This is a genomic window from Nonomuraea sp. NPDC048916, from assembly GCF_040649575.1.
Taxonomy (GTDB): Bacteria; Actinomycetota; Actinomycetes; order Streptosporangiales; family Streptosporangiaceae; genus Nonomuraea.
Window position 1 is genome coordinate 1 of the sequence record NZ_JBEZFS010000055.1, and the last position, 54,242, is coordinate 54,242.

A 54,242-nucleotide genomic window follows, 5' to 3' on the forward strand; every position below is an offset into this window, starting at 1 on the left:
GCAGCCAGCAGTTCCTCACGGCTGGGGTCCCGGGGGTCGGACACGAGCTCAAACTACGATCCTTGCCTGACAACATCCACAATCACTGCGAAACCGGCGCGTCTACCCCAAACCAGACACGATCAACAACGAGCCTGAATGGATACACTGGATGATCTCGGTGTAGCTGGCGACGGCGATGCGCTCGGCGACCAGGTCCTCCTTGATCATGTCGATCAGGCCGAGGCTCCCGTCGTAGTGGGAGTGGGCCCGGCTGGTCAGCGTGTCGGGATTGAAGTCGGGCTCCCCGCCGAGCTGGACGATCCGGGCGGCCAGCTTGTCGGCGTGTTGCTGCTCCTCGCCGGCGTGCTCCAGGAACTCCTGGGCGACGGACTCCGACTGGATCCCGGAGGCGGTGTAGTAGTGCCGCTTGTAGCGCAGGACACAGACGAGTTCGGTGGCCAGGGCCTCGTTGCAGACCTGGATGACGCGTGCCAGGTCGGCGCCGTAGGCGTCGGTGATAGGACCCTTGTCGATCTCGGCGCGGGCCCGCTCGCGGATGGTCGTGATGTCGGTCAGGAACTCAGCCATGTCGGCCTCCTGCCCACTCGCCGGGCGAAGACGCTCTCCGCGCGACAAAAGTGCCGTCACTTCCCGCCTCGGGTAAACCTCCGCGACCGCTCCCGAGGGCCTCTACTTGCCGGTAAATGGCCGTGTTTAATGTTCAACCAAAGTCGGCATCCCTTGCCCGCGCGGCCATCCAGAACGAACGCGGCGCCGAAGGCCGTTTTTCGTGCCGTTCGTATGGACCACGTCGAAGATTGTTTACAGGCCATTTACCGCTAATACGCAACCAGCCTTTCTTCCTGGGGCCGCCGGTCAAGTCTCATTTAATCGGGCCGATTAGTAGTGATTTGTATCGATATGGGTGCTAGCGTCCCTTTTGGAAAGATCCTCATCACTGGAGGAGGAGAGATGGCTCGCAACGGATTCCAGACCGGATGGTGGAGGCGCGGAGGCTGCTGCCGCCGTCGCCGCTGGTGCGGAGGCGGCTGTGGCTGCGGATGGCGCCGGCGGTGGTGGTGGTAGCCAGAACACGTGAGAGCCGGCGGGTCACCCGCCGGCTCTCGTTCTCGCTGTCCGGCAGGGGAGACCGTTCGACGCTCGCGCCGGCGGTCACCCTGCGCCGGACCTTCCGGGAGTTCTGGCCCGGGACCCGCGGTCTGCGCCTGCTGTTCGCGGCAGGCGCGGTCCTCGCGGTCCTGGCCGCACTCTGTGAGGTCGCCGCGATCGGCCTGTTCGGTCACATCACCGACGAGGTGCTCACCACCAGGAACCTGGCGGCGTTCTGGGCTCCCGCGTCCGCGTGGCTGGGCCTGGCCGCCGTCGCCGGACTCACCTCCTTCGGGGGCACGTACACGACGGCCCTCGGCGCCGAACGCTTCCTGCTGTCCCTGCGCGATCGCGTGTTCGCCCACGTCCAGACACTGACACCCGACTACTTCGAGAACCGGCGGCTCGGCGACCTGATGGCCAGGCTCACCGACGACATCGAGGCCATCGAGGAACTGGTGGGCTCCGGACTGGTCAAACTGGTCACCACGGTCGCCAGCGTCGTCTTCTTCGCCGGCGCCGCCTTCTTCGTCCGGTGGGACCTCGCCCTGATCACCATGGCGCTGGTCCCGGCGTTCCTCGTGGTCTCCAAACTCTTCGCCGCCCGGTTCAGGACGGCCGCCGCGTACGAACGCCGCAGCAACGGCGCGATGAACAGCGTCATCGAGGAGAGCCTGGCCAACCAGCCGCTGGTGCAGGCCTACAACCGCGAGGAGAACGAGTCCGGCCGCCTGCACCGCGAGGGCCACGGCTGGCTGCGGGCCAACATGTCACAGGCCTGGCTGTCCGGCATGTACGGGCCTCTGGTGCAGGTCATCGAGACCGTCTGCCTGATCGTCGTCCTCGGCTTCGGCGCCTGGGAGATCGCCGAGGGCCGCCTCACTCTGGGCGGCCTGCTCGCCTTCGCCGCCTACCTGGCGATGCTCTACCCGGCCGTGCAGAGCCTGGGGCAGATCGCGCTCACCGTGTCGGAGGCGGCGGCGGGCTCCGACCGGGTCCTGGAGATCCTCGACGCCCGGCCGACCGTCACCGACCGTCCCGTCGCCGCGCCCCTCGTCGCCCGGAGCCGCGGCCGGATCGAGTTCGACGACGTCGGCTTCACCTATCCGAACCGCAGGCGGCCGACCCTGGACCACCTGTCGTTCACCGCCGACCCCGGCGAGCTCATCGTCTGCACCGGGCCGAGCGGGGCGGGCAAGTCCACGCTGACCAAGCTGCTGCTCAGGTTCTACGACCCGAGCACGGGACGCATCCTGCTGGACGGCGTCGACATCCGGGAGGTGACCCGGGCCTCCCTGCGGGAGAACGTCACCATCCTGCACCAGGAGAGCCTGCTGTTCTCGGGCAGCGTGCGCGAGAACATCGCCTACGGTCGCCCCGCCGCCTCGCTCGACGACGTGATCCAGGCGGCGGAGCTGGCCGGGGTGCACGACTTCGTCTCCACGCTGCCGCGCGGGTACGAGACGCCGCTCGGTCAGCGGGGGCGGCTCGTCTCCGGCGGCCAGCGGCAACGCATCGCCATCGCCAGGGCGCTGCTGCGCGACGCGCCCGTCCTCGTTCTCGACGAGCCGATGACCGGGCTGGACGAGGCCACGGCCGCGCGCGTCATGGCTCCGCTGCGCCGGCTCATGGCGGGCCGGACGACGATCCTCATCACACACGACCTGCGTCACGTGCCGCCGGAGGCCCGCACGATCGTGCTGGAGCCGGCCAAGCGCGTGGACCGGATCCGGATCAGACGCCTCGGCGTGCCCGTCTGAGAACAGCCGTCTGAGTACGGTCCGCTGAGAACGGTCGGCTGAGAACGGTCGGCTGAGAACGGTTGGCTGAGAACGGTTGGCTGAGAACCGCCCGTGTCCCCGGGCGGTTCTCAGCAGCCGCCGGACGGCTATGTGATGGGTCACAAGAATGGCCGCCGCGATTTACCGCGCCGCCCAATTCACGGACGGCAGGCGGCGGCGGATGGTGTGGGGGAACTCCACTGATCACGGGAGATTCCCATGGAGCGACGCACCTTCCTCATCGCCATGTCCGCCGCCGCCTTCTCCGGCTCGCTCTGGCAGGCGGCGGCGCCCGCCTGGGCCGGGGCGAGCCCGTACGGACCGCTCGGCCCGCCCGACGCCAACGGCATGGCCCTGCCCGCCGGTTTCACCAGCCGGGTCGTGGCCCGGTCGGGCCGGTCGGTGGGCGGCATCCTGTGGCATCCCGCCCCCGACGGCGGCGCCTGCTTCGCCAACGGCACCGGCTGGATCTACGTGTCCAACTCCGAGGTGCCGCTGGTCGGCGGGGCCTCGGCGCTGAGGTTCCGGGCCGACGGCTCGATCGAGCGGGCGTACCGGATCCTCGACGGCACCAACCTCAACTGCGCGGGCGGCGCGACCCCCTGGAACACCTGGCTGTCGTGTGAGGAGATCTTCCGCGGCAGGGTCTACGAGACCGACCCGTACGGCGCCCGCTCCGCCCAGGCGCGCTCGGCGATGGGCCGGTTCAAGCATGAGGCCGCGGCCTGCGACGCCGACCACCAGGTCATCTACCTCACCGAGGACGAGAACGACGGCTGCCTCTACCGGTTCCGGCCGAACACCTGGGGTGACCTGTCGAGCGGCCGGCTCGACGTGCTGTGCGAGGGCGTCGTGTGGCGCCAGGTCCCCGACCCGTCGCCCGGCGTGTTCGAGCGGCAGACCCGGCACCAGGTGAGCTCCGCCCTGCACTTCGACGGCGGCGAAGGCTGCCACTACGCCGGCGGCGTCTGCTACTTCACGGCCAAGGGCGACCGCAAGGTGTGGGCGTACGACGCGGTCGCCGGCACGCTCTCCTCGATCTACGACGGCGGAGGCACCCTCGACGGGGTCGACAACATCACCGGCACCCGCGGGGGCGACCTCTACGTGGCCGAGGACGGCGGCAACATGGAGATCAACATCATCACTCCGGATCGGATCGTCGCGCCGGTCATGCGGCTCGACGGTCACGGCAGCTCCGAGATCACCGGTCCCGCGTTCTCCCCTGACGGCTCCCGCCTGTACTTCTCCTCGCAGCGCGGCACCAGCGGCGAGACGGCGGGCACGGGCGGCGTCACCTACGAAGTCACCGGCCCCTTCCGACGTTAGGGAGTCACCATGTTCCGCCGATTAGTCCTCCTCGCCACCGCCCTCCTGCTTCCCCTCGGCCTCACGCCCATGGCGCACGCCGCCGCCGAGTCGTACGTCGCGCTCGGCGACTCGGCCGCCGCCGGGCCGCTCATCCCCAACCAGATCCTGCCCGAGCTGGGCTGCTTCCGCTCCGACCACAACTACGCCCACCTGACCTCGCAGAACCTCGGCGGCTCCCTGAAGGACGTCACCTGCTCGGGGGCCAAGACCAAGGACATGTACCAGTCGCAGGAGACCGACCTCGGCTCGATGCCGCCCCAGCTCAACGCGCTGTCGTCGAGCACTACGCTGGTGACCGTGCAGATCGGCGCCAACGACGTCGGCCTGACCGGCTTCATCGAGGACTGTCTCAACCTGCTGCTGCCCGGCGACCCCTGCAACGACGACTACCAGCAGAACGGGCGCGACTCCTGGCGCGACGCCACCGACGCGCTCCGGCCGAAGCTGGACCAGCTGATCCGCGACATCCGCCAGCGCGCCCCGCAGGCCAGGGTGTTCGTGGTCGGCTACGCCACCTACGCGCCGGTCGACGGCTGCTGGCCGAGGGTGCCGGTGTTCAGGGCCGACGCCAACTACATCCGCGCCACCATCGCCTACTTCAACCTCGCGCTCGCCCAGCAGGCCGCCGCCCAGGGCGTGGGCTTCATCGACCTGCAGACGCCCAGCGAGGGCCACGACCCGTGCAAGTCGTCCGGCGTCCGCTGGATCGAGCCGTACATCCCCACGACCGCGGCGACTCCGTTCCATCCCAACGCGCTCGGCATGCGCAACTTCGCGGCCATCGTCACCCAGGCCGTGCGCGCGGCCGTCTAGGAGCGTGTAGGAGCGTTCAGGAGCGCGGAGGAGCTCACCGTCCTCTGGCGCGGCGCGCGGTCAGCGCCGCGCCGATGGACTGCAGGTCCGCCGGGTCGACCGGGTCCAGCCCGGTGAGGCTCACGGCCCGGCGGAGCCGGTAGTCGACCGTGTTGGGGTGGACGTGCAGGAGTTCGGCCGTGCGCCTGCGGTCGAGCCCGGTCTCCAGGTAGACGGTGAGCGTCCGCAGCAGGTCGGGGTTGCCGGTCAGCGGGTCGAGCAGCCCGGCCAGGCCCTCCGTCGCCTGGCTCGGCCGGGTCAGCTGATACTCCAGCAGTACGTCGGCCAGCCGGTACAGCCCCGGCGGGTGCTGGAAGAGCTGGACGAGGTCGAGGATCTCCTGGGTCAGCCGGGCGGCGGCCGCCACCCCCTCCGGGGCGGCCACCTCGCCCGCGGCCCGCACCTCCACCCCGGCCGCGTCGCCCATCCCGGCCACCAGCGCCTCGGCCGTGCACCAGTCGAGGTCGGGCACGAGGATCAGCCCGCCGCCGGGGTCCAGCAGTGACAGCACGGGCTCGGCGGCGAACTTCTGCAACGAGTCGCCGATCCTGCGCAGCTTGCGCCGCCCCGCCACCGAGGACGACCGCTCGTCGGGGTGGAAGCCGAACGTCACGTTCAGCACCAGGTAGCGGGCGGCGAACCGGATCCCCGCCGTGGCCAGGGGCTCGCCGCTGAGCAGCGCCGAGACGGCCGCGTGCCGGGCGTGCTGGTCCTGGCTGACCAGGCTCTCGCGTTCGCTCTGGTAGGCGCCGCACACCGCGGCCGTCACGGACTCGATGTAACGCAGCATCAGCCGGCCGGCGTCCAGCGCGTCGGGCAGGTCCTCCTCGCGGGCGCCGGCGAACACGTGGTCCCAGATCCTGGCCGCCCCCAGGTGGTAGGCGGCCAGGATCGCCTCGATCGGCACGCCCTCCTGCGCCCTGCGCGCCGCCGACGTCCGCAGCGGCTCCAGCTCCGCCGAGGTGGGCGCCCTGCGGTCGCGGAACATCCTGGCCACCAGCCTCAGGTTGTGCACGGTGATCCGCTCGATGTCGCCCGCGATCTCCTCCGCGGGCAGTTGCCGGTAGACGGGGATCTCCTCGACGAACTCGCGGACGAGCTCGCGGGCCAGGCGCACCGCCCTCCTGTCCAGGAGTTCGTGTACGGCCCGCCCGGCCAGGGTGAGCGGTTCGGCCATCGTCGCTCCCGAGTAGTCGTGAGACCTACGCCCATCCAGTAAGGCAGAACCACGACTCCCCGTCACGACCCAGGTAAGACCGGGACGAAGGCCAAAAGCCCGATATGTCCGGCAAGCGGCACCGATGGCTACCCCCTCGTCCTGTCCACCCGGATGTGGGACTGATCGCGCCCTCAGGGGCGTGACTCGCGGTGCCGCGCGAGCATGTCCTCACCGACGGCGACGTAGCTCTCGAACAGGCCGACGACGCTGTCCAGCCGTTCGCGCGTCGCCGGAGTTTGGGCCAGCTCGCGGCCCTGTCGCAGGGTGCCGATGAGGGTGCGGGCCCGGGCGTGGCCGGCCTCCAGGAGCGACTCGATCCCGCCGGCGGCCTCCACGACCAGGCGCCGGCTGCCGGGCCGCGGGATGGTGCGGGCCAGGCCCCACGACACGAGCTGGCGCACGGCGGTGCTGACCGCGCCCTTGCTGAGGCGCAACTCGTCGCCGATGGCGTCCAGCGAGAGGGGCTCGTCCGTGACGAGCAGCAGCCCGTACGTGCGGCCGGTCGCGTGCGGCAGGTTCCACGACGCGAGGAGGTCGCCCACGGCGGTCACGAAGCTGTCCGTTTCGGTCATGATTCGAGCCCCGTACGGAGAAACGCCAGAATCGCCGAATTTAGCATGTACTAAATATAGTGAATAGGTCGTGAGGCGTACGCTGAGAAAGTCACAGCAGGTCACAGGGCTGACAGCGAGGTGGGCAGGGTGGAAGAGAGCGTACGGGTGCACGTGGCCGACGCTGTCCTGGAGGCCGATCTGGCCGTGCCCGCCGAGCCCAAGGGGGTGGTGCTCTTCGCCCACGGGAGCGGCAGCAGCCGCCACAGCCCGCGCAACCGCCACGTCGCCGCGCGCCTCCAGGACGCCGGTCTGGCCACGGTCCTCGCCGACCTGCTCACCGTGGCGGAGGACCGGCGCGACTCCCTGACCGGCGAATTCCGCTTCGACATCGACCTGCTCGCCGGCCGGATGACCTGCCTGACCAACTGGGCCATGGCCGATCCCCGCCTCGCCGGCCTCGGCATCGGCCTCTTCGGCGCCAGCACCGGCGCCGCCGCCGCGCTCGTGGCCGCCGCGCACCGTCCCGACACCGTGCGCGCCGTCGTCTCCAGGGGCGGGCGGCCCGACCTGGCCGGAGACTCCCTCGTCCGGATCGAGTGCCCCACCCTGCTCATCGTCGGCGGAGACGACCCGATCGTCATCGACCTCAACCTCCAGGCCCAGCGCCGGATGCCCGGCGCGACCCGGCTCGAGATCGTGCCCGGCGCCACGCACCTGTTCGAGGAGCCCGGCACGCTCGACCAGGTCGCCGACCTGGCCGCCGACTGGTTCGTCACCTATCTCCCGCCGTCCCCCTGAGCCCGCGAAGTTCGGCCAGGGCGCCGCCGGTGTGGTCAGATGGACCGGGAAGGAATCCGGCGATGTGGAACGAACTGCTGATCAGCGGCATCCCCCTGACTGAGAAGGCCATCCGCACCGTGCTGGTGTACCTCAGCCTCGTGGTCCTGCTGCGGCTGGTCGGGAAACGGGACATCGCGCAGCTCAACACCTTCGACCTGGTGGTCATGCTGCTGCTGTCCAACGTCGTGCAGAACGCGATCATCGGCCCCGACAACTCGGTCGGCGGGGCGGTCTTCGGCGCGTTCGTGCTGCTCGTGGCCAACGCCGCGGTGGTGCACGCCGCGGCCCGGTGGGGCCGGCTGGCCGGCCTGCTGGAGGGCAGGCCGGCCGTGATCGCCCATGACGGCGCCTACGACATCGAGACGGTCAGGCGGCTGGGCCTGCGGCTCGCCGACCTCGACGTGGCGATCAAGCGGCAGGGCGGCGACCGCGTCGCGGACATCTCGCGGGTGACGCTGGAGCCGGGCGGCTCGCTGCTGGTCGAGTTGCGTCCCGAGGAGGAGGGCGCCACCAAAGAGGACATCACCGCGCTCAACGCCCGGCTGGACCGGATCGAGAGGTTGCTCGCCGCCCGGAGTGACCCGTGACGGGGGTCTAGGCGTCGCCGAAGATCTCCCAGGCCTCCAGCAACTGCCTGCTGACCGGGTCGTACGCGACCTTGGCCAGGACCGGATACTCGGCCCGCTTCAGCGCCCGGGTGAAGGACGCCGTGTCGCACGCCCGGGTGCCGAGCCCGTCGCGGTCGGCGTCGGTGTGATTGGCCAGCCAGCGGTCGCCGCACTTCCTGGTGACCCGGTGGAAGTCGGCCAGGGTGTAGTGGAGCCGCGTCGAGGTCCGGCCCTTCGTGAAGATCACCGTGGTGTCGTTCACGCGCTTGATCGTGCCGTAGGCGGCGCGCGGCTTCCTGGGCGTCGGGAGGAACTCGTGGACCACCGTCGTCGCGCCCAGCGAGATCCGCACCGGCGCCGGCCCGAGCTTCAGCACGAAGGCGAGGTCGGCGGCGTCGCACCTGGTCGTGCCCAGGCCCTTGCGGTCGAGCCGGACGACGCCCTCGGTCTCCTTCAGATCGCAGGCGGCGGTGATCCTGCGGAACCTGGCGCCGGAGTAGACGACCCGCCGCTCCTTCGCGCCCGGGATGGGCGTGAGCCGGTAACGCCGGATCCCGTACTCCTTGACCATGGTCGCCTTCGCCGGCGTGATCCGCAGGGCGTTCCTGCCGTCGGCCCAGGCGTAGCCGTACAGGACCTCCGTCGTGGCGGCGGCGGGGGAAGCCGGGCTGGGGGAAGAGGGAGCGGCGATGGCGGGCAGGGTGGTCAGGGCGGTGACGCCGACCGCGAGTGCGGTGGCGGCGGCGAGCTGGCGCAACATGGCGGATCCCCGTTTCGTGATGTTCTCCACGAGTGAGACTCCACGAGGCGGCCAGGAGTTCACACGGGTGTGGACGGAAGCGGCCGGCGCGAGGATCACCGGGGTGATGCCGTTCTGCTGGGTGAGCCCGAGATGGAGCCGGTCGATCCGGAGAGCGGTGGCCTTGTGGCTAAAGTCCGGTTCGCTGGTCACCTTCGGGTTCCCGCTCGGGCGCGGGACGGTCGAAGACCGGGGGCTCACCGGCCGGGAGGGGAGTGCGGAAGGCGCTGAGCGACAGGACGAGGGTGTCGTAGTAGCCGACGAGGATGACGAGCTCGTACAGCATGGGCTCGCCGAGGTCGGTCACGGCGCGGGCGTAGAGGGCGTCGTCGAGGGAGCGGTCGGTGAGAAGCGCCCGGCAGACCGCCCGGAGGGTGCGCTCGGCCTCGTCGAAGGTGACGGCGTCGGCCCCTGTGGAGAGGGCGGCCAGCTCTTCCTCGGTGAGCCCGACGCCGCGGCCGACCCGTTCGTGCGCGTACCACTCGAAGTCGCAGCGGCGCACCGCGGAGACCTCGAGGATGGCGATCTCCCGCGAGCGGTCCGGCAGGGAGGTGGCGTACCTGATGGCGGCGCCGAGCCGCTGGAGGGGGCCGCCGACGCCCGGGGCGGTGAGCATCGCGTTGAACGGCCCTTCGAGCCGCCCGGCCGGGTCGGTCAGCCGGAAGGGCCCGCCGGCGCGTGGTCCGGCCACGATCTCGTCATAGACCGCGCGCTGCTCCGGAGTCAGGGTCGTGTGGGCGTACCAGGGGATGCGTCCGTGCATGTGGCCTCTCCAGCGCACAAAGCAAACATTTGCCGTACAGACCATGAAGTTAGCAGGCGACTGGAACCCGGACGCGGACGCCGTCGCCGTCGCCGCGACCGCCGCAGTGGCCCTGACCGTCACCCAGGTGACCGGCGTGGATCGGCCGCCGTCTCCCGTGCGTGGCCGAGGTGCGAAATGTCCCTGAGAGCCCACGTATGCGATTGTCTGTCATGAGATTCGTTACCTGTGAGGTTATCGCGCCGTGTGGGGCGTATCGGGAAGGATGTGATCCCGCCGCAGGTTTCCGATCAGGAGGTACACCCCATGTCCACCCGCCAGGTCGTCGAAGAACTGCTGCGTCGGATCGGCGACGGCGACTCCGCGCGCATCGCCGAGATGTACGCCGAGCACAGCGACTGGAAACTGGACTGGCCGGAAGCCGAGCACGGGCGCGCCGCCACACCGTGGATCCGGCACCGCGCCACCCGCGCCGACGCCGGCGCCCACTTCCGGCAGATCGCCGAGCACCACGTGCCCGAAGAGGCGGGCACCGTGATCGAACGCGTCCTCGTGGACGGCGACGACGCGGTCGTCCTCGGCGAGATCCGCCAGACCGCCCGCTCCACCGGACGCGCCTACCGGTCCAGGTTCGCCCTGCACCTCACGGTCGAGGACGGCCTCGTCACCCGGCACCACATCTACGAGGACAGCCTCGCCGTCGCCCAGGCCTTCGCCGCGCCCGCGTGACGGCGGGCCGATCACCACGCATCCTGGTCCTCACCAGCCGTCGAGGCGCCCGGGGAGGATCGGCATGGCCGTCAAGAGGATGGGCCGCAAACCGTACGAGAAAGAGCTGCTTCGCCTGCAGGCGGAGCTGGTCAAAGTGCAGGAGTGGGTGCGCGCCGAGGGGCGGCGGCTGGTCGTGATCTTCGAGGGCCGCGACGCCGCCGGCAAGGGCGGCACGATCAAGCGGGTCGCCGAATACCTCAACCCCCGGATCACCCAGATCGTCGCCCTGCCCGCGCCGACCGAGCGGGAGCGGACGCAGTGGTACTTCCAGCGGTACGTGGAGCACCTGCCGGCCGCCGGCAACATCGTGCTGTTCGACCGGAGCTGGTACAACCGGGCGGGCGTCGAGCGGGTCATGGAATTCTGCACGCAGGAGGAATACGTCAGGTTCCTGCACCAGTGCCCGATCTTCGAGCGGCTGCTGGTGGAGGACGGGATCCTGCTGCGGAAGTACTGGTTCTCGGTGAGCGACGCCGAGCAGGAACGCCGCTTCCGCGCCAGGCTGGACGACCCGATGCGCCACTGGAAGCTGTCGCAGATGGACCTGGAGTCGATCACCCGCTGGGAGGACTACTCCCGGGCCAAGGACGAGATGCTGATCCACACCCACATCCCCGAGGCGCCCTGGTACGACGTGGAGAGCGAGGACAAGCGCCGGGCCAGGATCAATATGATCACCCACCTGCTGTCGACGATCCCGTACGAAGAGGTCGAACGGCCTTCGCTGGAGATCCCCGAGCGCCCGCCCAGCACCGGCTACCGGCGCCCGCCGAGAAGGCTCGACACCTTCGTCCCGGACGTGACGGCCGGGCTGTGACGCAGGCCGCCCGTTCACTCCCATTACGGATGTTTCATGCCCGCCGCGAGGCGGATCGAATGTGGAACCGACGTTCATTTACACCGGCACGCGGCAGTCGCCATGCAGAACGCGCATAGACCGCATCGCCGTTTCAGGGTAGTCGTCGATGCGGCCTATACGTGATTCAGGTCACAAAGAAAGAGCTTTGTCGCTTAAATGGCGATGAGGGGAATCATGCGTACTGCCAGGAAAAGCCCCCCGATAAATTCCCCGGACCCCAGCTAGGTGGCCATGGCGGAAACACGGCACACGGCGGAGACGTCACCGCAGATGCTCGCCGCTGTTGCTTCCCAGGAGTATGGGGCCGTGGTGAGATTGGCGCGACGGCGTCTGGGGCTCACGCAGGAGCAGCTTGGAGCGCGTACCGGATATTCCGCTGCGACGATCTCTCGCTTCGAAACCGGGCAGCAACTGCTTCACGACATCGGTACGCTGCGGATTCTGGTCCGGGAGCTTCGGATTCCACCCGCGTGGCTCGGCCTGTCACCTCTCGAACCGGGCCTTGGGGTGGCCGAAGGCAGGAGTGTTTCTCTCATTGCCGCGAAGTCGGCCGCTATGGTTGAGCGCGACCAAGCGGGGGAGGACGAGTCTGTGCAGAGACGCCAGTTTCTCCTCGGGGTTACCGGTCTAACAGGAGCTGCCCTGATTGCCGGGCAGGGCGAGCCGGCCGACGCGACCACAATGGTTCGCAGGCTGGAGAGACTTCTGACTTCGGACGTGCACGAGGCTGAGGTTTCGGGATTCGAGCTAGCCCGTGCTCTGGCCACCGCGCAGAGGAGATTCGCGGCCTGTCAATATAACGAGGTCTCCGCGAGCCTGCCGAGCCTTGTTTCCGCCGCCAAGGCCGCTGCTGTGGAGAGCAACGGGAGTCGAGCCCGGGAGGATGCGCTTGTTCGCCTGGCTGATTCCTATCTGCTCATGTCAGAGCTGGCGGTGAAGATCAACCAGGATGACATGGGATGGGTGGCGGCTGACCGGGCGCTTGAGGCTGCGAAGGCTTCAGGGCAGCCCATCGCCGTGGCTCGGGCTTCTCGTGCGATCGCGATTGCGATGCGGCGTCAGGGCCGTCACGAAAGCGCGGTGAATGTGCTCACCCGCGCCGCCCTGAACCTCGAGATCGAAGCCGCGCCTCCCACCGCGGCGAGGTTGTCGACGTACAGCGCACTGCTGTGTACCGCGTCCTACGCGTGCGCGCAGGGCAACAAGCGTCATGACGCTCTCGACCTGATCGAGGAAGCTCAGCGCACCGCAGGCCGCGTGCCGCACGACGCGCAGTCGGAAGGCACACCTGCCGCGATAAACGTGAGCATTTATCGCATCGGCATACACAATGCGCTCGGTGAGCCGGGGACAGCTCTCGAGCATGCCCGCGCCGTCAACCCTCGGCTGCTGCCAACATCCGAAAGGCATGCGCGGTTCTGCATCGACACCGCTCGTGCATGGGAGCAATTCGGCGACCGTGACCGAGCCGTGCAGGCTCTGCTCGTAGCCGAACGCGCAGCGCCCCAGGAGATCCGCCGTCCCTCGATCGCGAGCAAGCATGCTCTATGCGGTCGGCCCTGTGCCGGCAGGGCTGCGAGCACTGGCGGCTCGTGGCGGCATCACGTAGCTCGTATGTAGCTGTCCACGTGGCTGCCGAACGGGTCCAGGTCTACGTCCCTCACCAGCGCCGGACGGTCAAGTTCGAGACGCCCCAGATCCGCGCCCAGCTCTCGACAGATCGGCAAATTTCCCCAGAAGTTATCACCGGTCACTAGCATGCCCACGTGTCCTCTGAGCAACACCACCAGACAGCCGTCTTCGTCGACCAGAGCGGCCGCCGGAGACGGCTGTTCATGGCCGGCTCGATCGCTTCGAGCGTGCTGGTCCTCGCGCTGCTCGCGGTCGTGATCGGCGGCCTGTTCTCCGACACGACACTCTCGGTGAACGGCTGGCCGGGCGATCGCCCGGCCGTGGTGGACGGTACGGCCTCGCCCGGTCCTTCGGCGACGCCCCGGACGAGCCTGTCAAAGCGGCCGACCCCGTCGGCGACACGTACGCCGACGCGCCCGACCCCCAGCACCACCAGATCCACCGCGCCGTCGGAGCAGCCGACGCCCGAGCGGACCACGTCCCAGCGGCCGTCGTCGACCCGCGAGCCGACCACACAGCCCGAGCCGAGCGCCGAGCCCACCGCTGAGCCCACGGCTGAGCCCACGGAGACCAGCAACCTGCCGCCCGGCCTGGACAAGACGCCGCCGGGACACGACCCGGACCGGGTGAAGGGGCCGAAGCAGTGAGCGGCCTCTCCGACCAGGGCAGGCAGGTCTGGCCGCCCCCGCCCGTTCCGGCCTGGCAGGACCCCGGTTCGGTGCGGCAGAGGGACGAAACGAGCAGAACGCCGCCGGCCTCCGCGCCCCCACCGGCCCCACCGGCCCCACCGGCCCCGCCGGTCCAGCGGTTTCGTGCGAAGCAGGCCGATCCCAGCGGCCACTGGTTCCTGCTGGCCGTCGGCTTGCTGCTGGCCGCCTGCGCGCTGGTGCTCAACGGGTACGTGACCAACGTGGTCGGCGAGACGCGCGCGGCTCCGCCCGCCACCGACCGCCCTTCGCCCGAGCTGGAGAAGGTACGGGCAGGCGGTCCCGTCCTCAACCTCACCGGAAACGAACCCGCCAGCGCTCGCCTGCCGGGCCGCACGGTCGCCCTGACCTTCGACGACGGCCCGGACCCCGCCTGGACCCCACAGGTGCTCGACGCGCTGAGGAAGCACGGCGCCACGGCGACGTTCTTCACCGTCGGCTCCAAGGTCGCGAAGTACCCCGAGCTGGCGCGGCGGATCGTCAACGAAGGTCACGAGCTGGGCAACCACACCTATGCGCACGCCGAGTTGGCGGCGGTTCCCGGCTGGCGGCTCAGGCTGGAGTTGTCGCTGACGCAGAAGGCGTTGGCCGGAGCGACAGGACTGCACACGACGCTGGCCCGGCCGCCCTACTCCTCCACCCCCGCCGCGATCACCGGCCCGGAGTGGGAGAGCATGAAGGCGCTGGCGGCCGAGGGGTACCTCATCACGCTGACGGACCTCGACACCAAGGACTGGGGCAACCCCGGTACGCGGAAGATCGTGACGTCGTCGCTGCCGGACAAGGGTCGTGGTGCGATCGTCATGATGCACGACTCGGGCGGCGACAGGAGGCAGACCGTCGAGGCCGTCGATCTCGTCCTGAAGGAGGTCGCGGACAGGGGCTACCGGGCGGTCACGGTGACCAAGGCGCTCGGTATGCCGTCGGCGCATCGTCAGTCCGACGAGCTGGACCAGTTCGTCGGCTCCACGCTGAACGTGGCCCAGCGCGCCTCGGGGCTGTTCACCGACGTGCTGTCGTGGGTGCTGTTCGCCGCAGGGGCGCTCACTCTGGCCCGGCTCGTCTTCTTCGCCGTGCTCGCGTGGCTGCATGCCCGCCGTACCAGGGGTGGAAAGCGGCGAAAGGGGCGCGCGCCCGCCTGGCCCGAGCCCCCGCCGGTGACCGTGATCGTGCCCGCGTACAACGAGGAGGCCGGGATCCAGGCGACGGTGCGCTCGCTGGTCGACACCACCTATCCGGGCGAGCTCGAGGTCCTGGTCGTCGACGACGGCTCAACCGACAGGACCGCCGAGCTGGCCGCGGCGCTGGGGTTCGCCAACGTACGGGTGATCCGTCAGCGCAACGGTGGCAAGCCGGCCGCGCTCAACACCGGCATCGCGCAGGCCAGGCACGAACTGCTCGTCATGGTGGACGGCGACACCGTCTTCGAGCCTGTCACGATCGGCCAGCTGATCCGCCAGCTCGCCGACCCCTCGGTCGGGGCGGTCAGCGGGAACACCAAGGTCGGCAACCGGCGCGGCATGATCGGGCGCTGGCAGCACATGGAGTACGTCATCGGGTTCAACCTCGACCGGCGCGCCTTCGAGTTGCTCGACTGCATGGCGACCGTGCCCGGCGCGATCGGGGCGTTCCGGCGTTCGGCGCTGGTGGCGCTGGGCGGCGTCAGCGTCGACACGCTGGCCGAGGACACCGATCTCACGATGGCGCTGTGCCGGGCCGGATGGCGCGTGGTCTACGAGGAGAAGGCACTGGCCTGGACCGAGGCGCCGACCTCGCTCGGCCAGCTGTGGAAGCAGCGCTACCGCTGGTGTTACGGCACGCTGCAGGCGATGTGGAAGCATCGGCGCGCGGTGCTCGAGCGGGGCCCGTTCGGCCGCCGCTGCCTCGGCTACCTGACGCTCTTCCAGGTGCTGCTGCCACTCCTGGCGCCCGTCGTCGACCTCATGGCGATCTACAGTACGGCCCTGGGTGACCCGCTGCCCGTCGTGGCGGTTTGGGCCGGGTTCGTCGCGGCACAGGCGTTGACCGGCTGGTACGCGCTGCGCCTGGACGGTGAGCGCGTCTCGGCGCTGTGGGTGCTGCCGCTGCAGCAGTTCGTCTACCGTCAGCTCATGTACCTCGTGGTGATCCAGTCGGTGGCGACCGCGGTGCTGGGAGTACGGCTGCGCTGGCACACCGTACGCCGGGAGGGCACGTTCGGCGGGCCTGACCAGCGGGGCGAGCCGGCGCGAGAACACCGGCGTACTCCCGAGCCGGCCCGGTGACCGGCGCCACATGCTCACGAGCAGCCCATGACACCTCCGACCCCGCCCTAACTGAACGGCGCTGAGTTCTAGACCGCCGAGCCGCTCCCGAGCAATTGCGATGGGAGTGGCTGGAGCGAGCCCCATCGGAAACCGTCGACGGCGGTTTCAGGTGGGGCTCGTGCTCTTCACGACATACCGGTAATTTCTGCACTCAACCTCCGCGAAGTTCGGACAACCTTGGCTCAGCGTTAAGGATCGGATAAAGGCGTGAGGTTCTTTATCGCCCAGCTGTTCCGTTTCGCGTGGGCCGAGGCCAGGTCGTGCGCGTTCGCGGTCGCCCTGTTTGCGGGGCTGGCCGCTTCGTCGGTCCTGCCGCTGCCGATCCCGCGCTATGACGCGCTGCTGGTCTATGCCGTGGCCGTGACAGTGATCTTCCACGCCCTGCGGTGGGAGACCACCCAGGAGACAGCCGTCATCGCCGGGTTCCATCTGGTCGGTCTGGCGTTTGAGATGATCAAGGTACGGCTCGGATCGTGGAGCTATCCAGAGGATGCCTACACCAAGATCGGCGGGGTGCCGCTGTACAGCGGATTCCTCTACGCCGCGGTGGGCAGCTACGTCTGCTTGGCCTGGCGGATCTTCTCGTTGCGCCTGGTGGCCTACCGAACGGTGCCGGTGACCCTGGTGGCGCTGGCGATCTACGTGAACTTTGTCGGCCAGCACTGGTGGATCGACCTGCGCATCCCGCTGGCTCTCGTGCTCGTCCTGGTCACGTGGGGGACGGTGGTGCACTTCACCGTGGGCGAGCACCGATACCAGATGCCGCTGGCGCTGTCGCTCACTCTCATCGGGTTCTTCCTGTGGGTGGCCGAGAACATCGCGACCTATCTCGGCGCCTGGGAGTACCCGCACCAGCGGGAGACCTGGCGGTTGGTCCACCCCGCCAAGTTCGGGGCATGGGCGCTGCTGGTCAGCGTCACGTTCGTGATGGTCGCTACGTGGCAGGCGAGCCGGGGACGGCTGCACCTGCCGGCGGCCCCCCGGGGCCCCTCCCGTGGCTGGGCGCTGCCGCTGCGCCGTGTCCCATCAGCCGTCGGCCGGCCACCCAGGGAGTAGCTCACATCTCCGGTATCGACCCGCAAAAAAGCGGTGTCGCCGAGCGGGTGGCCGTCTAATCCATTCTGCAAAGTATCCCAAACGTAATCGATGACCACTAATGTGATCGTAGTGCAGAAAAAGATCATCGCGGCCGTTGCCGCGGCAACCCTGCTGTATATCCCTGCCGCCCCCGCCTTAGCGGCCATCGATACTCATTCGCACACGACCTCGGCCGGCTGGTGTAAGAAAAAGCAGCCCTCAGGCAAGTATTACTACCAGCACAAGAAGCACTGGGACTGCGTCTCGCCCGGCGCCTTCTGCGCCAAATCTCAGTACAACGCTTACGGATACTCCATGCGGGCCGCCGCCCACGCCAAGCGCTACAAGTGCGTCCGCTACCCCAGCAACACCTGGCACTGGAAGCCCGTCAAGGCGTGATCGGGGAGTCGGTGAGACTGGGACCACCAGGTACCGGGCCCAAAGCCGACGCCGAGCTGGGTGCTCTGTCACCGGCGGCCGCCGCGCGCTACATCGGGTTCGCATCTGATTCCCGGGCGGCTACTGCGCCACCGGCATTCATCGCAGGGTGAGCGGGGTCTCGGATGCGACGTGGGTCAGCTTCTCGGGGTTGCGGACGTAGTAGAGGCCGGTGATGCGGGTGTCCTCGACACGGATCGCCATGACGCCGTCGAGCTCGCTGTCCAGGCGAACGAGGAGTGCCGGGTTGCCGTTGACCATGGTGGGTTCACCGGTGAGCGTTCCTTCGACTTTGCCTAGGCCACCGAGGAGCATGCGGACCACCTTCTCGGCGCCGATGATCCGCCGCAGCGCGGCCTGCTTGAGGCCGCCGCCGTCGCCTATGAGGACGACCTCCGGGGCGAGCACGTCAAGGAGGCCCTGCGGGTCCCTGGTTTCGATCGCGCGCTGGAACGCCTCCAGAGCCGCCCGGGTCTGGCTCGGAGATACCACCTCGCGGGGGCGGCGGGCTTCGACGTGCCGGCGGGCGCGGTGGGCGATCTGGCGGACGGCCGCGGGGCTCTTGTCGACGGCGGCGGCGATCTCGTCGTAGCTGACATTGAAGGCTTCGCGCAGCACGAAGACGGCGCGCTCGGTCGGCGACAGCGTCTCCAGGACGAGCATGAGCGCCATCGACATACTCTCGGCGAGCTCGACGTCCTCGGCCACGTCCGGCGCGGTGAGCAGCGGCTCGGGCAGCCAGGAGCCGACGTAGGCCTCCTTGCGGCGCCTCATGGTGCGCAGCCGGTTGAGCGACTGCCGAGTCGTGATGCGAACCAGGTAGGCGCGCTGGTCGCGCACCTGCCCCATGTCGACCTTCATCCACCGCAGCCAGGTCTCCTGGAGGACGTCTTCGGCGTCGGCGGCCGATCCGAGCATCTCGTAGGCGACGGTGAACAGCAGGCTGCGGTAGGCGACGAAAGCTTCGGTCGCCGCATCGGTGGCGTGGTCGCTCATATCTCGACCCTTCTCCTTCACGGCCGACCCTGGTCGTCGACGGCCTTCAAGCATGCCTCCACAACAAGATCCTCTTTCGCCGGCCGCCGTTCGATCCGACCCACCTGTTCGGTGCGATCGAGAGTGGGACACCACCCGGCGCACCGCTGTGACACTCGAACTCCGACGATCCGTTCTCAAAGGACACCGCGCGGTCGAGGGGTGTGACAGCGCGTGGCAGATCACTCCACAGGCGAGGGAATCGGTACGCGGGATTGCCGGTCAGGCGGTGAAGGATCCGGGGCCGAAGCGGCCCCAGGCAATGAACGCCGCAAGCGCGAGATAGATCAGGTTCAGCCCGACCAACGCGAATTCCCTGCGGCGGCCGTGGGTGATCATCGCGCCGACCATCAGCAAGACCCAGCAGGCGGCGGTCACCGGCACGAGAACCGGTGCGATGTCGAGGACGGCGGGCAGGATCAAGCCCACCGCGGCAAGGAGCTCGAGGACACCGAGGGTCTTGACAAAGCCGACGCTGGCGCCTGCGGTCCATCCCCCACCATGAAGCGCAGCCAGTTTGTCCTTGGGCACGAATGTCTTGCTGATGCCACCGGTCAGGGCGACTACGGCCAGCAGGCCGGCAGCGATCCACAGCGCGAGGTTCATGAGATTCTCCTTCGTTTCCAGGGGTTCGGCCTCAAGACACCGCACAGTCGAGCGTTGTGACATCGCGTGAGGCAGATCACTCCACAGGCGGGGCTCGGCACGCGGAGTCCTGATGGACTCATGCGCACACGACCTCGGCTGGCTGGTGTAAGAAAAAGCAGCCCCCAGGCAGCCGCTCGTCCGGCCTGATACGCCCGTGTACGGGACGGCCGGATAGCGGAACTGTTATCAGCCAGGATTTTTCGTGGCACTCCCGTTATGTTGGGTTTTCCGCCCTTACCGGGAGGGTGTCATGGGCGATGAGTTCGTGGGCATCGACCCCGGCGGGGCGGGGATGCTGATCCAGCGGATGGAGCAGGCCAAGGGCGCCCTGGGACGGATCCGCCCACCGCTGGAGCGGGCCATCGCCGACGCCGGAGCCGACTGGGCCGGCGGGCTGGGCACGGTCACCCTGCACCGGACCTGGGCGTTCTTCGACGACACCCAGCGCGATCTGCGATGGCGCATCGCCACCATCACCCGCCTGGAGGACGTACGGCTCGACGGGAAGCTGCTGACCGGCAGCCTCCCGTTCGCCAGCCGTACGCAGGCGGCCGAGGAAGGCCGGAGCGCCGGAGCCATCCTGCTCGCCGTGCTGACCGCGTACCTGACCAAGAGGTCGCCGGAAAGCTGGAAGCAGGTCGAGGTCGCCATGGCGGCGGCCGGGAAGGGAGCCGGGGACCCCGCGTACGCCGAGGCGCTACTGAAAACTCTCGGGCCGAAGACGTACAGCCTGCTGTTCGGGCAGTGGATGGACAGCCAGGTGGGCGGCCCGCACCGCGGACTGAGCCCGCAGGAGCTGGAACGGGCGCGCGCCTCCCTCACCCCGCTCGCCGCGGCCTTCGCCGGCGCGGACGGTGACGGCCGGCTCGGCTCCGAATGGTACGACGAGCTGCGGGAACACCCGGCCACCCTGTCCGCGCTGCTGGCACTCGGCAAGCAGTCGCCGAAGTTCGTGGAAAAAGCGGCCAAGGACCTGCTGCGGCTGCCCACGTCAGGCAACCAGCCCTCCGCCACGCGCCTCGACTGGAACAGCTACTGGCTGGTCAAGGCGTTCGACGCCGACCCCGGCGCGCTGCGGCGGCTGCTGGGCTCGGACAAGGAGACGGCGTCCCTGCTGCTACGGCCTGAACTGGTGAAGCTGAACGGGATGCCGGGGTTCGAGCAGACCCTGGCCAGCGCACTGGACAAGGCGCTGGGACGCGGCGACGAGGCGGAACGGACGCAGCTTGCCTGTACCGTCGCCCGCCATCAGGCCAGCACCCAACGTTCGACCAGCGCGATGACCTGCGCCTGGTGCGTGGTGACGACCCCGAGATCGGGGAAGTCGATGACGGCGCGATCGGGTGCCAGCCACGTCATCAGCCCGGAGGGATCCTCGAAGACGAAGCCGGAGGTGTCCGCGCGGACCTTCGCTCCTCGGTGGAAAATCAGCTGCAGCCGCCCACGAGGTTGCAGACGGAACGTGACCCGGTCCTGCCCGCCGTAGCAGAAGCTCGGAGCGTTCCACTTCACGTGCTCAGTAATGGCCAGGTCGGAGGCCAGGATCGCGGCTCTGAGCTGGAGTATGCCCTCCTTGAGGGGGTGCTGCAGGTCGGTCAAGTACTGCTCGACGTCTGCTGACGGGGCGCCCATGTACTCCTCCTCAACCACAGATTCGTCGACTGGCGTTCCCGCTCCTACCTCGCTGAGGTGACCGGAGCGGCGTACCACGTACTAGACCACAAGGCACCGACAGGACTGCTCGGCGCCCTGGAGGGGAGCCCGTCCGAAGGTCGGCACGCCAAGGGCGGGCGGGTCCCACGCCTCCGTCGATCACGGCTTCGTCACCCGCGCGGGGGAACCGCACGATCTTCGGCAAGAGCGAGCACGGACGGCGGCATGACAGTGCGCGGGATCCGGTAGTTGAGCAGTGCGCTGCCGGGGACGCGAGATCCTCGTCCGCAGATCGCACCCAGGTGTGGCGGTATCGGATGATCACATCGCTGACCGACGGATGTGGCGCCGATGCGCCGATCCTCCCCGCAAAGGCGGCTATTTCCCTCCAGGTACCTGCTCCTTGACCTCGTCGTAGCCGACCTTGGTGGGTGCCGAGGTCGGCGAGTAGATCACGCGGATCACGCCCGTCGGAAACGCCTCCGTCGCCGTCACTCTCAGGTGGTACGGCGCGTCGCCGTCGTCGAACAGCTTGCGGCCCTTACGCGCCGCCACCGGATGCACCAGCAGGCGCAGCTCATCGACCAGCCCCGCGGCGAGCAGTTGCTGCACCACGGAGATCGACCCGGGGATGAGGACGCCTCTGATGCCGGCGTCGGCCTTGAGCGAGGTGACGGCATCGAGGAGATCGCCCTTGATCAGCTCGGAGTTGCGCCAGGAGAACTCCAGCGGCTGGCGCGAGACGATCACCTTTCGCATGTCCCCGAGTTGCTTGGCGAATGATGCGTCCTCCCCACCCGCGGCCTCGCGGTCGGGCCAGGCCCCGGCGAAGCTGTCGTAGGTCTCGCGGCCGATGAGCAGCACGTCAGCGGTGTCATAGTCCTCGCTGACGGCGCGGCCCATGTTCTCGTCGAAGTACGGGAAGTGCCAATCGGGGTCGATCTCGGCCACACCGTCGGCCGAGATGAACAGCGTGGAGATGATCTTCGCCATCGGGATGATCCCCTCAAGTCAGGTGGTGTCGGTAGGTAGACCGGCGCAGCATTCCAAACTTATCGGCCGGCCACAGATCCGTCCCGACGGAGAGTCGGCATTTTGGAACTCGTCGTGATGCATCGGCACAGACCGCGGCGTGGTACGTAACGACCACTTCGCAAACCGTCGGGGCATGTGGGTGGCCTACGGTCGTGCGCGCACATCGGCAGAAGAGGACGACAGTGCGGATCTGACCTCTGCAGATCGGTCAGTCAGAGGGGCTGCACGCGATCGGTGTGGCCACAGTCGCCGGTTTCCGTCACCTTGGTGGAATGAAACCCGCCACGATCATCGTCGCTGTGAGCGGACTGCTGCTGAGCATATCGATCAGCTGGATACTCGGGCCGGGTGCGCCCTGGTGGCTGACGCACGTCGACGGGGTGCACGGGTTGCAGGGGGAAAAGCTCGCGGCGGCGCTGGATGCGATCAGAGGCCGAGCACTGGCCGTCGGCACCGGGCTGGCCGCGCTGGTGGCTGTGTTCTACACCGCGCGCAACGCCGACACCGCGCGGCGCACCTTCCAACTCGGCCAACGAGGCCACGACACCGACAGGTACGGCAAGGCTGCCGAACAACTGGGCCATGTCCAAGCCCCGGTCCGGCTGGCCGGGCTCTACGCGCTGGAGCAACTGGCCCAGAACACGCCTGTACTACGGCAGACGATCGTGGACGTGATCTGCGCGTACCTGCGCATGCCCTACCACGAGGCGTTACCAGGGGACCGGCACACAAGGATCCGGGCCGCACAGCGAACCGCCCGCGCCCGCGTGCCCGTCGCGCGCCCGGCCGGTCGCGACGCACAGGAGGAGCGGGAGGTACGCCTTACCGCGCAACGCATCCTGGCCGATCACCTCCGCTACCGGGAGCCGCCGAAGACGCGATGGGGGAGAGCTGTCGATCCCGATCCGCGGTTCTGGCCCGGCATCCGACTCGACCTGACCGGCGCTGTCCTGTGCGATGCCAACTTCGTGAGCTGCCGCATCGCCGAGGCCGCGTTCACCGGGGCCACCTTCAACGGTGACGCGAGGTTCGGCGGAGTGGTCTTCACCGGTGCGGCCCACTTCGACACGGCGTCCTTCACCGGCAACGCCGAATTCGGTGAGGCAAGATTTCTCGGCGCCGCGGAGTTCACCTCGGCAACCTTTCGGGGCGCGGCCAGATTCGGCGGGACCGCCTTCGAGCGCGGCGCCAACTTCGGGTTCTCTTGCTTCGAGGGGCAGGCCGGCTTCAGCGAGGTGGTCTTCGGCGGGGACGCCTCGTTCGGCATCGCGAGCTTCGGAGGCAACGCCAGGTTCACCGGGGCGATCTTCCACGGCAACGCCGGATTCGCCGCGGCCACGTTCACCGGTCTGTCCGGGTTCGTCGAGGCCACTTTCCGGCATCAGGCGATGTTCAAGGGCGCGACCTTCACCAGCGCCACCTCGTTCGACCGGGCCACGTTCGACGGACCAGCCGATTTCGCCTACACGCATGGGGCCGAGCACGTGCGGCTGCACGAAGCGTCCGTGACCCGCCCCGCCGACACCCACAGGTGGCCGCCCGGGTGGAGACTGGAGAGCGAACCGAACGGGCACGCCGTGCTGAGCGCCGTCGGCCTACGCGGGTCTGCTTACCCCCAATAAGCTCATGGCGCACAATCTGTGACGTTGTCCCGCAAACCCAGACGGCCCTCGTAGATGGCCACCTTGTGGGTGATCAGCTTGAGGCACTCGTTGAGTTCATGCATCTGGGCGAGCACCCGTTCCCGATGTTCGCGCAACACCTCCAGCCGTTTCTCCTCGTTGCCTTGGCCCGCCCTAACGAGCTCGGTGTAGCGCCGGATGTCGGTCAGGGGCATGCCGGAGGCCCGTAGCCGGATGCACACGCCCAGCCAGTCGACGTCACCCTCGTTGTAGACCCGGTGCCCTGCGGTTCCCCGCCGTACCGGCTGGGCCAGCAGCCCCTCCCGCTCGTAGAACCGGAGTGTGTGCACGCTGAGCCCGGTGCGTTCGGCGACCTGGCCGATGCTCAAACCCGACATGCGGCCCAGTTTGACCTAGAGTCGGCTCTAGATTCTAGGGTCCGAAGTATGAGACATCGCATCCTCGGCGGCACCGGCATCGAGGTCACCACCCACTGCCTCGGCACCATGATGTTCGGCTCGGCCGGCAACCCCGACCACGATGACAGCATCCGCATCATCCGCACCGCCCTCGACCACGGCATCAACTTCGTCGACACCGCCGACATGTACTCGGCGGGCGAGTCCGAGGAGATCGTGGGCAAGGCGCTGCAAGGCCGGCGAGACGAGGTGGTGCTGTCGACCAAGGTGCACTTCCAGATGGGGGAGGGGCCCAACCGAAGCGGCAACTCGCGGCGTTGGATCATGCGCGAGGTCGAGGCGAGCCTCAAGCGGCTGCGCACCGACTGGATCGACCTCTACCAGATCCACCGCCCCGACCACCGGACCGACATCGAGGAGACCCTCTCCGCACTAACCGATCTGGTACGGCAGGGCAAGATCCGTGCCTTCGGCAGCTCGGCCTTCCCGGCGCACGAGACGGTTGAGGCCTACCATGTGGCCCGGCAGCGCGGCTTGTACCGGTTCCGCACCGAGCAACCGCCGTACAACATCCTGGCCCGCGGCATCGAGGGCGACGTCCTTCCCACCGCGCAGCGGCTCGGCATGGGCGTGCTCACCTACAGTCCGCTGGGCTGGGGGTTCCTGACCGGCCGTTACCGCAAGGGGCAGGAGGTCGACATGTCACAGGGCCGCGCCGCGCGCGCGCCAGAACGGTTCGACCCGTCCATCCCGGTTAACGCGGCCAAGTTGGAGATCGTCGAGGAGCTGGTGAAACTGGCGGACGAACTCGGCTGCACCCTGCCGGCGCTGGCCGTCGCCTTCGTCACGTCACATCCGGCGGTCACCTCGGTCATCCTCGGCCCGCGCACGATGGAGCAACTGGAGGGCTTGCTGAAGGACGCCTCGCTGGTGCTCGACGACACCGTGCTCGACCGGATCGACGAGCTCGTGCCGCCCGGCACCAACGTCTACCACCCTGTCGGTCTCTGGAGCCCTGCGCCCCTGACCGACCCCGCATTGCGCCGCCGTCCGCTCGGCGACCGCGCCGCGAGCTGACCAGAAATGCTTCCGGTCCCGGGGAACTTTACGTGACATGATCCAGCCGGGACCGGCGAGGCAGCAGCGGCATACGTGGTGTGGGCAGGCCATCGTCGCCAGCGGCCTGCCGTACACGCTCCTGCGCCACCCCTGCTACGGCGACGCGTTCCTTCCGCGGATCTCCGGCGGAGAGCTGACCAGCAGCACCGGCGGGCGCGGGCTGAACACCGCGTTCCGCACCGATCTGGCCGAGGCCGCCGCGAACGTGCTGACCGGCGAGGGACACCTGGACCGGGCGTACGACCGGCCCGTTGTGGAGTTACCCGGAGCTGGCCGACGCGCTCGGCCTGGCCTACCGGGAAGTGCCCGACACCGGACCCGGCGCCATGGCCTGGTTGAACGGCCAGGTGCGGGGCGGAGCGCTGGAATACCAGAGTGCCGATCTTGAGCAGGTGCTCGGCAGACCGCCCGAGTCGATGCTGTCGCGGCTGCGCGCCTCTGCGGTGTAGGGGGTTCAGTCGCAGGTGAAGCCGTGGGTCGCGGCCCGGCAGAAGTCACGGAACGTCCGTAGCCACTCGGTGCTCGCCGAGTAGTTGAGGTCGAGGTCGGTGCGGTGGAACTCGTGGGTGTCGGGGTCGGTGGTGACCGCTCCGTCCAGCCGGACGCGGCCGTCGGCGGGCAGGCCGTTCAGGTAGGTGTCGAAGAAGTCCGCGATCCGGGCGGCCTCTTGGCCGGTGATCGGCATGCCATTGTTGAAGCCGAGCATCATCAGGGTGTCAGGGTCGAGGACCTCGCCGTCTTCCAGCAGGGCCAGGGTGGGGCGCCAGGTCCAGGCGTTCACGTTCAGCCGAGCACCGTCAGGCGCCTTCAGAGTCCAGCTCAGGTCTGCCCCTCTCCAAGATCAGTCGCCTAGCCCTGCAGAATATCTCTGTTGGCGATGCCCCTTACCTCCTTCATAGCAGGGTTGCGAGGGGCAAGGGCTTGATCGACATGGTCAACGACTTGCGCCCAATGAGGTACGCCTCACCGCGCAACGCTTCCTGGACGGTCTCCTCCGCTATCGGGAGTCGCCGAAGGCGCGATGGGGGAGAGCGGCCGATCCCCGGTTCTGGCCGGCTATCCAGCTCGACATGATCGGCGCTGTCCTCTGTGACGCCAACTTCGCGAGCTACCGCATCGCTGAGGCCACGTTCGCTGGCGCGGCCCGCTTCGGAACGGCGACCTTCACCAGCGCCACCTCGTTCGACCGGGCCACGTTCGACGGGCCGGCCGATTTCGCGTACACGCACGGGGCCGAGCACGTGCGACTGCACGAAGCGTCCGTGACCCGCCCCACCGACACCCACAGGTGGCCGCCCGAGTGGCGACTGGAGAGCGAACCGAACGGGCACGCCGTGCTGAGCGCCCTCTGACCAGCAGCGTCCTCTTTGTCAGCCACCAGCACCGACAACGACCGCATCCCGCTGACGCTCCCCGAGATCCGCCGGCTGCTGGCCGCGCTCATCCTGACCACGACCACACGATCACGGACATCCTGCGCCGGTCAGACTGGCGCCGCTGCCATCAGGCAAACAGCCCGACACTGCCACAACCAGCGCAGATCCCAACCATGATCGCGATGTGTCGCTGGGGTACAGCCGGGGTTGCTCATGCATCCTGAACGCTGCAGCGAATTTGTGTCAGTGCCCGGGCGTCCGCGACATCGCCGACGTCTATCAGGTGGCCGACTACTGCGAAGACGATCTTTTCGTGCCTACTCCCGACCTTCCGGAGAAGAGTATTCGTCGCCTCCGTAAGACCCCTGCCTCGACACGCCTGGATTGCGGCGGCGGACTCTACCGCAGGCGCCTTGCCGCCGGCGTAGTCCAACATACCGACGGCCTGCTCGTAACGGCCGCTGTCCAGATGCACCGCCAGTTCGTCGACCGGCCAAAGTACGTCCACCGCCAAGCCGTTGCGCCGGTCCCCGTCTGCGGCCGGGCCGGCCCTGCGGCGGTGCGCATGTCCTCGTCCAAGACTTGCTGCAGGAGGCGTTGCAGCTCCTCCTCTGTCACGGTCCCGGCAGGGTTCTTGTGCTCCGCGAGTCGGCGCAGTTTGAGGACTGCCTGCGTGTCGGGAGTCTGTACCTGCCCCGACGAAAGCCGGTGGAGGGCGGAGCGGGAGAGGTGAATCTGAGGCGCGACGCTGCGCAATGACGCGCCCGTGTCATGCAACAGAGTGCGCACCGCCTGGGCGAGTTCGCGCCATGCCGGTGAAAGGGAGGCTGAAAGGGGCTTCGTTTGTCGGCGTAGAGGCACAGACAACTCCTTGGGGGGCCCTCTGGGATATCAACTCCATCTTGGCGGATGCCTATGACAATTGAGGGCCATGTTGCGCGAGAGGGACACTGCGGGACACAGCGGCAAAGGCGGGACATCGCAGGGACAGGAAAAGCTTCCCGTGACGCAGATGCTTGCGCTTCGCTGGAGGAGCTGGCGGAACCGGCCCGCTGACAGCCCCCGGGCCGTCATCGCGTTGTAGACGAGAGGATTCGAGGAGCATGGTGGCAATACCGTCCTGGACGGACGAGGAACTCGGCACCAAGAAGCGCGTGGCACTGTGGCTGGTGCAGGAGGTCGGAATCGGGAGCGTGTTCACCAAGGAGCAGCTGCGGACCGCGTTCGACGGGGTCAGTCAGGTCGACCGCCGTATGAGGGAGTTGCGAGACCACGAGTGGCAGATCGACACCAACCGGGAGGATTCGGCTCTCGATCCCAGAGAGCACCGGTTCGTGCGGCAGGGGCTGCCGGTGTGGGAGCCCGGCATGGCAAGCCGCAAGGCCACCGAGTCCGTGGGAGCCGTACAGCGCCGCGCCGTGCTGATGGAGGACAACTATCTGTGCCGGACCTGCGGCATCGGCAACGGTGAAGCGTATGCCGACGGCTACGGAGCCACCTCCCATCTGGACATCGCGCGGCGCCAGGTCACCTTGTCCGGCGGCGGCACCGAAGTGCAGTTGGTTACCGAGTGCAACCGGTGCCGCGTAGGCGGGCGTGACGCCGACTGTGATCTAGGCGCCCTCGCGGCGGCACTGGAGCAGCTGTCGGTGTACGAGCGCAAGATGCTGTCCGCCTGGATGGAGCAGGACGCCCGCAGTTTCAACGAGGTCGAGAAGCTCTGGGGTGTCTACCGCACCCTGCCGGCCTCGGCGCGCGCTGAGGTCCGAGGCATGCTCCTGTAGCCCGTTCTCGGAGGCCGCGAGTCGGGCACCGAAACCCGTGTGTCGGTGCCGCCCCTGGCAGCTTTCTGATCGCTTTCACCTACTTGAAGGAGCACTCACGTGTCGATCGACTTCGGCCAGCCCCGCGAGGCTGCCGGTAACCGCGAACTCGTGGCCCAGCGGCTGAAGGAGCTGCGCAACGGCAGCGGAGTCCCGGAGACGCTGACAGTCGAATGGCGCGGAAAGCCCACCCATGTCGAGGTCATCGACATGCCGGTCGAGGTCCTGCGCTACAACCCCGGCACGCACCGCATTCGCGCCCAGCGAGCCTACGACCCGGCTCGGGACCGGGCACTGGACGGGGATCCCTGGAGCCCTGAGAGCCAGGACTACCTTCACGCCTTGCTGAAGGCACTGCCGGCCGACCCCTCCACGACCGACCCGGCCTTCGAGGAGCTGACGGAGAGCCTGCGCGAGTACCAGCAGAACGAACCCGGGCTGATCACCCGCGACTGCATCCTCGTCAACGGCAATACCCGCCGCGCCGCCCTCAAGGAACTTGGGCGGCCCAGCATGCGGGTCGGCGTCCTGCCTGAGACGTGCACGTGGAGCGACATCCACGCCGTTGAGCTCTCCCTCCAACTGCGCCCGGACAACCGGCGGATCTACTCCTACATCAACCACCTGCTCGCCCTGGAGGAGCAGGTGAAGCTCGGCAAGCCTCTGCCGGAAATCGCCCGGAACTTCCACACCACGACGCCGGCCTGTGACCGTGACCTGTGGATCCTGGCCCAGTTGCGGGAACTCCTCAACCGCAGTGCTACCGGCACTACCTCGCTGCGGCTCATGGATTTCGAGAACGCAAAGGAGAGGTTCTTTGAGCTCTACCGCGCCTACAACGCCGAATCCGCACGTAACCGGGAGCGTGCCGACCTAATGAAGGAGGGCCGGCTCGCGGCCATCGTGCTGGAGTTCGCCAAGACGGACGTCCGGTTCATCCAGCCAGACTTCCACGAGCGTTTCCTGGATCAGCGGCTGCCCGCAGAGCTCAAGCCCGCACCCGCACAGGAGACCACTGCTGTAGCTATCCCTGGCCTCGGCCGCACTGTTCAAGCTGCCGGCGCGAGGGTCACCGCAGCCAAGGCGCTCACCGACTCCCTCCTGCGGGCCAAAGCTGTCAAGGCGCCAGGCTCCGCCGCGAGCGCTGAGGAGCAGAGGGCCGCAGCCGAGGTCTTCGAGCGCACACGCGAGGTCTTCAATGAGGCGCTGGAGTTCGCCGGCAAGGACCTCCGGCTCCGCAAGAAGCGCCTCGCCGCCCCCGATCGCGTCACCGACGCCTGCAAGGACCTGGAGCAGTGTGTGACCGACCTCGTCCTCGCTCGCGGCAACGGGAGTCTGGATGAAGGCGCGTTCGACGACGCCCTGCTGCAGCTGCGCACCATCATGGAGCGCGTTGCCATCGAGGCCGGCAAGAGCGTACCGCTCCCAGGCGAAGGCCTGACATGGCTCAACGGGGCTGTGGGGAGGCAGCAGTGACGGTGACACAGACGGAGCCGTCGCTGCGGATCGCGTTCGACGTCTCGCGAACCCGCGTGGTCCTGCGCACCGTGCCCGGGCACGAGCAGGATTTCGCGGACCTCGCCGCACGCATCGCCCCAGGCGGCCAGCGCGGGCCACTGGTGGGGGAGTTCGGCCTCGATGACTTCCTCGACCGCCTCATCGAGCTCGGCTCCTGGCGCCACGACGGCGTGGAGTGGGAACACGCGCTTCTCCAGCTCGTCAATGGCGTCCTCGACGACGCCGAGCGGGTCGAACAGACACTCCGCAGCGGCGCAGATGTCGGCCAAGGCACGATAGCGCCAGACGACGTGCTGGGGCTGCTCGGTGAAAGCTGGATCGGAGACCTCACCCCTTTCCAGCTCCGTGACGCCGCACAGCTGCTATCGCTCGGCCACGGCGCGAATTTCAGCGTCCCCGGCGCTGGCAAGACCCGCGTCACACTCGCCGTCTACGCCGCCATGCGCGAAAAGGGCCTGGCCAAGCGGGTCCTCGTCGTCGGCCCCAAGTCCGCCTACGAGGCATGGCTGACAGAAAGCCAGCTCTGCTTTCGCACGCCGCCGCGCACCGCTGTCATGACCCGCACTCCCGACTATGGCGCCGAGGTGCTGCTGGTCAACTACGAGCGCCTGTCCCGGGCTGTGCCCGGACTCGTACCCTGGCTGGGTGCCGCGCCATCGATGCTGGTGCTCGACGAGGCCCACCGCATGAAGCTTGGCGCCAACGGAACCTATGGCTCAGCCTGCCTCGCACTCGGGCCCGCCGCCGCTCGGCGGCTCATTCTCACCGGCACTCCGGCCCCAAACGGGACTCGGGATCTGGAGAATCTGCTGTCGTTCGTCTGGCCCGGCCGTGGCAAGCGCGTTGTCTCTGACGCCGTACGTGGCGGCGACCTCGCCTACGCCAGCACCGTGCTGCGTCCGCTGTTCACCCGCACCACGAAGCGGGAACTGGGGCTGCCGCCATTCGAGCCGAAAGTCCGCTACGTCAGTCTGCCGCCGATCCATCGGGAGGTGTACGAGGCGCTCAAGGGAAACTTCTCTGCGCGGGCTGAGGCGTCCCGCGACGACATCGAAGCCCTCGGCCGGGCAGCGCTGCGCCTGATCATGGCCGCAACCAGCCCGGCACTTTTAATCGAGGGCAGCAGCCCATATGAGCCGCTCGCCTATGGGCCATCGCCGCTGGAGGCCGCCCCCGGAGACTCTCTCTATGCGCTTCTGCGCGACCTACCCAGCTACGAACTCTCTCCCAAGTACCAGGAAACCGTCCAGATTGTCGCCACCAACGCAGCAGCCGGCCGAAAGACAATCGTGTGGACGACCTTCGTACGCAACATCACCACCCTGGCCGAGCTTCTATCCCCCCACTGCCCGGCCGTCGTCCACGGCGGCACGGCCGACCGGGAAGAGGAGATCCGGCGGTTTCGCGAAGATCCCGACTGCATGGTGCTGATCTCAAATCCAGCCACCCTCGGTGAGGGCATAAGCCTGCACCAGATCTGCCACGACGCAATCTACGTCGATCGCGACTTCATGGCCGGCCGATTTCTGCAGAGCCTTGACCGCATTCACCGCTTGGGCTTGGCCCCCGGAACGGAGACCAGGGTCACCGTTCTCGTCGCGGAAGGCACCCTTGACGAAGTGGTCCAGCTGCGTCTCAAGGCAAAGCTGGAGTTCATGGGCAGCATCCTGGACGACCCAGAGGTGCGACAGCTCGCAGACCTCGTCGAAGAGCCCGTCGGCAGCTACGGCCTCGACCTAGCGGACATCCGCGAACTCCTGCGCCACCTAGCATAGGGCGCTCCGGGACAACCGGGAATTCTCAAATGATCAGCTGATCCTTGCGCGCAATTTCTCGAACTTGTCATGGCGAGCATGGTCGTCCTGGCCTATGAACGCCTTGAAATCGCCTATTTTGTAAGCCGCAGGTGACTTTCCATCGATAATCTCAATATGAAAGTCGCGACTGAGCAGGCTAATCCTGCGCTCCAGTTCGTGAGGCTCCAGTTCGAGTTTGGTCATGCGTGCGATTTGAGCAGCGGTCAGGAAATCGCCATGGGAGCGCAGTGCTCGATAGATAGGATCATGCTGGACATCTATATCGCGCTCGCGGCGTTCCGCTGTCTTGTTCAGGGCGGCGGCGATAGCTACGCCAAGAGCTTTCGCCACTGGTGGCGGGAAGGCGTTGCCAATCTGACGATAGTTCGAGGTTTTCTTGCCCGTAAATTGCCATTTGAACTCTTCATCGTCCCAGCCTTGGATGCGGGCAACCATCTCGCAGGTGAGCTTAGGGCCGACGAGAAACTCGTCGTCAGGGCCGGGCTCCTCGTTCGCGATCCCGAGCGCATCTACGCCCATGGCAGCCCAGGCGCGTTTGGCGCGTGTTGGGCCGAGGTCGGCGCCTCCGTGCTTCTTAGACCCGCCAACAATGGTGGGGGCGATGTCATTTGCCTTCTCTGCCCATTCCTTGGCGCCTTTCCATCCTCTGGCAGAGATTAGAGGTAGCAGAGTCTCTCCCACCGTGGGCGGTTCGCCGATTGGTTCAGGCCAGTGGAAGTGGGCGAAGTGGTCGGGTGCCATAGCAATAAGCACGAACCGCGGTCGAAGCTGCGGAACCCCGTACTTAGATGCCTGCAGCAGGCGCCATTCGGCTGAGTATCCGAACTCCTGGAGGCGGTCAAGTACATGCTGCCGATAGCCGGCGAAGCGGGGCATGCTCAGCCCTCGTACGTTCTCCAGAAGAACGGCCCGCGGCTTGAGGATGTTTACCTGCTCCACAGCCCAGGCGAACAGGTCTCGTTCATCATCGGCACCGAGTTGCTTGCCTGCGATGGAAAACGGTGGGCAAGGAACCCCGCCAGCGAGTAGATCAATTGGCCGCTGGTTCGGTTCCTTCGGGGCATAGTCTGCCGGGTTCCATGTGGAAAGATCCGCCACATCCCCTTGTGCGACCTTCCAGCTTGGCCGGTTGTGTCGCAGAGTGTTGACCGCATTTTGGTCCAGTTCGATGGCGAGCTCGTGTGCAAAGCCGGCCTTTTCGAGCCCTAGGGACTGGCCCCCTGCCCCCGCGCAGATCTCGATGACGCGGAGTGGTTGCTCGGTCACTGGAACCCCTTTCATGGTGTGGGTACGACATGAGCCGGTGTGCAGCTGTATCTTTTCGGATAAGACAGCGAACCGTGAGCCCATCGGAACGAAAGTGTCTGACCGGAAGAGACTCGAAGCGAGAAAACTGGCCCATGGCAGGGGGCTGTACCCTGCCCCGCTGAACGAGGGCCGGTCGAGGAACATGCAGGCCAACCGGCGGTCGAACACGAAGCCAGAGGTTGTCTTGCGCAGCGCTCTGCACAGGCTTGGCTACCGCTATCGGAAGGACTTCCGGCTTGATTTGGAGGGTGTGAAGGTCCGACCGGACATCGTCTTCACGGCGCGGAAGGTGGCGGTTTTCGTCGACGGATGCTTCTGGCATGTCTGTCCTGATCATGGTCGACAGCCGACGACCAATGAGTGGTACTGGACGCCGAAGCTGCGACGGAACATGGAACGCGACCGGACCGTCAACACCGCTCTTGAAACCGCTGGTTGGAGAGTCGTCCGGCTCTGGGAACACGAACCCCTGACCACCGCCGTGGAGGCCGTGGTCGCGGCGCTGATCCCTACGTCCGAACACGTGAGCGACGTTAGCGATGACGGCTGACAAAAGCAGCCTGGCCGGGGGAGGTTTGGGCCAAGTCAAAGGTAAAGAAATCTGGACACCAGGAGTGCAGGCTGTCTGGATCATGCGAGGAGCGGAAGTTGGTGATCGAGCCAGGCGAGGGCAGCTTCCGCGCTGTCATGCCCGGGGCCGTGCAAGGTCTCGGCGATGTCGCGAGCACAGTGGATGGAGCCAGCAGGGCTCGGTCCGTATGCGCTTCCCCCGCTTCCGCCGTGGCGCTGTGTTGCCCAGCTTTTCACCGGCATGGATGTCTTCCGGCATCAGATCGGCTGTGGTTTGCTGTGTGAACGGCACAGCGTGATCTTTATCCCCCATATGGGGAGATTATCCGAGACGCCGTAGTTTCCGTACTCGACTGCTGGGTCGTGGGTGTTGATCAGTGCTTCACTCCGTCAGAAGCCCGATGTTGGGCAACAGCGGAGCCGGCTCCACAGGGTCGTTGTCTGCGGCGACCACCCAACGCTGTCCATCCAGCTCAATCGAGCGGGCGTCGCCGTGGTGCTGCTTGTGGCGGGCGAGCCGTATGCTCATGGATTCTCCCGGGCCTGGGGCGGGGAGGCCAAGAGCGGCGGCGGCTTGCACGTGGCTCTTGAACTGGCCGAAGATGACGATGCCTTCGGGGCGGAGGGTGGTCCGAGCGCCGCCGTTGCCACGTACACGCTTCATATAGTCCTCTTGCATGGCCACGGTAGCCACGACATTCCTGCTGATGAGGCGGCGCTGCACGCGGCGGAACAACTCGTTGACTCGCTTCTGGCCGCTCGTGGACCTGAAGATCGCGTCGATGTCCGCTTCGGCAAGATGGACGAGGATGTTCTCCTGGAGCGGAGCATCCTTGAAGAGCCAGCGGATCCCTGCCCGGCCGTGACGGTTCAAGGTTCGTTTCGCATCCCTGTTGGCGCCCGGGTTGAGGTTCCTCTCGTCGGCCCGGACGAGTCCAGCACTCCATCGTCCTGCACGGTCACTTGCCCATAGCCCCAGGAGTAACCTGCCTGCAGCCTCGGGCGGGATCATCCACTCGCCCGGCTTCTGGGAATACTTGCAGTCGACCTCAACGCCGACGATGCGATAGTCCAGGATCTCACCGTCAGCGAAGTCGAACTCGCGCTGCAGATTGATCTCGACCAGTGTTCCGCAATGAGTCTTCTCCGTTTTGTGGAGCTGCTCCCAGCGGAAACGACCCGTATGCTGCCCATCAAGAAGCATGTCGAAGGACCGCCGGATTGCCTTGCCTATCCTGGATCCGTCCGCGTCGAGAGCCAGGAGATGCGAGGCGACTGCTTCGACTTCCGAATCCGGCGCGGATATGCCAGGCAGCGGAACGTTGATCAGGGGGAGCGTGTGACCTACTCCGTCGACATTCATCCAGCGCTCCCATCGGCTGAAGCAAGCACCGTGTCAAGCTGCTTGTTCAGCGCGTCACGGCGACTGGCAGGAAGCTGACGGTACCGGGCCGAGATCTGTTCCGTCTCCGAAATGGGCCGTCGATCGGTCGCCATTTAGCCGAGAATCGAGGGCTGTGTCAGAGCTAGTCCGCTGTCGCGGCGCGCGGGGGGTGTCGATGAGACAGGCGCGATCGTTCATGCCGCCCCCTGCCGAACTGCGGTCAGACGCGCACGAAACTCGTCCCCTGCCTGTGGATGTGTTGCGGCGAGCACCGAGGCGAGATCTGCAGCACGGGCCCGTACGGACGCGACCACCCGCGGTGAGTCCAGAGCCGCCACCCCCGCCGCGACCGCCTCGTCCACAGCCTCAAGGTTCGCCAGGGCGATGCCCAGGTCCAGGCGGGCGATCGCTTCCCGGCTGGGGGAGCGCTTACCGTCCGGAGCGTCCTCATGAGCCTTGACGGCACGTTCGGCATGCCTGCGAGCCGGCTCGAACTCGCCCAACCAGATGAGTGACGACGCCGTGTAGGCCGTCATCGCGTACGTGGCCAGCGGTCCCGTCTCGATCCCGTCGGGACGGGTCGGCGTACGGCCAGGCAGCGCGTTCCACAACCTGTCGGCCTTGGCGAAGTGCTCCTCGAAGCCGTCGTGGTTTCCCAGTCTCGCCTGACCCCGGGAAGCCTGAGCGTGGAGTCGTACGGCGAGGGGGTGGCTGGTCGGAACCCGGCTGAGCCCTCGTACCGCCGCGGAAACGGCGCGTTCGGGCCGGTCGGCGTGGAGCGCGATCGAGGCCATCGCGTCGGTCGCCCACCCGCACAACTCGTCGTGTCCCGCCTGGTCGGCGTGCTCGAAGCAGTCGACCGCGTACGCTCGCGCGGTCAGTGGGTCGCCCAGGTCGTGCGCGAGCCAGGCCAGGATCTCCGACAACCATCCGGCGAGGACGAACAACTCCCGCCCCTCCTTGAGGGTGCGAGGTCCGGCGAGGAGCTGGTCGATCTTGCGCCGGTAGAGACGCGCCACGGTGAACAGGTCGGCGGGGGTGCGGCGGGAATAGCCACCGGCGAGGTCGTGGACCACCGTCTGGAGATGGTCCAGCGTGCTTCGGCCGACGGCCGAGGTATTCGCGCGTCGGGTGAACTCCATCGCCTCGTCGGCGGCATCGCCCAGCACCTGGGCGAGGGTGGTGGCCAGTCCGAGTTTGAGCGCGTCACGCCGGTTCGTGGGATCGCCTTCTTCCCGCGATAGCTGTTGCTCGTCTTTCTCCCCATTGTTGTCAGATTCTTCGAACAACACACTTTCGTCGAGCGAGAAGGCGTGGCAGTACAGCAGCCGGTACCGCTCGCTCAACATCGCGATGGCATTGGACTCCCAGCGGCGGATCGAGCGTACGAGTGACTCGTGATCTGGGAGGTCGGCGCGGTCCTCTCCGGCGGCGGTTCTCAGGCGTCGAGCCATGGTGTGCACGTCCCAGGAGCGGGCCTTGCGTTCGGCACGAATTCGTACGGTCCAGCTCATTGTCGTCACCTTAAGAACGCGTTCGGACACACAGTGTGTCCGTCGCTGCCCCTCATTGTCATCCTCCGCAGGCCACTCAGCAGCCCCTCTACTGGATTGATCCGAATTCCAGCGGGAGGGCCCACGGACATGGATGAGATCACGGCGAGGCAGACGGTTCGGGTGCTCGCGGCGCGTCTGCCGAACTGGACCATCTGGTACGGCCGGCACACGGGCCATTTCTGGGCCCTGCTCAAGCGACGCCCCGGCGTCCTGGCGCTCCACGTCGAGGCGCGGACCGCGGCGGAGCTGGAGGGCCAGGCCGCGGAGGCCGAGCAATGGTTGCCGCGACCGGCCCTTGTCCGGCCCGTGCCCCGGCTGCCCATGGAGGGCGCTCCGGTCGAGGATGTTCTCGTCGCGCGGACTCCGGAGAACCCGTCAGTCAGGTCGAGGGCACGGCCACGCCGTACCACCGAGGCGATGTGAACGGCGCTCCGCTCGACGCGGAGGCGGATCCGTGGCCTTGCCCGAGGCTGTCCGCCCATCCACCCCGCCATTCCGGCGCCCCGGTGGCCGACATCGACTGGACGAAGCCGCAACCGGTCCGCCTCCGGGTCGTCGACCACACCTGTTCCTGCCGGGTGGTCGTCTACGAGCTGCTGAGCTGCGGCGGCCACTACATGATCCGCCGCCTGCACCAGACCGACCCACCCAAGTCCCTCTACGCCGGGCCGTGGCCTCGCCCCGTGGCGGAACGCGTGTGGAAACTGGTTCTCACAGGTGAGGCATGGTGACGGGTAGTGGTACGGGCAGAGCCACGGCGAACAGGTTGGATCAGCTCTGACCGGCTTCCCGCGCTGCCCGCTCCAGCCGGCTCCGATACTGCTCCCACCACGCCTGGTCGCCCGGCGCCATGTTGTCGTTGTCCTTCCGCAGCCCGGCGGCGCCGTCGATGAGTTCGCGAACGATGTCGGCGTGGCCGGCGTGCCGATTGGTCTCAGCGGTCATGTGGATCAGGATCCGGTGCAGCGTCACCTGGCGCCGGTCGTCCGGCCACCACGGCACGTGCCCGATCGCGTCCACCGCGAGCGCGTCGATCGTCGCGTCCGAGTGTGCCCACGCCCGGTGGTAGAGCCCGATGATGTCCTCGCGCGACTCGTCGGCGGTCGCCCACATGTCCGCGTTGGGCTCGGCATCCTTCTCGAACCATGGCAGCGGCTCGCCGGACGGCCGTCCGAAGGTGTCGCCGAAATATCCGAACTCCACGCTGGCCAGGTGTTTGACCAGCCCCAGCAGGTTGGTGCCGGTGGGCGTCAGCGGACGCCGGATGTCGTACTCCGAGAGCCCGTCGAGCTTCCATAGCAGGCTTTCACGGGCGATCTTCAGGTAACGGTGAAGATCCGCCTTTGGGTCCCATTCAGTCATGCGGGCATCCTTGCATCTCGCACCGACCGTGAGGAGCGAGGCGGGCTAAGGGAAGCGCTCGTCGCTCAGAAAGGGTGGGTACTCGAACTCGGAGACATAGCAGGCGACATTCGGGCTATGGCCGCATTCGCTTTCCTGGAACTCATCCGGGTGCCAGTGGGGCAGCTCTTCCACGACGCCTGCCGGTGGTTCCTTGGCGAAGACCACGGATTCGAGGACCTGCGTGCCGCCCGCCAGCAAGAGAAGCATGAGTCCGGCAACGCCCCAGCGGGTCAGGCGTCGACGGGTGGCCGCGTCCAGCGGCTCCCTCGGCTCGTGAGCTCCGAACGTCCTCGCGAAGGCGGGACTGTCGAAGACCGAGGGTTTCGCGGCGTAGCGCCTGAGATCCTCAGCGGTGGGGGTGCCGAGGACCGGGACCGGGGGCCACTGCGTTACGGGTTCGCTCTCGGTCTGGACTGGAATCGAGGTCGGGGAAGCCGCCTCGTCCCGGTGGCCTGGACGCTGAGGCGCCGAGCGATGACGAGAACGCACGATCACGACGATGGCCGCTGCCATCAAGGTGGCCGCAAGCGCGAGCCATATCCCGCGGGACGTGATTAATCGCCGCACGCCCGGCAGAGTATCCCGAATTGATCTGTATGGAGATCAAAAGACCTGATGCCAACCAGGTCGGCAAAGCCAAACGAAGCTTCTCAGTTGGGGAGCGGTGCGGATTGCTCAGGCCCCGCCGGCAGGCCCTGCTCGTCCTGGTCTACCTGCGCAAAGGTGAGACCTTCACCGAACTCGGCGCGGGATCCGGGGTGTCGACGGCGACCGCGTGGCGGTATGAGGAGGAGACGGTGGCATTGCTGTCGGCGCGCTCTCCCAAGCTCACGGCAGCATTACGGAAGACCAAGCGGGACGGGCTGCACTACCTGGTGCTGCGGCCCCGCCATGCAGGGCCTCGCAGGTCGTTTCCCAGGAAGCCCATCGGGGACACCTGTTGACCTCGAAACCCGGTAGCGTCAAGCCATGCCCGCCTTTGCGATCGCAGGCCTGATCTTGCTCGCCATACTCGCCGTCGGCCAGATCGCCCTTGCTGCCGGGGCGCCCTTGGGCCGCTTCGCCTGGGGCGGCCAGCACGACGTGCTGCCTCGAAACCTGCGGATCGGGAGCGTGGTCGCGGTCCCGATCTACGCTGTGTTCGCGCTGTTCCTACTGAGCAAAGCCGGTCTGGTGTCGATCATCGGCGAGCCGCTGTTGACGATCGGGATGTGGGTGATCGTGATTTACCTGGTGCTGAGTTCGGTGCTGAACCTGTTGTCGCGCAGCAAGTTCGAGCGCTCGGTGATGACGCCGGTCGCGCTGGTGATGGGGGCGGTGTTCCTGGTGGTGACGTTGACCGCGTAGCAGCGGGCACGCCGGCGCGGTGTCGACGTTCGAGCCACTCCGCAACTTGCGACATCGCTGTGTCTGCCTTGCTATGCGCCCCAAGCCGTCTCAACCAGGCCCTCTACACGACCACGGAACTTGAAACCGCCCTGGCCTGGGTCTTCATCGCGCTCTTGACCGCATCAAGGAGGCCGGCGGCTCTCAGATCCGGCACTCCTTCCTGAATGTGGTTCATGACATAGCCGAACGCCAGGCCGGTGGCCGGGTCGGCGAAGCCGAGCGATCCACCGAGGCCGGGGAACCCGAAGGCGGTCGGGCTGTACCAGTACGCGTCGGGCGTCGGCAGACCGAACCCGGTGGCGATCCGGACGGGTACGCGCAGGATGCGATCGATGCCGCCGGCTTGTTCCTCGGTCGCCGCGGCCAAGGTGCCGGGTGTGAGGATGCGATGTCCGTCGACCTCCCCGATCAGCGCGGCGTAGAAGCGGGCCAGTGCGCGGGCCGTGCAGATGCCGTTGGTGGAGGGCAGCTCGGCGGACTGCTCGTCAGGGTCGTTGTGGTCCAGCGGGGGTGTGACGACGGTCGTGGATCGTACGGTCAGCGACGTGGGATCGGCCCAGGCCGCCATCACCTCGCGCACCGGCTCGGGAAGGGCGTCCAGGTCGATCCGGGACAGGGAGTCGAAGTCGGGCACGCCGGCGATGATGCGGCTGACCCGGTGGTGCTCGGTCTTCGGCAGGCCGATCCACAGGTCCAGGCCGAGCGGTGCGGCGATCTCCTCGGCGAGGAAGGCGCCGATGCTGCGCCCGCTCACCCGGCGGACGATTTCCCCGACCAGCCAGCCATACGTGAGCCCGTGGTAGCCGTGTTCGGTGCCCGGCTCCCAGGCCGGGCGCTGGGCGGCCAGCGCGGCCACCATCGGATCCCAGGCGATCGCCTCCGCCGGGGTGACCGGGCGGTCGATCGTGGGCAGGCCGGCTTGGTGGGTGAGGAGCCAGCGGACGGGGATGCGGTCCTTGCCGTTCGCCGCGAACTCGGGCCAGTAGGCGGCGACGGGGGCGTCGAGGTCGAGTTCGCCGCGCTGGGCCAGCAGGTGCGCGCAGGCGGCGACGATGCCCTTGGTCGTGGAGTACACGACCTGCAGGGTGTCGCGCTCCCAGCGGCGGCCGGTCTGGGGATCGGCGATTCCGCCCCACAGGTCGACGACCTTCCGACCGTGCAGGTAGACGCCGACCGCGGCGCCCACTTCCTGGTCGCCGGCCAGATTGGCGGCGAACGCCTCGCGTACTCCTTCGAATCCGGGTGCTGTGGTTCCGCTGATTTCGAGCATGCGTCATCGCCTTCCGTGCTGTCGGGTGTTGCTGGAAGTGTTAGCCGCGCCACTTCTCGAGGAGCCAGGCGCAGAGCTCCGGCTCGGTCATCTCGGGAAACTCCGCGGTGAACGTGGCAAGTGCGCGCATCGCTTCGTCCCGGTCCAGGCCGCGGATCGCCGCTTGCCTGAGGTAATCCTGACGTGCGGCTGTAGGACGGCCTCCGCCTGTGCCGCGGCCCGGCAGGCTTTCGCGCCACCGCACTATTTGGTCAATTCGATCAGGCCGCCAACCGGGAGCTCCGTCGACCTCGACGTCAGGCCCGGGAAACGGGTGACTCGAATCGTTCGGATAGCGAGTGCGCCACTTGTGCACCGCGTGTCGGGTCACTCCCATGGCCTCGGCGATGCCGAGCACGCCGAGGTAGCGCTCGGTCATGGCGCACCAACTTGTCTGTCCGGCCTCCTCTGTGGGTCTCATGAATACCACGCCCAAGGCAGAGTCCTCGCGTCGATCAGATGCGTCGAACATCGTCTCTGCCGGAGACGACGTTAATGCCCGGGATGGAACATCGTCAACAGCGAAGACGAAGTTCCATGCCCTCGGGGATCCTCCTCGGGAGCGCGTCGATGTAAAGAAATGTAGACACGGGGTCCGCTTTACTTTACATTGCCGCTATGGCAGTAGAAGAGAAGAGTGCGTGGATCATGGCCGTGGTCTCGGTCGTCGCGTACACGGCGTACCTGGTCGTCGTCCTCGGGAGGGCGGGAGGCGGCCCGCTCGTCGAGGTGCCGTACGCGTCGCCGCTGCTGTGGAGCGTCGGCGGGGCGATCGTGGCCGGGATCGTGCTGAACATCGTGGCCGGCGGGGCCGTGCCCAAGGGGGCGCGCCGGAAGGACCAGCGCGATCGGGAGATCAACCAGTTCGGCGAGTTCGTCGGTCAGTCGTTCACCGTCATCGGCGGCGTGACGGCGCTGGGCATGGCGCTGGCCGAGTTCGCCTACTTCTGGATCGCGAACGTGATCTACCTGGGGTTCGTCCTGTCGGCGATCCTGGGGTCGATCGCGAAGATCGTCGCCTACCGCAAGGGCTTCCACCCGTGGTGAAGCCGACCCGGGTCACGAACTCGATCCGCTCTCTCCGGTTCGCGCAGGGCGAGATGACCCAGGCGGAGCTGGCGGAGCGGGTCGGCGTGACCCGGCAGACCATCATCGCCATCGAGCAGGGCCGCTACTCGCCCTCCCTGGAGATGGCCTTCCAGATCGCCAGGGTGTTCGGCGTCCCGCTCGACGACGTGTTCCAGTATCCGGACAGCCAGGAGGAGACACCATGAAGGCAATCGTCCAAGACAGGTACGGTTCGCCCGACGTACTGAAATTAGAGGACATCGACCGGCCGGTTCCCGGGGATCACCAGGTGCTCGTGGAGGTTTACGCGGCCGGAGTCGACCGAGGTGTCGACCACCTGATGACCGGCCTGCCGTATCTCCTGCGGCTGGGCTTCGGGCTCCGCGCGCCCCGAGACCGCGTCCGGGGCCGCGAGCTCGCCGGGCGCGTCGAAGCGGTCGGGAAGAACGTGACTCGCTTCCGGCCGGGCGACGAGGTCTTCGGCATCGGCGAGGGCACCTTCGCCGCGTACGCGTGCGCCCGCGAGCGCAAGCTCGCCCGCAAGCCGGCGAACCTCACGTTCGAGCAGGCCGCTGCCGTCACCATCTCGGCGATCACGGCTCTCCAGGCAATCCGCGACTCCGGCGAGGTCAAGCCCGGTCAGAAGGTGCTCGTCACCGGTGCCGGAGGGGGAGTGGGGACGTTCGCGGTGCAACTGGCCAAGGCGTTCGGCGCCGAGGTCACCGGGGTGTGCAGCACGGCGAAGACCGAACTGGTCCGGTCGATCGGCGCCGACCACGTCATCGACTACACGCGCGAGGACTTCACGCGGGGCGGGCGACGCTACGACCTCATCCTCGACCTGGCCGGCAACCGCCCGCTGTCGCGCCTGCGGTGCGCCCTCACGCCCCGCGGCACTCTCGTCCTCGGTGGCGGCGAGGACGGCGGGCGGTGGCTCGGCGGCATGGAACGTTCCCTCGGCGCGGTCCTGCTGTCGCCGTTCGTCGGCCAGCGGCTTCGCATGCTGATGGCGAGCGAGCGCGGCGAGGACCTCGAGCGCCTGAGGGAGCTCGCCGAAGCCGGCGAGATCACACCGGTCATCGGCGGCACGTATCCGCTGAGCGAGGCCCCCGAGGCCATGCGGCAGCTGGCCGCCGGTCAGGCACGCGGCAAGCTGGTCATCACCGTGCGAGGGTGAGAAACGGCCTTCGACTCGCGAATTTCGTGCGTTCCAGTCACGGCGATGGTTGGTGGGTGGCAGCGGGACACTCAACGATCGCGTGTCGGCGACGTAGGCCGGGATCACCTGGCACGCCGCACGTTCCACCTGGAGATGTTCACTCTTGAGAGTGACGGTCAAAGCGGGAGGAATCCCGATAATGGGCGGATGCTCGACAGGATTCTCGCGGTGGCCGTGACGCTGGCCACGGTGGGCCCGCTGCTCGTGCCTGACCCCAAACCGTGGTGGATCATCGCCCTCGGCCTGCTGGCGTCGGCACCGGTGTGGTGGCGCACGCGCGCGCCCATGACGGTGGGGATCGTGGTCGGCGTCGCGATGTCGGTGCTGGTGACGTGGGAGAAACCCTTCCTGCCCTTCGGCCCGCTGCTGGCCGTGTACACGATCGCCGAGCTGAGCCCCACCTGGAAACGCCTGGCCGCAATCCCGGTCGTGGTGGCCGCCGTCGGAGCCTCTCTGGCGCTGCCCCGGGAGAGCGGCGAGACCTATCGTGTGGTGGGAACCGCCTTCGTGGCCGCCTATGCGCTGGGCACCAGCGTACGGGCCAGCCGCTCCCGCGCCGCCGAGCTGGCCGAGCGGGCCCGCCGTCGTGAGCAGGAGCACAGAGCCGCGGCGGCCGAGGAACGCACCCGGATCGCGCGGGACATGCACGACATCGTCACCCACTCCGTGGGACTGATGGTGGTCCAGGCGGAGGCTGGCCCGGTGGTGGTGCGCAGCGACCCGGACAAGGCGGATGCGGTCTTCGGCACGATCGCAGACACGGGCAGGAGCGCGCTGGCGGAGCTGCGCGGCCTGCTGACGGCCCTGCGAAGCCCGGGGCAGAGCGACCGGCAGCCCCAGCTGGCCAACCTCCCCGAGCTGCTCGAACGCAGTGGCCTGGACGTGGTGAGCGCCACCGGCGGTACCCCGCGCCCGGTTCCGGAGAGTGTGGAGGCCGCGGTCTACCGGATCGTCCAGGAAGCGCTCACCAACGTGCGCAAGCATGCCGGGACGCGTGCCGTACGCGTGACTCTGACCTGGGGAGACACCCTCGCGGCGGAGATCGCCGACGACGGGCGGGGAACGGCGCCGACCGGAGGCGGTCACGGCCTGACCGGGATGCGGGAACGGGCGGCGGCCTGCGGTGGCACGCTCAGCGCCGGACCAGGACAGGGCGGCGGATTCGTGGTGAGAGCCGACTTTCCGCTTGAATAGCCCGCATGTTACGGGTGCTCATCGCCGACGATCAGGACCTCTTCCGCGCGGGGTTCGGCCTCATCCTCGGCGCGCAGCCGGACATGGAAGTGGTCGGAGAGGCCGCCGACGGCGAGGAGGCGGTCGCCAGGACCAGGCAACTGCTGCCCGACGTGGTCCTGATGGACGTGCGCATGCCGGTCAAGAACGGCATCGAGGCCACCAGGGAGATCTGCGCCACGACCGCCGCCAAGGTGCTCGTGCTGACCATGTTCGACCTCGACGAGTATGTCTACGACGCGGTCCGGGCGGGGGCGAGCGGCTTCCTGCTGAAGGACATCCGGCGCGACGAGTTGGCCCACGCCGTGCGGACCGTCGCCGCCGGTGAGGCCCTGCTGTCCCCGGCGGCCACCAGACGGCTGCTCGAGGACCTGGTGCGCAAGCCCGCGCACGGCGTCGCCCCCCGGCTCGCGGCCAGGCTGGACGCGCTGACCGAACGAGAGCGCGAGACGCTGAAGCTGGTCGCGCGCGGCCTGTCGAACGCGGAGATCGCCCGGCGGTTGGTGGTCACCGAGCACACCGTCAAGACGCACGTCAGCCGCGTGCTCACCAAGCTCGACCTGCGCGACCGGGTCCAGGCCGCAGTGCTCGCCTACGAGTCCGGCCTGGTGATCGCCGGTGAGAGTGACACCGGAGATCGCACCCGCGACTGACGCGCCGCAGGGCCGGGAAAAGCACGATTCTCGGCATGGAACGAATCCTCCTCACCCTCGCCTCCGCCGCTCTGATGCACTTCGGCACCGGCCTCCACCCAATCTGGTGGCTCACCTGGCTGGCACCGCTACCCGTTCTGTTCCTGGCTCGCCGCTCTGGCAGGGGTACGGCTTTCGCCTCCGGGACCCTCGCCTGGCTCGGCGGGCAGGTGCAGATGTGGCCGTACTTCACTCAGACCCTGGAGATGCCCGCGCCGCTGGCCGCCGGCCTCATCGTCGGGCCCGCCCTCCTCTACGGCGCGGGCGTGCTGCTCTTCCGCACCCTGCTGGCCCGCGGCAAGCCGCTCCTCGCGGCGGCAGCCGTACCGGCTGTGTGGGTCAGCACCGAGTACGCCATGAGCCTGGCGGCACCGCACGGTGCCTGGTGGAGCCTGGCCTACACGCAGGCCGACGCCCTGCCCGTGCTGCAGACCGCCTCGGTCACCGGGGTGTGGGGCATCACCTTCCTGCTGCTCTTCGTGCCCGCCTCGCTGGTCGCGGCCAGACGGCTGTGGGTGGCGGGCGCGGTGGTGGCCCTCGTGCTGGGCCACGGTTTCGTCCGGCTGGCCGTACCCGCCGAGACGGGCGGGCGGGCCGTCGCGCTGCTCGCCACCGACAACCCCGAGGACCTCGTCACCAGGTACGGCAAGGCCGTCGACGCCGCCGTGGCCGGAGGCGCGGAGATCGTGGTCCTGCCCGAGAAGGTCTTCAAAAGCGCCGACCTGCCTTTCGCCCGGCCGGGCGCGGAGGTGGTCGTCGGGATCGCCATCGAGACCAACAGCGCGGTGAGCTACCCCTCCGGCGTGCGCTACAACAAGCACCACATGATCCCCGGGCTGGAGCGGGACTTCCAGCCCGGCACCAGCCTCGCCTTCCTCGACGGCGACCGCCTCGGCCTCATCATCTGCAAGGACATGGACTTCCCCGACTTGGTCAGGCAGTACGGCGAGGCGGGCGTGGCCGCCCTCCTCGCCCCCGCCTGGGACTTCGACGAGGACGCCTGGCTGCACAGCCGGATGGCCGTGGTGCGCGGCGTGGAGAACGGCCTGGCGGTGGCCCGCACCGCCCGCGAGGGCAGGTTGACAGTGAGCGACAACCGAGGTCGCATCGTGGCCGAGGCCGCCAGCGACAAGACCGGCATGACCATGGTCAGGGCCACCCTGCCCAGCGAGGGCTCGGCCACCCTCTACACCGCCCTGGGCGACTGGGCCGCCTGGGCCTCGGCGGGGCTGCTGCTGCCGGCCCTGGGCCTGATCGCCAAGAGACGTTCCAGGGTAGTCGGCCCATCCGGCTCATGACCGGGTTGGTCTCGGCAGTACCAGACGAGCCCCATCGCCTGTTCGAACGCCCAAGCCTCCCCGCACTCCCATTCGAGCGAGGCCGTCCTCCTCGTCGAACACGATCGCGACCTTCACCGTGGGGGCGAAGCCGAGATCGGGCAGGTCGGGCTCCTCCCACGGGCCGTCCTTGCTCCCGGCCCGCTCGTAGTCGTGCCGGTAGAGGGCGAGCCCGGCGCCGCCGCCATCCGGTGTCGCCCACCCGCGCTCCGGGGCGAACAGATGCCGGGGAGCGGCGTCGTACGCCTCTCGCCAGACGGGCGGCAGGTCGCCCGCCGCGTCGAGCCGGACGGCACTCCCTCCCGTCAGTCCTGAGCCGGGTGGTGCCAGGGGAGGATCACCGGTTCGGCGGGGTGGTCGCCCTGGAGGAGACGTTCGAGCAGGTCGGGCAGGTCGAACGGGATGACGCGTTCGCCGGTGGCCCGGAGGTCGGGCAGGGTCCACCAGCGGAACGTGTCGAGCAGGGAGCGTTCGAGCTGTTCCATGGCGGAGGTGTCCACGGTCAGCTCCGGGACGCGCAGGAAGAAGTAGGAGTCGTGCGCGTGGAACAACCGGTCGTCGTCGCTGACCCAGTGGCCGGAGCTGACGGCCACCACCGGCCCGAACGCGTCGGGGGCGACCAGGTGCCCGGTCTCCTCGCGCAGCTCGCGGGACGCGGCCACGGGCAGCGCCTCGCCGGGCTCGACACCGCCGCCCGGCGTGAACCAGGCCAGGGCAGGCTTCTTGGTGGGACCCAGGCCGCGAAACAGGAAGATCCGGTCACGGTCGTCGACCATCAGCACGCGGGCGGTGGGGCGTGAGATCACTTCGGGCATGCCAGGGAGCCTAGTCACCGGCTCGCCTCGAACCGGGCCCGCGCCTACAGCCAGCTGGCCCGGACGCTGTCCGCCTCGTCGGCGGGTGGCTGGCCGAGCTCTCCCTTGCGCACCCTGGTGAGCAGCCGGTCGACGCTGTCGAGGATCTCGGGGACCGACGCGCGAAGCTCGGCCACGTCCGCCGCGATCACGTCGTCGCGATCGATCCCCGCCCGATCCAGCACGCCGTCCAGGTCCGTCAGCTTGCCGGCCAGCCAGCCGAGGGGGTCGCTCGACAGCTCCCTGTCGAACACGCGTGACCCGGGCTCCCAGCCGGTGAAGGTGGGGTGATGGTGGGTCCGGTCGAAGCTGCCGGGCTGCCCGGCGACCGACTCCAGCAGGTCGACGCGCCAGATGGGCTGGTCGACCTCGATGGGGCGGGCCGAGTAGATGGATCCCCTCAACCGGCCTTGTTCGATCATCCGCACTTCGAGACGTACGCCCCGCTCGGCGCCCTCCTGACCCTTGTCCGGGTTGGGGTCGACGAAGTAGATGTCGCTGACGGCGACGCCGATGCGCTCGAAGCCGAAGACGTAAAGCACGAAAACCCTCCTAATTCGGGTGTCTATCGCAGTATGAACATCCCGGCGACCGGCTTCAATCCGCGTCCCGGAGCCGCGTCTCGAGCCGCTTCTCGAGCCGCTTCTCGAACCAGTGGTGGGCGTAGGGCTCGTCGTTGAACGGGGCGACTTCCTCGAAGCCCGCCGACCGGTAGAGGTTGACGGCCTCGCGCAGGGCCCGGTTGGTCTCCAGCCGGAGGGCGCCGACGCCTCGCCGCCGCGCCCGCAGTTCGAGCTCGCGCAGGATCCGCCTGCCGACGCCGAGCCCGCGGGCCGCCGGCGAGACCCACATGCGCTTGATCTCGGCAGGCGCGGAGCCGTGGAACTTCAGCGCGCCGCAGCCGATGGGCTCTCCCCGGAGCCGGGCGAGGAGCAGCAGCCCGGCGGGTTCGGTCAGCTCGGCGGCCCCGGCGGGGATGCTGCGATCGGGGTCGAACCCGGCGTCGAAGCGGGTGTCGAGCTCGGCGGCGTACGACTGGAGGCAGAATCGGGCGGCGGCGCTCGAAGGGTCCTCGGTGGCGACCTCGACCAGGCCGGCGGTGAGGAGCCGCTCGACCTCGCCCATGGCCTCCACCAGCCGGGCCTGCTGCGTGTCGCTCAGCGAGTCGAGCAGCGACCGGGCCAACTCGTCGCTGAGCCGATCCAGCTCCCGCCGTTCGGCGAGGCCGGCCGGGGTGAGGCGGACAGTGCGCACCCTCTTGTCCGGTGAGCCCGGCTCGACCACGACGAGCCCCTGCTGCTCCAGTGTGCGCAGCAGGCGGCTGAGATAGCCGGAGTCCAGGTCGAGCCCGACCCGTAGGGTCCGTACGTCCGCGCCGGCCTCGCCGATCTCCCACAGCACCCGCGAGGCGCCGATGGGTCGCTCGCGGGCCAGGTACTCGTCGTACAGGGCGCCGATCCGCTGGGTGACGGTGCGGTTGAAGGACCGCACCCGCCGTATCGCCATGTTCTCCATATCTCTGACCTTAGTCAGAGATTTGCCGGACGGCGAGTCCCCGCGACGCTGCCCGGCGTCGCGGAGACGGCGGTCGTCAGCGGGCGAACTCCACCAGGGTCCGGTTGACCTGCTCGGGATGGGTCCAGCCGATGTTGTGCGGACCGCCCTCGACGACCTCGAACCGCAGGTCCTTGATGAGCCCGCCCAGCCGCTTGCCGGTGGAGTCGATCGGCAGGATTCGGTCCTCGTCGCCCTGCATCACCAGCACCGGCACGTCGATCTTGGGCAGATCGCCGCGGAAGTCCGTGCCCCAGGTCGGGACGCAGTCGTACGTGCCCTTGGCCGACGCCGCCGCGGCCACGTTCCAGCTCGCCTGCCACGCCTCCTCGCTGATCCGCTCGCCGCTGAGGACGTCGACGTTGTAGAAGTCGTCGAGGAACGTCTTCAGGTACGCGTACCGGTCGGCGGCGATGGACTTCTGGATGCCGTCCAGCACGCTCGGGTCGATGCCGCCCCGCTCGTCGACCAGGTAGGGCTGGAGCGGGGCGAGCAGCACCGCCTTGCGGACCCGGCCGGAGCCGTGCGTGCCGAGGTAGCGGGTGACCTCGCCGGTGCCCATGGAGAAGCCGACCAGGACGACGTCGCGCAGGTCGAGCCGCTCCATCAGGGTGTTGAGGTCGGCCGCGAAGGTGTCGTAGTCGTAGCCCGTGGTCGGCTGGCTGGAGCGGCCGAAGCCGCGCCGGTCGTAGGCGATGACGCGGTGGCCGGCCTCCAGCAGGGGCGGCACCTGCTTCTCCCACGAGTGGCAGTCCAGCGGGAAGCCGTGGATCAGCACGACGGGTGTGCCGGCGCCGTGGTCCTCGTAGTAGATCTCGATGGGGCCGGAGTTCTCCTGGCCGGTCGTGACGTAAGGCATGTGGTGTCTCCCCCGATGTGACTGGTGTCTCCCCGACGTGACGCTCAAAGCGCATGAATTCCCGTTGACGAGGATGAACACGCCTTCGCGGACAGGTTCTGTCCAGCGGGCCGTCAGAGGTAGCGGACCACTCTGGCCGGGATGCCCACGGCCGCCACGCCGGCCGGGATGTCACCGGTGACGACGGCGCCGGCGCCGAGGACGCTGTCGTGACCGATGGTGACCCCGGCCAGCACGATCACGCCGCCGCCGAGCCAGACGTTGTCGCCGATCACGATCGGCTCGGCCGCCTCCAGCTTGGCGCGCCGCTGCTCGGGGTCCAGCGGGTGGGTGGGGGTGAGCAACTGGACGTGCGGGCCGATCTGCACGTCGGCGCCGATCGTGATGGGGGCCACGTCCAGGGCGGTCAGGCCGTAGTTGGCGAACGTGTTCTCGCCGATGGTGATGTGCGAGCCGTAGTCGACGTACAGGGGCGGCTTGATGTGCGCGCTGGGCGCGATCGAGCCGAGCAGCTCCTCCAGGATGGGACGCGCGCCGTCGGGGTCGGCGGAGTAGACCTCGGCGTAGCGGTGCGTGAGCGCGACCGCGCGCCTGGCGGCGGTGTCCAGCTCAGGGTCGTCGGCTATGTAGAGGTCGCCGGCCAGCATGCGCTCGCGGTTGGTGCGTGGATCTCCAGCGAAGTAATCAACCATAGGGACGAACGTACGCTTTGGGCTTCGCTCCGCCACGCCACTCCTCACCGGTGTCGTGGCTGGGTGTGCGGTGTCGCCGGGGTCCGCGCACCGGCCTTGCCGAAGCCGCCGCCCCGCTGCCCGAGCTGGTGATCTTCTCCGCCTCGCTCTGCTACGAGGTCCTGTACGACGGCATCGGCGGCCACACCGGAGCCCGCCGGGTGACCGACCCCGACGCGATCGGCCCCGCCCTGGAAGCGCTCATCGGCCTCTACGGCCGGGCCGAGGATCTGACCGGCTACCACGAGCGGGAGGTGGCGCCGCTGCGCCCGCCCGTCATCACCGACCAGATGCGCGCCGCCCTGCCCTACTGACGGCGGTGGTCAGCTCGGTGGGCGGTTGATCGGCGGGAGCCCGGTCGTCCTCGCGCAGGACGTCGTCGGCCATCTGGTCGTACTCGGCCACCCGGGCCCGGCCGGCCTCGCCCAGCTGCTCGACCACCGCCGCGATCAGGGTTTCGAGCAGCGCGACCGCCGGGGTCAGCGAGTCGAACGGCGAGGGCGAGCGGACCTGCGCGGGCAGCACGACGTCGGCCACGGCCGAGATCGGCGACAGCCACGGGTCGGTCAGCAGCACGATCTTGACGTTGCGGGCCGCGGCGGCGTTGGCGAAGGCGACGGTCTCACGCTGGTAGCGCCGGTAGTCGAAGAGCACCAGCACGTCACGCCGGCCCATGTCGAGCAGGTGGGCGGCGTGGTCGGCGGTGGACCCGGCGATGTAGGTGGCGCCGGACCGCAACTGCTGCAGGTGGGCGACGAGGTAGTGGGCCAGGATCGTGCTGAACCGGCCGCCGGCCGCCGAGACACGGCGGCTCGGGTCGGCCAGCAGCTCGGCCGCCCTGGTCAGCTCACCCTCGGGCACCTGGTCGAAGGTCATGGCCGTGGCTTCCAGCAGCACCTGGCGTGACCTGCCGAGCACGCCGTCGGGGCCCACCTCGTCACCGGCACCGGCGGAGCCGTACTGGGCCAGGGGAGAGGAGTAGCGCTGCTGGGTCTCGCGCTTGAGCGCCTGCTGGAGCTCGGGGTAGCCGTCGAACCCGAGCCGGTAGGCCAGCCGCAGCACGGTCGCCGGGCTGGTCTGGGCCAGGCCGGCGACGATCGCCAGCGGCTCCAGACCGGCGGTCGGGTAGCCCGCCAGGAGGGCGCGGGCCACCCGCTGCTCCGCACGCGGCAGCTGCGGCAGCACGTCGCGCAGTTGCGCCGCGACGGTGCGGGGCTCAGTTGGGGGGGACACCCTGCCTCCTAGAGGACGGTCGGCGACTCCGGGGGCGCGCCGCCGGCAACGGATCATGCCACGGCGCGCCGGAAAAGAGAACGCCGGTCAACGGCCGTCCGCACGCTCCGCGGGGTCCGCGGGGTCCGCGGGGTCCGCGAGCCCGCACCACTCGATCGCGGCCAGCGCGTAGGTCTTGGCCGACTGGACGAGCTGGGCGATCTCGACATACTCGTTCTCCGCGTGAGCCGTGTAGCCGACGCCAGGACCGTACACCAGGCCGTCCAGGCCCTTGCGGTCCATCCAGGTCAGGTCGCAGACGCCCATGAAGCCGGTCGACAGCGGCGGCCGCCCGTCGGAGGCCGCGGCGTGCGCGCCGGCCACCACGGCGCCCAGCGGCGCGTCGTCGGGCAGCGAGTACGGCGGCCACAGCAGCTTCCACTCGAAGACCGGCGGGTGCTCGCGCAGCCACGGGTCGGACTTGCAGGCGTCGGCCACGCGGCCCTCGATCTCGGCGATGACCTCCTCGTTGGTCCGGTCGGGGTGGTGGTAGACGCAGTATTCGACGGTCAGCTCGTCGGCCAGGAAGAACGGCACGTAGATGCCCGACGGGTTGGCCTGGAGCACGCCCGGCAGCAGGTTGAAGTAGCCGGGCGGGAAGAGCGGGTGGCGGTTGTGCCGGGCCCACTCGTCCTCCAGGGAACGCAGCGCCTGGTAGACGATCCAGAACTTGTCGACGGTGTTGACCCCGAGCGCGTCGCCCTCCAGCGTGGGGTGCACGGTCATGCCGCGCAGGCCGGAGTGGGCGGTCTTGCCCTCCATGGAGATGCTGAACCAGAGCAGGCCCGGCGTCACCGGCACCGACGCCGGCAGGGTGCCCGCCTGCCCCGACGGCTCGCAGACGATGGCCGCGTCCGCGCCGAACCCCGCCTCCAGCACCGCCGTGGTGCCGGCCAGATGGTCGCCGACCTCCTCGCCGACGACGGCCTGCAGCACCAGGTCGCCGGCCAGGCGCACCCCGGCCCGGCGCAGGGCCACGGCGGCGTAGGCGGCCGCGACCAGGCCGCCCTTCATGTCGGTCGCGCCGCGCCCGATCACCGTGTCGTCGGTGACCACGGCCCGGAACGGATCGCCGCGCCACTTGTCGAGCCGGCCCGCGGGCACCACGTCGACGTGCCCGTTGAGCAGCAGCGACCGGCCGCCGCCGGCGCCGGGGACGACGCCGCACGCGTTGTCGCGGCCCTTCTCCACGGTCACCTTGGCGACCTCGGCCCCGGCCTCGGCGTACAGGTCGGCCAGCAGTGCGCTGACGTCGCCCTCCGCCCCGACGATCTTGTCGTACTCCTGCCCGGGGTAGCGCGGGTTGACGCTGGGCACGGCGATCGCGTCGGCCAGGCTGGACACCAGGCGCTCGGCGAGCCGGTCGACCTGGTCGGTCACCTCGCGGGTCACGTCGCGGTCCTGAGCGGTCATGACGTCTCCTTCACGGTGGTTGAGCTGGCGGGTACGGATGGCGACGCGGGCTCACCGGGCCCGCGGAGCCGGTCGCGTACCGAGTCGAGGACGGAACGGGCGATGCCGGCCAGGCCCTTGGGCGCGAGCCACAGCACCACGAGGATCAGCGAGGCGACCACGATGTCGCGCCAGGCGCCCGCGTCCTGCAGGGCGTCGGAGACCAGGGTGACGACCACGGCGCCGGCGATCGGCCCGTAGACGCTGCCGCTGCCGCCCAGGAAGATCATGCAGAGCAGCAGGGTCAGCTGGCCGAAGCCGAAGATGTCGGTGCTGACCACGCCGTTGAGGTAGGCGTTGAAGCTGCCCGCCACGCCGGCGACGCCCGCGCCGATCACGAAGACGATCAGGTGCTGCCGCACCCGGGAGACGCCCCGGCTGGTGGCCAGCGGCTCGTTGTCCCGCAGGGCCACCAGCGACATGCCGAGCGTCGAGCGGGTCAGCACCCGCACCAGCACGGTGACGGCGAACAGCAGCACCGCGCCGAGGAAGTAGTAGCCGATCCGGCCGTCGGCCCGCAGGCTGGTGTCGCCCAGGCTGAGCCGCGGGATGCCGACGATGCCGTTGGACCCGCCGGTCAGCCCCGCCTGGCCGAGCACCAGGTAGATGCAGAGCTGGGAGAACACGTACGTGGCCAGGCCGACGTAGATGCCGCGCAGCCGCAGCACCGGCAGGAACGCCACCAGCGAGGCCAGCATCGCAGACACCCCCGAGATGGGGATGGCCAGCCAGAGGTCGACGCCCGTGCGGGTGGCCAGGATGCCCGTGGTGTAGGCGCCGATGCCGAAGAACCCGATCTGGGCGAAGTTGAAGATGCCGGCGAAGCCCAGGGTGAGGTTCCAGCTCAGGGCGAGGACGCCGTACATCGTGATGAGGATCAGCAGCAGCCGGGTGTGCGGGTCGGTGAAGACCAGCGGCAGGGCCACCAGGACGATCGCGTAGGCGGGCCAGCCGAGCCGGCCGCGCAGTTTCGGCATGGTGTTCACGCGCTCCTCACCCGCGTGCGCAGCAGCCCCTCCGGCTTGACCAGCATGATGACGATCATCGCGAGGAAGACCAGGACGGGGCTCCAGGACAGCCCGAAGTAGTAGGTGGTGACGGCCTCCAGCAGGCCGATCGCGTACGCGCCCGCGATGGTGCCCGCCAGGCTGCCCGCGCCGCCGAACGCGAGCACCACGAACGCCCGCAGCAGCGGGTCGCTGCCCATCCCCGGTGAGATGAACTGCATGCTGCCGAGCAGGGCGCCCGCCACGGTGGCCAGGGCGACGGCGGCCATGACCACGAACAGGTACACCCGCCGCGGCGCGATGCCGAGCA

Annotated in this window: 58 protein-coding genes and 1 pseudogene (1 of these 59 running past the window's edge); 32 read left to right on the forward strand and 27 right to left on the reverse strand. The window is 68.4% G+C overall.

Going from position 1 to position 54,242, the window contains the following annotated elements:
• Positions 1-102: 102 nt before the first annotated feature.
• Positions 103-570: a ferritin-like domain-containing protein gene (locus tag AB0C16_RS36615; protein WP_357690123.1), complete on the reverse strand. Its 468-nt coding sequence runs from the start codon at positions 568-570 to the stop codon at positions 103-105.
• Positions 571-980: 410 nt separating this feature from the next.
• On the opposite strand from AB0C16_RS36615, the gene AB0C16_RS36620 reads away from it, so the two are divergent.
• The 3 genes from AB0C16_RS36620 (at position 981) to AB0C16_RS36630 (ending at position 5,057) form a co-directional block, all read left to right on the forward strand.
• A complete protein-coding gene (locus AB0C16_RS36620; RefSeq protein WP_357690125.1) occupies positions 981-2,852 on the forward strand; it encodes an ABC transporter ATP-binding protein in 1,872 nt (623 codons plus the stop codon).
• Positions 2,853-3,092: 240 nt separating this feature from the next.
• Entirely contained in the window at positions 3,093-4,202 is a 1,110-nt protein-coding gene (locus AB0C16_RS36625; protein WP_357690127.1) for an alkaline phosphatase PhoX, read from the forward strand.
• A 9-nt stretch (positions 4,203-4,211) separates the two neighbouring features.
• Positions 4,212-5,057, forward strand: coding sequence for an SGNH/GDSL hydrolase family protein (locus AB0C16_RS36630; protein ID WP_357690129.1), 846 nt, complete (start codon positions 4,212-4,214; stop codon positions 5,055-5,057).
• Positions 5,058-5,091: 34 nt separating this feature from the next.
• Here the strand turns inward: AB0C16_RS36630 and AB0C16_RS36635 are convergent, their stop codons facing one another.
• Positions 5,092-6,273, reverse strand: a complete 1,182-nt coding sequence (locus AB0C16_RS36635) for a helix-turn-helix domain-containing protein (RefSeq protein WP_357690131.1) — start codon at positions 6,271-6,273, stop codon at positions 5,092-5,094.
• Positions 6,274-6,446: 173 nt separating this feature from the next.
• A complete protein-coding gene (locus AB0C16_RS36640) occupies positions 6,447-6,887 on the reverse strand; it encodes a MarR family transcriptional regulator (protein ID WP_357690133.1) in 441 nt (146 codons plus the stop codon).
• 129 nt (positions 6,888-7,016) lie between these two features.
• Here AB0C16_RS36640 and AB0C16_RS36645 point away from each other — a divergent pair, with 129 nt between their 5' ends.
• Positions 7,017-7,667, forward strand: a complete 651-nt coding sequence (locus AB0C16_RS36645; RefSeq protein WP_357690135.1) for an alpha/beta family hydrolase — start codon at positions 7,017-7,019, stop codon at positions 7,665-7,667.
• Between the two features lie 62 nt (positions 7,668-7,729).
• Positions 7,730-8,296: a YetF domain-containing protein gene (locus AB0C16_RS36650; protein WP_357690137.1), complete on the forward strand. Its 567-nt coding sequence runs from the start codon at positions 7,730-7,732 to the stop codon at positions 8,294-8,296.
• 7 nt (positions 8,297-8,303) lie between these two features.
• Here the strand turns inward: AB0C16_RS36650 and AB0C16_RS36655 are convergent, their stop codons facing one another.
• Both AB0C16_RS36655 and AB0C16_RS36660 read right to left on the reverse strand, forming a co-directional pair.
• Complete coding sequence (locus tag AB0C16_RS36655) at positions 8,304-9,269, reverse strand: hypothetical protein (protein ID WP_357690139.1); 966 nt, start codon at positions 9,267-9,269, stop codon at positions 8,304-8,306.
• On the reverse strand, positions 9,247-9,879 hold the full coding sequence (locus AB0C16_RS36660) for a carboxymuconolactone decarboxylase family protein (RefSeq protein WP_357690141.1): 633 nt from the start codon (positions 9,877-9,879) through the stop codon (positions 9,247-9,249). Before AB0C16_RS36660 ends, AB0C16_RS36655 begins: the two co-directional genes overlap by 23 nt.
• Before the next feature lie 43 nt (positions 9,880-9,922).
• On the opposite strand from AB0C16_RS36660, the gene AB0C16_RS36665 reads away from it, so the two are divergent.
• The 8 genes from AB0C16_RS36665 (at position 9,923) to AB0C16_RS36700 (ending at position 17,630) form a co-directional block, all read left to right on the forward strand.
• Positions 9,923-10,066, forward strand: coding sequence for a hypothetical protein (locus AB0C16_RS36665; RefSeq protein ID WP_357690143.1), 144 nt, complete (start codon positions 9,923-9,925; stop codon positions 10,064-10,066).
• Between the two features lie 119 nt (positions 10,067-10,185).
• A complete protein-coding gene (locus tag AB0C16_RS36670; protein ID WP_357690145.1) occupies positions 10,186-10,608 on the forward strand; it encodes a nuclear transport factor 2 family protein in 423 nt (140 codons plus the stop codon).
• A gap of 64 nt (positions 10,609-10,672) precedes the next feature.
• Positions 10,673-11,467, forward strand: coding sequence for a polyphosphate kinase 2 (ppk2, locus tag AB0C16_RS36675; RefSeq protein ID WP_357690147.1), 795 nt, complete (start codon positions 10,673-10,675; stop codon positions 11,465-11,467).
• Positions 11,468-11,740: 273 nt separating this feature from the next.
• The gene (locus tag AB0C16_RS36680; RefSeq protein ID WP_357690250.1) at positions 11,741-13,129 is read left to right on the forward strand and encodes a helix-turn-helix transcriptional regulator; all 1,389 of its coding nucleotides are present in this window, start codon (positions 11,741-11,743) and stop codon (positions 13,127-13,129) included.
• 146 nt (positions 13,130-13,275) lie between these two features.
• Entirely contained in the window at positions 13,276-13,788 is a 513-nt protein-coding gene (locus AB0C16_RS36685) for a hypothetical protein (protein WP_357690149.1), read from the forward strand.
• Complete coding sequence (locus AB0C16_RS36690) at positions 13,785-16,112, forward strand: bifunctional polysaccharide deacetylase/glycosyltransferase family 2 protein (RefSeq protein ID WP_357690151.1); 2,328 nt, start codon at positions 13,785-13,787, stop codon at positions 16,110-16,112. The genes AB0C16_RS36685 and AB0C16_RS36690 overlap by 4 nt, the downstream gene beginning before the upstream one ends.
• 249 nt (positions 16,113-16,361) lie before the next feature.
• Positions 16,362-17,210, forward strand: coding sequence for a DUF817 domain-containing protein (locus AB0C16_RS36695; protein WP_357690153.1), 849 nt, complete (start codon positions 16,362-16,364; stop codon positions 17,208-17,210).
• A gap of 90 nt (positions 17,211-17,300) precedes the next feature.
• A complete protein-coding gene (locus tag AB0C16_RS36700) occupies positions 17,301-17,630 on the forward strand; it encodes a hypothetical protein (RefSeq protein WP_357690155.1) in 330 nt (109 codons plus the stop codon).
• Positions 17,631-17,768: 138 nt separating this feature from the next.
• Here AB0C16_RS36700 and AB0C16_RS36705 read toward each other — a convergent pair whose 3' ends face one another.
• The 4 genes from AB0C16_RS36705 to AB0C16_RS36720 all read right to left on the reverse strand — a co-directional run bounded on the left by AB0C16_RS36705 (position 17,769) and on the right by AB0C16_RS36720 (position 21,998).
• Complete coding sequence (locus AB0C16_RS36705; protein ID WP_357690157.1) at positions 17,769-18,665, reverse strand: RNA polymerase sigma-70 factor; 897 nt, start codon at positions 18,663-18,665, stop codon at positions 17,769-17,771.
• A gap of 261 nt (positions 18,666-18,926) precedes the next feature.
• Complete coding sequence (locus tag AB0C16_RS36710; RefSeq protein ID WP_357690159.1) at positions 18,927-19,310, reverse strand: DoxX family protein; 384 nt, start codon at positions 19,308-19,310, stop codon at positions 18,927-18,929.
• Positions 19,311-20,600: 1,290 nt separating this feature from the next.
• The gene (locus AB0C16_RS36715) at positions 20,601-20,984 is read right to left on the reverse strand and encodes a DUF1801 domain-containing protein (protein ID WP_357690252.1); all 384 of its coding nucleotides are present in this window, start codon (positions 20,982-20,984) and stop codon (positions 20,601-20,603) included.
• Between the two features lie 399 nt (positions 20,985-21,383).
• On the reverse strand, positions 21,384-21,998 hold the full coding sequence (locus AB0C16_RS36720) for a dihydrofolate reductase family protein (RefSeq protein ID WP_357690161.1): 615 nt from the start codon (positions 21,996-21,998) through the stop codon (positions 21,384-21,386).
• A gap of 341 nt (positions 21,999-22,339) precedes the next feature.
• Here AB0C16_RS36720 and AB0C16_RS36725 point away from each other — a divergent pair, with 341 nt between their 5' ends.
• Positions 22,340-23,662, forward strand: coding sequence for a pentapeptide repeat-containing protein (locus AB0C16_RS36725; RefSeq protein WP_357690163.1), 1,323 nt, complete (start codon positions 22,340-22,342; stop codon positions 23,660-23,662).
• 2 nt (positions 23,663-23,664) lie between these two features.
• Here the strand turns inward: AB0C16_RS36725 and AB0C16_RS36730 are convergent, their stop codons facing one another.
• A complete protein-coding gene (locus AB0C16_RS36730; protein ID WP_357690165.1) occupies positions 23,665-24,060 on the reverse strand; it encodes a MerR family transcriptional regulator in 396 nt (131 codons plus the stop codon).
• Between the two features lie 48 nt (positions 24,061-24,108).
• Here AB0C16_RS36730 and AB0C16_RS36735 point away from each other — a divergent pair, with 48 nt between their 5' ends.
• Both AB0C16_RS36735 and AB0C16_RS36740 read left to right on the forward strand, forming a co-directional pair.
• Positions 24,109-25,158, forward strand: coding sequence for an aldo/keto reductase (locus AB0C16_RS36735; protein WP_357690167.1), 1,050 nt, complete (start codon positions 24,109-24,111; stop codon positions 25,156-25,158).
• A gap of 293 nt (positions 25,159-25,451) precedes the next feature.
• Positions 25,452-25,649, forward strand: coding sequence for a hypothetical protein (locus AB0C16_RS36740; protein ID WP_357690169.1), 198 nt, complete (start codon positions 25,452-25,454; stop codon positions 25,647-25,649).
• Between the two features lie 5 nt (positions 25,650-25,654).
• Here AB0C16_RS36740 and AB0C16_RS36745 read toward each other — a convergent pair whose 3' ends face one another.
• Positions 25,655-25,981: a hypothetical protein gene (locus tag AB0C16_RS36745; protein WP_357690171.1), complete on the reverse strand. Its 327-nt coding sequence runs from the start codon at positions 25,979-25,981 to the stop codon at positions 25,655-25,657.
• Positions 25,982-26,270: 289 nt separating this feature from the next.
• Between AB0C16_RS36745 and AB0C16_RS36750 the strand changes: the two genes are divergently transcribed.
• The 4 genes from AB0C16_RS36750 (at position 26,271) to AB0C16_RS36765 (ending at position 31,692) form a co-directional block, all read left to right on the forward strand.
• The gene (locus AB0C16_RS36750) at positions 26,271-26,552 is read left to right on the forward strand and encodes a pentapeptide repeat-containing protein (RefSeq protein WP_357690173.1); all 282 of its coding nucleotides are present in this window, start codon (positions 26,271-26,273) and stop codon (positions 26,550-26,552) included.
• A gap of 1,127 nt (positions 26,553-27,679) precedes the next feature.
• Entirely contained in the window at positions 27,680-28,360 is a 681-nt protein-coding gene (locus AB0C16_RS36755; protein WP_357690175.1) for a hypothetical protein, read from the forward strand.
• 99 nt (positions 28,361-28,459) lie between these two features.
• Positions 28,460-29,875, forward strand: coding sequence for a transcriptional regulator (locus tag AB0C16_RS36760; protein ID WP_357690177.1), 1,416 nt, complete (start codon positions 28,460-28,462; stop codon positions 29,873-29,875).
• Positions 29,872-31,692 (forward strand): DEAD/DEAH box helicase, encoded by a 1,821-nt coding sequence (locus tag AB0C16_RS36765; RefSeq protein WP_357690179.1) that lies wholly within the window; start codon positions 29,872-29,874, stop codon positions 31,690-31,692. The genes AB0C16_RS36760 and AB0C16_RS36765 overlap by 4 nt, the downstream gene beginning before the upstream one ends.
• Before the next feature lie 33 nt (positions 31,693-31,725).
• Here the strand turns inward: AB0C16_RS36765 and dcm are convergent, their stop codons facing one another.
• Entirely contained in the window at positions 31,726-33,000 is a 1,275-nt protein-coding gene (dcm, locus tag AB0C16_RS36770; RefSeq protein ID WP_357690181.1) for a DNA (cytosine-5-)-methyltransferase, read from the reverse strand.
• A 94-nt stretch (positions 33,001-33,094) separates the two neighbouring features.
• Between dcm and AB0C16_RS36775 the strand changes: the two genes are divergently transcribed.
• The gene (locus AB0C16_RS36775) at positions 33,095-33,592 is read left to right on the forward strand and encodes a very short patch repair endonuclease (RefSeq protein WP_357690183.1); all 498 of its coding nucleotides are present in this window, start codon (positions 33,095-33,097) and stop codon (positions 33,590-33,592) included.
• A 402-nt stretch (positions 33,593-33,994) separates the two neighbouring features.
• Here AB0C16_RS36775 and AB0C16_RS36780 read toward each other — a convergent pair whose 3' ends face one another.
• The gene (locus AB0C16_RS36780) at positions 33,995-34,975 is read right to left on the reverse strand and encodes a NaeI family type II restriction endonuclease (RefSeq protein WP_357690185.1); all 981 of its coding nucleotides are present in this window, start codon (positions 34,973-34,975) and stop codon (positions 33,995-33,997) included.
• A 215-nt stretch (positions 34,976-35,190) separates the two neighbouring features.
• Positions 35,191-36,510, reverse strand: a complete 1,320-nt coding sequence (locus AB0C16_RS36785; RefSeq protein ID WP_357690187.1) for a hypothetical protein — start codon at positions 36,508-36,510, stop codon at positions 35,191-35,193.
• 129 nt (positions 36,511-36,639) lie between these two features.
• Between AB0C16_RS36785 and AB0C16_RS36790 the strand changes: the two genes are divergently transcribed.
• Complete coding sequence (locus tag AB0C16_RS36790) at positions 36,640-36,975, forward strand: hypothetical protein (RefSeq protein ID WP_357690189.1); 336 nt, start codon at positions 36,640-36,642, stop codon at positions 36,973-36,975.
• Positions 36,972-37,283: a hypothetical protein gene (locus tag AB0C16_RS36795; protein ID WP_357690191.1), complete on the forward strand. Its 312-nt coding sequence runs from the start codon at positions 36,972-36,974 to the stop codon at positions 37,281-37,283. The genes AB0C16_RS36790 and AB0C16_RS36795 overlap by 4 nt, the downstream gene beginning before the upstream one ends.
• Positions 37,284-37,323: 40 nt before the next feature.
• On the opposite strand, the gene AB0C16_RS36800 is transcribed toward AB0C16_RS36795, so the two are convergent.
• Together AB0C16_RS36800 and AB0C16_RS36805 are read right to left on the reverse strand one after the other, a co-directional pair.
• The gene (locus tag AB0C16_RS36800) at positions 37,324-37,914 is read right to left on the reverse strand and encodes a DinB family protein (RefSeq protein WP_357690193.1); all 591 of its coding nucleotides are present in this window, start codon (positions 37,912-37,914) and stop codon (positions 37,324-37,326) included.
• A 45-nt stretch (positions 37,915-37,959) separates the two neighbouring features.
• A complete protein-coding gene (locus AB0C16_RS36805; protein WP_357690195.1) occupies positions 37,960-38,523 on the reverse strand; it encodes a hypothetical protein in 564 nt (187 codons plus the stop codon).
• A 107-nt stretch (positions 38,524-38,630) separates the two neighbouring features.
• On the opposite strand from AB0C16_RS36805, the pseudogene AB0C16_RS36810 reads away from it, so the two are divergent.
• Both AB0C16_RS36810 and AB0C16_RS36815 read left to right on the forward strand, forming a co-directional pair.
• Positions 38,631-38,834, forward strand: a pseudogene (locus AB0C16_RS36810) (transposase family protein); the annotation flags it as partial.
• Between the two features lie 91 nt (positions 38,835-38,925).
• The gene (locus AB0C16_RS36815) at positions 38,926-39,303 is read left to right on the forward strand and encodes a hypothetical protein (protein ID WP_357690197.1); all 378 of its coding nucleotides are present in this window, start codon (positions 38,926-38,928) and stop codon (positions 39,301-39,303) included.
• A gap of 103 nt (positions 39,304-39,406) precedes the next feature.
• On the opposite strand, the gene AB0C16_RS36820 is transcribed toward AB0C16_RS36815, so the two are convergent.
• The gene (locus tag AB0C16_RS36820) at positions 39,407-40,615 is read right to left on the reverse strand and encodes a serine hydrolase domain-containing protein (RefSeq protein ID WP_357690199.1); all 1,209 of its coding nucleotides are present in this window, start codon (positions 40,613-40,615) and stop codon (positions 39,407-39,409) included.
• Positions 40,616-40,655: 40 nt separating this feature from the next.
• Positions 40,656-41,033 carry a hypothetical protein gene (locus AB0C16_RS36825; protein ID WP_357690201.1) on the reverse strand — a complete coding sequence of 126 codons (378 nt, stop codon included), beginning with the start codon at positions 41,031-41,033 and terminating at the stop codon, positions 40,656-40,658.
• A 239-nt stretch (positions 41,034-41,272) separates the two neighbouring features.
• On the opposite strand from AB0C16_RS36825, the gene AB0C16_RS36830 reads away from it, so the two are divergent.
• The 6 genes from AB0C16_RS36830 to AB0C16_RS36855 all read left to right on the forward strand — a co-directional run bounded on the left by AB0C16_RS36830 (position 41,273) and on the right by AB0C16_RS36855 (position 46,164).
• Positions 41,273-41,701 (forward strand): hypothetical protein, encoded by a 429-nt coding sequence (locus tag AB0C16_RS36830; RefSeq protein WP_357690203.1) that lies wholly within the window; start codon positions 41,273-41,275, stop codon positions 41,699-41,701.
• Complete coding sequence (locus AB0C16_RS36835) at positions 41,695-41,928, forward strand: helix-turn-helix transcriptional regulator (protein WP_357690204.1); 234 nt, start codon at positions 41,695-41,697, stop codon at positions 41,926-41,928. The genes AB0C16_RS36830 and AB0C16_RS36835 overlap by 7 nt, the downstream gene beginning before the upstream one ends.
• Entirely contained in the window at positions 41,925-42,899 is a 975-nt protein-coding gene (locus tag AB0C16_RS36840; RefSeq protein ID WP_357690206.1) for an NAD(P)-dependent alcohol dehydrogenase, read from the forward strand. Before AB0C16_RS36835 ends, AB0C16_RS36840 begins: the two co-directional genes overlap by 4 nt.
• 189 nt (positions 42,900-43,088) lie before the next feature.
• Positions 43,089-44,135 (forward strand): sensor histidine kinase, encoded by a 1,047-nt coding sequence (locus tag AB0C16_RS36845; protein ID WP_357690208.1) that lies wholly within the window; start codon positions 43,089-43,091, stop codon positions 44,133-44,135.
• Between the two features lie 5 nt (positions 44,136-44,140).
• The gene (locus AB0C16_RS36850) at positions 44,141-44,827 is read left to right on the forward strand and encodes a response regulator transcription factor (protein ID WP_357690210.1); all 687 of its coding nucleotides are present in this window, start codon (positions 44,141-44,143) and stop codon (positions 44,825-44,827) included.
• A 35-nt stretch (positions 44,828-44,862) separates the two neighbouring features.
• Positions 44,863-46,164, forward strand: coding sequence for a nitrilase-related carbon-nitrogen hydrolase (locus tag AB0C16_RS36855; RefSeq protein WP_357690212.1), 1,302 nt, complete (start codon positions 44,863-44,865; stop codon positions 46,162-46,164).
• 344 nt (positions 46,165-46,508) lie between these two features.
• On the opposite strand, the gene AB0C16_RS36860 is transcribed toward AB0C16_RS36855, so the two are convergent.
• The 5 genes from AB0C16_RS36860 to AB0C16_RS36880 form a co-directional block, all read right to left on the reverse strand.
• A complete protein-coding gene (locus AB0C16_RS36860) occupies positions 46,509-47,018 on the reverse strand; it encodes an NUDIX domain-containing protein (protein WP_357690214.1) in 510 nt (169 codons plus the stop codon).
• A gap of 44 nt (positions 47,019-47,062) precedes the next feature.
• The gene (locus AB0C16_RS36865; RefSeq protein WP_357690216.1) at positions 47,063-47,599 is read right to left on the reverse strand and encodes a hypothetical protein; all 537 of its coding nucleotides are present in this window, start codon (positions 47,597-47,599) and stop codon (positions 47,063-47,065) included.
• Between the two features lie 55 nt (positions 47,600-47,654).
• Positions 47,655-48,572, reverse strand: a complete 918-nt coding sequence (locus tag AB0C16_RS36870; RefSeq protein ID WP_357690218.1) for a bifunctional helix-turn-helix transcriptional regulator/GNAT family N-acetyltransferase — start codon at positions 48,570-48,572, stop codon at positions 47,655-47,657.
• Between the two features lie 76 nt (positions 48,573-48,648).
• The gene (locus AB0C16_RS36875) at positions 48,649-49,470 is read right to left on the reverse strand and encodes an alpha/beta hydrolase (protein WP_357690220.1); all 822 of its coding nucleotides are present in this window, start codon (positions 49,468-49,470) and stop codon (positions 48,649-48,651) included.
• 113 nt (positions 49,471-49,583) lie between these two features.
• A complete protein-coding gene (locus tag AB0C16_RS36880) occupies positions 49,584-50,162 on the reverse strand; it encodes a sugar O-acetyltransferase (RefSeq protein ID WP_357690222.1) in 579 nt (192 codons plus the stop codon).
• Between the two features lie 65 nt (positions 50,163-50,227).
• On the opposite strand from AB0C16_RS36880, the gene AB0C16_RS36885 reads away from it, so the two are divergent.
• Positions 50,228-50,515 (forward strand): DUF6879 family protein, encoded by a 288-nt coding sequence (locus tag AB0C16_RS36885; RefSeq protein ID WP_357690224.1) that lies wholly within the window; start codon positions 50,228-50,230, stop codon positions 50,513-50,515.
• Here the strand turns inward: AB0C16_RS36885 and AB0C16_RS36890 are convergent.
• The 4 genes from AB0C16_RS36890 to AB0C16_RS36905 all read right to left on the reverse strand — a co-directional run.
• A complete protein-coding gene (locus tag AB0C16_RS36890; RefSeq protein WP_357690226.1) occupies positions 50,481-51,434 on the reverse strand; it encodes a MurR/RpiR family transcriptional regulator in 954 nt (317 codons plus the stop codon). The genes AB0C16_RS36885 and AB0C16_RS36890 overlap by 35 nt on opposite strands.
• A gap of 87 nt (positions 51,435-51,521) precedes the next feature.
• Positions 51,522-52,886, reverse strand: a complete 1,365-nt coding sequence (locus tag AB0C16_RS36895) for an ArgE/DapE family deacylase (RefSeq protein WP_357690228.1) — start codon at positions 52,884-52,886, stop codon at positions 51,522-51,524.
• The gene (locus AB0C16_RS36900) at positions 52,883-53,902 is read right to left on the reverse strand and encodes a branched-chain amino acid ABC transporter permease (RefSeq protein WP_357690254.1); all 1,020 of its coding nucleotides are present in this window, start codon (positions 53,900-53,902) and stop codon (positions 52,883-52,885) included. The genes AB0C16_RS36895 and AB0C16_RS36900 overlap by 4 nt, the downstream gene beginning before the upstream one ends.
• Positions 53,903-53,907: 5 nt before the next feature.
• Positions 53,908-54,242: the final stretch of a branched-chain amino acid ABC transporter permease gene (locus tag AB0C16_RS36905; RefSeq protein WP_357690230.1), read on the reverse strand. 541 nt of this gene lie beyond the right edge of the window; 335 of the gene's 876 nt are visible here — the last part of the coding sequence; its start codon lies beyond the right edge, outside the window — the gene reads right to left on this strand; its stop codon occupies positions 53,908-53,910.

What these genes read in the sequence shown, in the direction of transcription:
- AB0C16_RS36705 (WP_357690157.1), bottom strand. Translation starts at nt 18,665, where the DNA reads ATGAGCGACCACGCCACCGATGCGGCGACCGAAGCTTTCGTCGCCTAC.
- AB0C16_RS36650 (WP_357690137.1), top strand. Translation starts at nt 7,730, where the DNA reads ATGTGGAACGAACTGCTGATCAGCGGCATCCCCCTGACTGAGAAGGCC.
- AB0C16_RS36870 (WP_357690218.1), bottom strand. Translation starts at nt 48,572, where the DNA reads ATGGAGAACATGGCGATACGGCGGGTGCGGTCCTTCAACCGCACCGTC.
- AB0C16_RS36900 (WP_357690254.1), bottom strand. Translation starts at nt 53,902, where the DNA reads ATGCCGAAACTGCGCGGCCGGCTCGGCTGGCCCGCCTACGCGATCGTC.
- AB0C16_RS36860 (WP_357690214.1), bottom strand. Translation starts at nt 47,018, where the DNA reads ATGCCCGAAGTGATCTCACGCCCCACCGCCCGCGTGCTGATGGTCGAC.
- AB0C16_RS36875 (WP_357690220.1), bottom strand. Translation starts at nt 49,470, where the DNA reads ATGCCTTACGTCACGACCGGCCAGGAGAACTCCGGCCCCATCGAGATC.
- AB0C16_RS36660 (WP_357690141.1), bottom strand. Translation starts at nt 9,879, where the DNA reads ATGCACGGACGCATCCCCTGGTACGCCCACACGACCCTGACTCCGGAG.
- AB0C16_RS36830 (WP_357690203.1), top strand. Translation starts at nt 41,273, where the DNA reads ATGGCAGTAGAAGAGAAGAGTGCGTGGATCATGGCCGTGGTCTCGGTC.
- AB0C16_RS36815 (WP_357690197.1), top strand. Translation starts at nt 38,926, where the DNA reads ATGCCCGCCTTTGCGATCGCAGGCCTGATCTTGCTCGCCATACTCGCC.
- AB0C16_RS36620 (WP_357690125.1), top strand. Translation starts at nt 981, where the DNA reads ATGGTGGAGGCGCGGAGGCTGCTGCCGCCGTCGCCGCTGGTGCGGAGG.
- AB0C16_RS36710 (WP_357690159.1), bottom strand. Translation starts at nt 19,310, where the DNA reads ATGAACCTCGCGCTGTGGATCGCTGCCGGCCTGCTGGCCGTAGTCGCC.
- AB0C16_RS36880 (WP_357690222.1), bottom strand. Translation starts at nt 50,162, where the DNA reads ATGGTTGATTACTTCGCTGGAGATCCACGCACCAACCGCGAGCGCATG.
- AB0C16_RS36720 (WP_357690161.1), bottom strand. Translation starts at nt 21,998, where the DNA reads ATGGCGAAGATCATCTCCACGCTGTTCATCTCGGCCGACGGTGTGGCC.
- AB0C16_RS36625 (WP_357690127.1), top strand. Translation starts at nt 3,093, where the DNA reads ATGGAGCGACGCACCTTCCTCATCGCCATGTCCGCCGCCGCCTTCTCC.
- AB0C16_RS36700 (WP_357690155.1), top strand. Translation starts at nt 17,301, where the DNA reads ATGACCACTAATGTGATCGTAGTGCAGAAAAAGATCATCGCGGCCGTT.
- AB0C16_RS36820 (WP_357690199.1), bottom strand. Translation starts at nt 40,615, where the DNA reads ATGCTCGAAATCAGCGGAACCACAGCACCCGGATTCGAAGGAGTACGC.
- AB0C16_RS36825 (WP_357690201.1), bottom strand. Translation starts at nt 41,033, where the DNA reads ATGACCGAGCGCTACCTCGGCGTGCTCGGCATCGCCGAGGCCATGGGA.
- AB0C16_RS36840 (WP_357690206.1), top strand. Translation starts at nt 41,925, where the DNA reads ATGAAGGCAATCGTCCAAGACAGGTACGGTTCGCCCGACGTACTGAAA.
- AB0C16_RS36615 (WP_357690123.1), bottom strand. Translation starts at nt 570, where the DNA reads ATGGCTGAGTTCCTGACCGACATCACGACCATCCGCGAGCGGGCCCGC.
- AB0C16_RS36800 (WP_357690193.1), bottom strand. Translation starts at nt 37,914, where the DNA reads ATGACTGAATGGGACCCAAAGGCGGATCTTCACCGTTACCTGAAGATC.
- AB0C16_RS36855 (WP_357690212.1), top strand. Translation starts at nt 44,863, where the DNA reads ATGGAACGAATCCTCCTCACCCTCGCCTCCGCCGCTCTGATGCACTTC.
- AB0C16_RS36850 (WP_357690210.1), top strand. Translation starts at nt 44,141, where the DNA reads ATGTTACGGGTGCTCATCGCCGACGATCAGGACCTCTTCCGCGCGGGG.
- AB0C16_RS36630 (WP_357690129.1), top strand. Translation starts at nt 4,212, where the DNA reads ATGTTCCGCCGATTAGTCCTCCTCGCCACCGCCCTCCTGCTTCCCCTC.
- AB0C16_RS36715 (WP_357690252.1), bottom strand. Translation starts at nt 20,984, where the DNA reads ATGGGCGCCCCGTCAGCAGACGTCGAGCAGTACTTGACCGACCTGCAG.
- AB0C16_RS36635 (WP_357690131.1), bottom strand. Translation starts at nt 6,273, where the DNA reads ATGGCCGAACCGCTCACCCTGGCCGGGCGGGCCGTACACGAACTCCTG.
- AB0C16_RS36755 (WP_357690175.1), top strand. Translation starts at nt 27,680, where the DNA reads ATGGTGGCAATACCGTCCTGGACGGACGAGGAACTCGGCACCAAGAAG.
- AB0C16_RS36780 (WP_357690185.1), bottom strand. Translation starts at nt 34,975, where the DNA reads ATGAATGTCGACGGAGTAGGTCACACGCTCCCCCTGATCAACGTTCCG.
- AB0C16_RS36665 (WP_357690143.1), top strand. Translation starts at nt 9,923, where the DNA reads ATGAAGTTAGCAGGCGACTGGAACCCGGACGCGGACGCCGTCGCCGTC.
- AB0C16_RS36785 (WP_357690187.1), bottom strand. Translation starts at nt 36,510, where the DNA reads ATGAGCTGGACCGTACGAATTCGTGCCGAACGCAAGGCCCGCTCCTGG.
- AB0C16_RS36895 (WP_357690228.1), bottom strand. Translation starts at nt 52,886, where the DNA reads ATGACCGCTCAGGACCGCGACGTGACCCGCGAGGTGACCGACCAGGTC.
- AB0C16_RS36790 (WP_357690189.1), top strand. Translation starts at nt 36,640, where the DNA reads ATGGATGAGATCACGGCGAGGCAGACGGTTCGGGTGCTCGCGGCGCGT.
- AB0C16_RS36735 (WP_357690167.1), top strand. Translation starts at nt 24,109, where the DNA reads ATGAGACATCGCATCCTCGGCGGCACCGGCATCGAGGTCACCACCCAC.
- AB0C16_RS36640 (WP_357690133.1), bottom strand. Translation starts at nt 6,887, where the DNA reads ATGACCGAAACGGACAGCTTCGTGACCGCCGTGGGCGACCTCCTCGCG.
- AB0C16_RS36750 (WP_357690173.1), top strand. Translation starts at nt 26,271, where the DNA reads ATGATCGGCGCTGTCCTCTGTGACGCCAACTTCGCGAGCTACCGCATC.
- AB0C16_RS36680 (WP_357690250.1), top strand. Translation starts at nt 11,741, where the DNA reads ATGGCGGAAACACGGCACACGGCGGAGACGTCACCGCAGATGCTCGCC.
- AB0C16_RS36845 (WP_357690208.1), top strand. Translation starts at nt 43,089, where the DNA reads ATGCTCGACAGGATTCTCGCGGTGGCCGTGACGCTGGCCACGGTGGGC.
- AB0C16_RS36730 (WP_357690165.1), bottom strand. Translation starts at nt 24,060, where the DNA reads ATGTCGGGTTTGAGCATCGGCCAGGTCGCCGAACGCACCGGGCTCAGC.
- AB0C16_RS36670 (WP_357690145.1), top strand. Translation starts at nt 10,186, where the DNA reads ATGTCCACCCGCCAGGTCGTCGAAGAACTGCTGCGTCGGATCGGCGAC.
- ppk2 (WP_357690147.1), top strand. Translation starts at nt 10,673, where the DNA reads ATGGCCGTCAAGAGGATGGGCCGCAAACCGTACGAGAAAGAGCTGCTT.